Origin of the sequence: Rhodopirellula europaea 6C, assembly GCF_000338295.1 — a bacterium.
Lineage (GTDB): Bacteria > Planctomycetota > Planctomycetia > Pirellulales > Pirellulaceae > Rhodopirellula > Rhodopirellula europaea.
Genome location: NZ_ANMO01000109.1, coordinates 1 through 41,104 on the forward strand (window position 1 = coordinate 1; position 41,104 = coordinate 41,104).

The window sequence follows — 41,104 nt, forward strand, 5'->3', positions numbered from 1 at the left end:
CAGCACCAAAGATGCGCATGGGTCTCCGACTGAGAGCCTCAGTCGGTTACGGGAAGCGTTCTCGATTGCGTTCCATCCCCCCGAGTTGATCCGTCATATCGGAGGATAAACGGGCGAAAACGAGCGGTAGATTCGCGAAACGCTCCCCTACCTCGGATTCTTTGCCGTCGCTTGAAGACGGTTCGCTGAGGTGACTAAGCTGATGCGGTCTCGCCTCGATCTCACCTGGGTTTTCACAACCATGAAACGCCTCTGCTCGCCAGTCCTTGCACTCCTGTTTCTCGCAACCTCACCTGTCCAAGGGGGCGATCTTCAGATCCCCGTCATTAAAGATGGCGAGGCACAAATCATCAAGGAACTGGAAGACTCGGACTACTGGATCCGCCATGACCTTTGGGTGGAAACGGAGTTCGATTTGGACGGCGATGGGAAGCTCGACCGGATGCACGTCAGCGTCACGCGTCCAACGCAAACTGATACCCAGTCGCTGAAGCTTCCAGTCATCTACAACTCAAGTCCTTACTTCGCGGGGACCACCGGTGCCGATGAATCCTACTTCTGGGACGCCCGGCAAGAACTCGGTGCCGAACCACCCAAACGATCCGCTGCTCCCGCGATTGAACGCGAAGGCACACGCCCGATCATCTCCAAACGACATGTCAAAGACTGGCTGCCTCGTGGGTTCGTCGTCGTTCATTCCAGTGCCCCAGGCACCGGCCTTTCACAGGGTTGCCCAACGGTCGGTGACGATCCCGAAGCGTTGGCTCCCAAAGCCGTGATCGATTGGTTGTGCGGACGCGGCAAAGGATTCACGGAACCCTTCGGTGGCGACCCCGTGGAAGCCTATTGGTCATCAGGCAAAGTCGGCATGACGGGGACCAGCTACAACGGCACGATCCCGTTGGCCGCCGCGACAACAGGAGTCGAGGGACTGGAAGTCATCATCCCCGTCGCACCCAACACGTCTTACTACCACTACTACCGATCCAATGGATTGGTACGCCATCCCGGTGGTTACCTCGGGGAAGACATCGACATCCTGTACGACTTCATTCACAGCGGTGGCGATGAAGAGATTCGAGCGTACTGCGATTGCCATGTCCGTGACGAACAGATGATGGCCAACCAAGACCGAGCGACCGGTGACTACAACGATTTCTGGTACTCACGCGATTACTTGAACCGCGTCGATGGAGTGAAAGCGGCGGTGCTCATGGCGCATGCCTTCAATGATTGGAACGTCGTTCCCGAACACAGCATCCGGATTTACGAAGCGTTGAAAAAGAACGGTGTCGAAACCCAACTGTTCATGCACCAAGGCGGGCACGGCGGACCTCCACCGATCAGCATGATGAATCGCTGGTTCACTCACTATCTCTATGGCGAAGACAACGGCGTCGAAAAGGGTTCGAATTCGTGGATCGTTCGCGAAAGCGATGAGCGGACCAAACCAACCGAGTACCCGGAATACCCGCACCCGGAAGCAAAAGACGTGATGGTCTATCCGGTTCCTGGTGCTCCCCAACGTGGGCGTTTGCGGACATCCCCCCTCACCGAACCAATCACGGAAACGTTGATCGACAACTTTTCGTTCCCAGGCGAAGCGTTGGCACAAGCCGAATACACCGAACATCGCTTGATCTACGCCACACCCGAATTGAGCGAACCAGTTCATCTCTCAGGAACACCGCGAATCAAACTGCGACTTGCGTGCGATCGTCCCGCCGCCAACCTGAGCGTCTGGTTGGTCTCGTTGCCTTGGAACACAAAGAAGAACTCCAAGATCACCGACAACATCACCACTCGCGGATGGGCCGATCCTCAGAACATCGAATCCATGCGAGAAAGCAAACCGCTCGTCCCGGGCCAGTTCTATGACATCGAGTTCGACCTGCAACCCGATGACCAAGTCATCGCCAAAGGACAACAGATCGGACTGATGGTCTTTTCCAGCGATCGCGATTACACGCTGCATCCCACGCCGGGCACCAAGCTCACGATCGATCTTCAGCACACTCAACTGAGTTTACCTGTTGTCGGCGGAACGCTTCCGCTCGAATCGCAGGACTGATCAGCGAGCTCGCCAAATCAAGACGACTTGCTCGCGGAAGTCGTCTTGGTCACTCAAAGCGATAGGCGAAGATCAAACACCATGCGGGTGTCGAACCAGTCGTCATCGGCGGCGGTGATGCCGGTCGCGAATCCGAATTCCCACAAACCCATGTCGTTCTCGGGTCCCAGTACAAAGCGAGCACCCGGATAGAATTCGATCGCGGTTTCACCGTCGACGGACCGCAGCGTGCCCGCTGAATCGTGATAGCCGCCATACAGAAACGATAGTGTTCGAACCTCGAAGGTCGGCAAGAATGCGAACACATCGCTTTCCGCTGCGATCGTGCTGACACCCCAGCCCGTGGTCAACACATCTCCGGCGACGCCAGCGGTTCCTTTGATGGGAGTCCAATATTTGACTTCGCCGAAGACGTAGGTTTCTGGACGAAGACAGCGTCGCCCCAGCAATCCAAATTCCAGCGACGTGTGACCGGTTCCCAGGCCTCGGTCGGCGGGACCACTCGCCAAATAAGTTCGAAAGATTGTCGCAACCTTCGTGCGTTTGCCATCAACCAACAGAGCTTGAGCACCCAGGACGATGTCACCAAAACCGGTCGTGTTCCCGTTCACTTCCGGGTCCACCGACCGCATCGTGTACTGCGTCAACGCCATCAATCGCTCCGTCCCCGCAGCAAGTCGAAAGATCAGATCTTGCGAGTTCACGCCCGACTCGTTGTCTGGCGGGTCGCCCCAGTAATACTCCGCTCGATCCGGCGTTCGCAGCCCGTGGTCGACTTGGTAGCGGATGCCCACGTGAGCTGGAACGATCGCGGTGTCCAAAACGTTGGGAGCAAACATCACTCGTTCGTAACCGATGCCACGATCACGCGAACGATTTTGACGAAAGTGGGCTCCGGGGCTGAGACGTTCCAACGCTTCGTGAATGTTTGGGAACGACAGATCCTGCCAAGGAGTCCACTGGCTGGAAACCAGTTCGCGGCATTGATTGCAGCCGCAGCCCACATCGCACCCCGACTCGCAATTGCAAGTTGACTGACAACCACAACTCGAGCCAACCGGGTTGTCACCGCCAATCGCCAACCAATCCGCGGATTCGCCGACGATAGGCTCGGGGTAGATGCTCGGTGAGCCGATCGAAATCGACTCGATTTCGCCACGCGGGACGGGAAGCGGTTCAAAAAGAGGTGCTTCGATCAAACCTTCCGCGTGCAGCGGTGCGTCCGAGAGCGAGTCATGGCGCAGCAGCGGGGCACCGAGGTTGTTCCACACCACCGGATCTTGAGCCGAAAGCGGAAACGCCAACACGGCGTGCGAAAGCAGCAGAGCGATGAGGACGGGTTTGATCACACTTCGTCGCGGGGCCTGGATAATGCGGCAGTTCACTTCGCGAGTCAAAGTGAAGTCACGACAACCGTGAAAGCATGTCGTGAAACTAAGAGTGGCTGTCTGTATCGGTAATATCGTCTGGAAGTATGCACGCAAATTAGCTAATCTCCGACCACATACCAAGATTGGGGCTTGCTAGAGTCAAATGGATTTGACGGCACCCAGCCAACGTTCGGAAAGGAATCCGATGCAGAATCTTGCGGTCCATTGGCACGAGGGACTGTTCCTCCGACCACACCATCTTCAAGCATGGGATCGCCATTGGCAGGAAAGCCAAGCGGCATCTTCACGCTGGCAGAACCCCTACAGCTATGGACTGGCGAGCATCTCGATCAATGCGGATGCGCTCGCGCTGGGATTTTTCCAACTCGACGGCGTCCGAGCCAAAATGCCCGAGGGCACGTTGGTGGAATTGGCCGTGGGAGAATCAACCGAACGAGTTGACCTGCGAGCGGGATTTGCCGTTTCCGGTGCCACTCCCTCGACTTCCGAAACATCGGACGCTGCTCACGAAACCATTCCGGTTGGCGGCGGCGACAGCGTCGACGTGTTCCTTGCGGTTCCTCGGTTGCAGCTTGGTGTTTCCAACGTGGCCGAAGGCGATCAAGCCGAAGGAGCCCGTTTTCGCCAACTTCAGATTCATGTTCCGGACGAAACCGATGGCGCCAGCGTCGAACCCGTCCTGTTTCGCCGCGTCAACGCCGTCCTCAAACTTTCGACCGAAGACCTGACCGGTTACGACGTGTTACGGATCGCTCGTGTGAAACGAGGCACGGTTGGCGGAGCGATCGCGGAACTGGACGAACGGTACGTCCCACCGTTGATGGATTGTGCCGCATGGTCCCAAATGAGACAGCGTTTTCTGCGGCCGATCCACGACATGATGATGCTCAAGATCGAACTGTTGTCGCAGCTCGTCAATGATCGCAGCGTTCGAATGGACGCCGAGCAACCCGGTGACCTCCAACGCATCTTGATGCTTCAAACGCTCAACCAAGCCGCTGCGGTTCTCGGTGTTCTAAATCAATCCAGCGGCGTCCATCCGTGGAACGCCTACGTAGAACTCAGCCGTGTCGCCGGGGGTTTGGATCTGTTTGGTGAAACACGATCTTTGCAGGCGATCGCCGCTTACGATCACGATGCAATCGGCCCGCTGTTTCAAGAGTTGCGACGAAGAATTGAATCGCGAATCGCAGCGGTCGGCCAGAACGCCTACCAACAACGCTTCTTCATCGGAGCAGGTTTGGGCATGCAGGTCAGCCTGGACCCGCAATGGTTGACAAGCGATTGGCAGTGCGTTTTGGGCGTGCGTCGTGGCAAACTCTCCGCCGCGGGACTCGACAAGCTGCTCTCGCCTGGTTTCCTCGATTGGAAAATGGGCAGTGCCCGACAAGTCGAAACGCTGTACAGCAAACGCGCGATGGGATTGGAACTGAAACCATTGCGAGAAGTCCCCCGAGTCTTGCCGTCTCAATCGGACTGGAGCTTCTTCGAGATCAGCGGTCGCGGCCCGGCCTGGACCGACGTCTTGGACACCGGCACGATCGCACTTCGAATTCGCGAACAATTGATTGACGATCCGCAAAAGTTGGCGGGCAATCAAACCCTGAAGGTTCGCATGGACGCTCACACCACTTCCTTGCAATTCGCGATCTTCGCGACCAAGCGATCGGATTCAGTGTGATGAATGAATCACTCGAACAATTTGCGGACGACTACACCGAATGCGTGCTGGCGTTGATCGACCGGTTGCATGCCGACGAGCCCTTGGATCCCGTCGCCATTCACCAAACTTTGTCGCAACGTTTGACCGAAGCGCGGCAAAGTCACCATCACGATGATCGCTGGGAAGAAGCGATGTACGCATTGGTTTCTCTGACCGATGAGTTGTTGCTGGAGATGCCATGGTCCGGTCGATCTTGGTGGAACGATCACGTGTTGGAAGCCAGCCTGTTTGGTTCACGTGATTGCAGCGAACGCTTCTATCAGATGGCTGCCGTCGCCAGTCGTGAATCCTCCAACGGCGTGTTGCGAGTCTTCCACGATTGCGTCCTGTTGGGATTCCGTGGCGTGTACTCCATTCCAGGTCTGTCAGAAGCCACCACGAAAGAACTGGGCATTCCAGCAACGTTGGAACTTTGGCTGGAAAAGACACAGCACCAACTCAGCAGCGATGCTGCCGAGGTCGACCCTCCAGCGCGCCTGCATCGATCTCTGAGTGGAGCGGCACCGAACACGACGCGACGAAGCATCGTTTGGTGGACGGTCGCGGCGGCAACGATGTTGATCGCCAACATCACGATGTACACGCTTTCGGCGGGAAAGTAATGCCAATCCCATACAACTCGACGAGAACGATCGATGTCCGATGAGCCAACGCCCAGTCTGAAAGATCGCCTGAAATCGCGACTGAACGTGTCGTTGGCCGCCATGGTTGCCGCGTTGGTGGGAATCGGTCTGCTGGTTTTGGCCGCAGCCGCTTGGTTGGTCTACTCAATCGACCCGACGCGAATCGCTTGGGGCGACTACATGACGCTTCAGCGTGGTGTTTGGTTGCTAGTTCTTTGGGCACTTTCCTGCGTGGTCACCTATGTGACGGTGCGCATTTGGATGGCGGACATTCCGCTCGGCGACGCTCGCGTTCGTGCCGGTTGGAAAACGGGCATGCAATTGCTGTCGCAGCATAGCGTGGGACTCAACCAAATCCCTTGCTTCTTGGTGTTGGGCTGTGAAACACGACATCAACAAGAATCGTGGCTCGGATCCGAAGGGGCTCCCGTCGCTCAATCCACGTCGGAAGGCTCTCCCGCAATCGATTGGCATCTTTCCAAAGATCGCTTGCTGATCTTCTGCCGAGACATTGGTGTGTATGGGACACTCCTGCGAAGCGGAACATCGGACGAACACGCCGAGCAGCCAAAATCAGTTCCAGACCATGTCGCCGAGGCATCTGATTCACCGTCCGCGTCACCGTCGGATGCAAACGCCAGCGAAGAGCCCGTAGCGGACAGCGACGAATCATCCATAGGTGATTCAACCGACGACGCGCCAGCAACGGAACCTCACGCCGAACCACTTGCCGCCGGTGCAAACCCATCCGCCGTTGCAGTGGCTCAGCCTCAAACTCAGGCAGCAAAGACACAGTCCACCTCCGTCACTCACGCCATGCAATCGCTCGAACGAGCCGATCGCTTGGTCCAAGACGCTCAATCGATCCGGCCGATGACTCAGCCCACTCGGGCGATCCCTGATTCGCTGTCCTCGGTTCGCACCACACAATCACAGCAAGAGCTGTCCGATTTGTGTGCACGATTGCGAGCCGAACGGTTTCCACACGCCCCCATCAACGGCACGCTTGTGATGGTGGATTCGCGAATGATCGCCGAAGGAGGCTCTTCGCCCGGTGAGTCGGGCCGAAAAATCGGACGAGCGATCCGTCGCGACCTCGATCAGATGCAATCCGAATTGGGAATCGCCAGCCCGGTGACCATGATGATCGCCGAGAATGATCATCCCGACGACTACAAGGAACTGCAACGACGCTTGCGGATGGTGGAACAACAATCGTCGGTGGCATTGGGCAAACCATTTGTCTCGGAAGAGATTCCCACCGGCGAAGCAATGAACCAATTGGCAAATGACACGATTCGAGAGATCGAAAATCGTGTCAAACAGGTTTTTCAAGTGCCACGTTCGCTCACCCAACCTCAAAACCATCGCTTGGTTCGCGTTCTGATCCAGTGTCGTCGCTGGCGTTCCTCCCTGCGAAGCCTGATGGTCGAAAGCTGTGCAGCGAATCCGGTGGACATGTCGTCTTCGCATTCCGGAAGCATGTCGGAAGTCAACGCACCGATCGTCAGTGGTCTGTTTGTCGCATCGCCAGGCCAACGCTCGGCCAAGAGCAACGGAACGAAGGGACACTTCTTTGAGTCCGTCGTCGCACACATGATCGACCAACAAAATCATTTGGCTTGGACGTCGGAAGAACGACAGGCCTGGCGACGTCACCAGCGTTTCGCGGCGTCGCTGATGGTGGTCACAGGAATCTTGATCGCACTGTTTCTCACGCAACTTTGGATCTTGTTGCGACCCATCATTTTCACTTGATGCCATTCAGCGCTTTTGGATGATTCCACGCATTTCTTGAAAAAAGGAATCAAAGTGACTCAGGGTTCAGAATCGAAAAGTCGATTCAATCGCTACAGGCAAATATCCAGACAGTGATGAGTGTCCGCCAAACCAAGCCCCGACATCGTTCATGACAATTGCCGACCTCTCAACGCTGACCGCTCCCGTCTCTCCGGACTCGCCTTCTGGCGTGAGTCTTGAGTACGACGCTCGGTTTGTTGAGATGACCCGGTTGGCAGAAGGCACTCGGGAACAGCAATACGGCAAGACTGTCATTGCGGCTCAACCACCGGACTGGCGAACCATTCACCAGCTTGCGGTCGAAATGGCGAGCGAAACTCGCGATCTTCGATTGGCCGTTCTCCTAGTCGAAAGCCAGACGCACCTGAAGGGTCTCGACGGCCTGACCGAATCGATGACGCTTCTTCGCGATTGGGTCCGTGACCATTGGGACAACGTTCATCCGCAACTGGATCCCGAAGACAACAACGATCCGTTCATACGAATCAATGCCCTTGGTCGTCTTTGCGAACCAGAGCGATTGCCATCGATGATCGGCCGGATGACCTTGGTCGAATCACTGCCTCATGTGGTGGTGACGCTCAACGACGTGCGTCGGTCGCGTGGCGAGCTCAATGCGACCTCATCCGCGGATTCGCCCACGCCGATGGAAGTGGAAGCCGCCTTTTTGGCGTTGCCAGTTGCCGAGCTTCGACATCGCTATGAAGCCTGCCAACAAGCCGAAAACGCACTGCGTGAGACGGTGGAATTCCTGGACCAGCATCTCGGAACCGGGATTTGGGAAACGAAAGAGCTGTCGTCCTGCCTGTCCGCGTGCAGCCAATTATTCAAGACACACCTTCGACAACGTTTGTCCGTTTCGGATGCCGCGGTCAAAGATGTCAGCGGCGATGAATGCGAGCCAGCCGCTTCCCACGACACTTCCAATCAGTGGGACTCCGAGGATGTTGACGAATCAATCGTCAGCCTCAGCCGTATTCGGGTTCAGTCACGTGAAGAAGCCGCGCAAGTTCTCGACGCGGCGACGAAGTACTTCGAGTTGTACGAACCATCCAGCCCGGTGCCGTTGTTGCTGCGTCGGGCTCGCCGGATGATCAACCAAGACTTCGTCGACATCATTCGCGAACTCGCACCCGATGCGCTCTCGCAAGCAAGAAACCTGGCTGGCCAGTTTGATGACTAATGCCCCAGTCATCCAAACCCAACCATTTACAAATTCACCCTATCGCCGCTGTTCTGAAAAGGAAAGCTGATGTCCGAAAGCAGCCAAAAATTCATTGCTCGTAACCGTCCGCCTCGCGTTCAAATCGAATACGACGTGGAAACTTACGGTTCCGAGAAGAAGGTTCAGCTTCCTTTCGTGATGGGAGTGCTTGCTGACTTGTCGGGCAATCCGTCCGAGCCACTCGAAGACGTCGCCGATCGAAAGTTCCTGGAAACGGACATCGACAATTTCGACGACCGTTTGAAATCGATGAAGCCACGCGCTGCGTTTCAAGTGGACAACACGCTGACCGGCGAAGGCAGCCTGAACGTCGACTTGACCTTCGAGTCCATGGACGACTTCACACCTGGCCAAATCGCCAAACGTGTGGAACCACTCAACAAGTTGCTCAACGCACGCACGCAATTGGCTCAGTTGGTGACCTACATGGACGGCAAAGCCGGCGCCGAAGAATTGGTGTCCCGATTGATCAACGATCCTGAACTGTTGAAAGAGCTCGCCGAAAAGCCGCTCGAAATTGACGAATCAGATTCGGCCGCAGAAGCCGCCTAATCGAATCGTCACACCAACACCCACCACCAATCTCGAAGGACTCAAGGATGAGCGAAACACAATCGGAAACCACGGAAGCCGCTCCCGACGTCAGCGACACCATCACACTGGACACGTTGTCTGAATTGCTGGAAGCCGAATTTAAGCCACGCACCGACGACGCCGGGCTGGCTGTCACACGGGCGGTCAACACGCTCGCCGCTCAACTTGTGACCAGTGAGATGGTTGCCGAGAGCGACGTGATCAAGACGATCGAAGCCTTGGTGGCGGAAATCGACGGCAAGATCTCAGAGCAAATGAATGAGATTTTGCACCACGATGACTTCCAGCAACTCGAAGGTGCATGGCGCGGTTTCGCCCACTTGGTGAACAACACCGAGACCGACGAGATGCTGAAAATTCGCGTCTTGAACATCTCCAAGAAAGACCTTCACAAGACGCTGAAGAAGTTCAAAGGAACCGCTTGGGATCAAAGCCCGATCTTCAAGAAGCTGTACGAAGAAGAGTACGGCCAGTTCGGTGGTGAACCCTACGGTGCATTGATCGGCGACTACTACTTCGATCACTCGCCTGTCGACGTCGAACTGTTGGGCGAAATCGCGAAAATTTCTGCCGCTGCACACGCCCCATTCATCACCGCCGCAGCACCTTCGCTGATGCACATGGATTCGTGGCAAGAACTCGGCAATCCTCGTGATTTGACGAAGATCTTCCAAACTGTCGAATACGCTTCGTGGCGTTCGCTTCGCGACGACGAAGATTCGCGCTACATCGGTTTGACGATGCCACGCTTCCTGTCACGCCAGCCTTACGGTGCCGCGACAAATCCCGTCGAAGAATTCGCGTTCGAAGAAGAAACCGCGGGTCCTGACCACAGCCGATACGTTTGGTCCAACAGTGCCTACGCGTTCGCTGTGAACATCAACCGCTCGTTCAAAATGCACGGCTGGTGCTCACGCATTCGTGGTGTGGAATCGGGCGGAGCAGTGGAAAAGTTGCCCGTTCACGTTTTCCCAACGGACGATGGCGGCGTGGACATGAAGTGTCCAACCGAAATCTCGATCAGCGATCGACGAGAAGCGGAATTGGCGAAGAACGGAATGATGCCATTGGTGTTCCGCAAGAACAGCGATTTGGCCGCCTTCATCGGTGCTCAGTCACTGAACAACCCAAGCTTGTTCGAAGACGACGATGCAACCGCCAACGCTCGTTTGTCGGGTCGTTTGCCGTATCTGTTTGCCGTCTGCCGCTTTGCACACTACTTGAAGTGCATCGTTCGCGACAAAGTGGGTTCGTTCAAAGAACGTGCCGACATGCAAGTCTGGCTCAACAACTGGATCAGCCAGTACGTCGACACCAACCCAGCAACCGCATCGGAACTGGACAAAGCTCGTCGTCCGTTGGCGGGTGCAGAAGTGGTCGTCGAAGAGATCCCAGGTAACCCGGGATACTACACCGCGAAATTCTTCTTGCGTCCTCACTTCCAACTGGAAGGTTTGACCGTGTCATTGCGACTCGTTAGCAAGCTGCCGTCCGCCAAGGCCGCTTGATCATTCGTCTTTGACACCATTCCAAACAACATTCATTCCAGGAAACTGAAACCATGATTTTTTTGAAGTTCACCACCGAAATCAAAGGCGACGCAAGCGTCTCTGGTTACGAAGATCAGATCAAGTTGACCTCGGTCTCTTTCGGTGCCAATCGTACCGTCGCAAGTGTTGCCGGCAGCTCGGCTCGTGAAACCGGCTCGCCCGCGTTCACCGAACTGCAATGTTCAAAAGACTTCGACATCGCGTCGACCGAATTGTTCATGCAAAGTGTCTCGGGTGCTTCGCTGCAAGGCGCAACCCTGACCTACTTGCAAACCGACAACGAAGGCAACCCGCAGGTTTACTTGACCGTGACATTGGTTGACCCGATCGTCACCAGCTACTCACAGTCGAGCATGGGCGACAGCAAGCCTTGCGAAAACTTCACGCTCAACTTCACCGAGATCAAAATGGCGTACACCAAGTACGACGGAGACTCGGCGAAGAAAGCAACCGAGAAGGGCTGGAACCTGTCGGAACAGAAAGCCGCCTAGGCTGAGCTGTCATGGCATCCAACGAACCGATCGAACAACCGTCATCCTCGCTACTGGATCGATTGATCCGTGGCGAGAACGGTGGCGGTGGCGACGTTCGTGTGGTGCCAAATCCCGGATCACGCGGCGGTGTTTCACGCCGTCAACGTCGCCAACAGATGGCGATATTGAGTTCGCAAATCGAACGCGATCTGTTGGCGTTGTTTGGAACACGCCGAATGTCCGAGGATACCGATCTGTCGGCTTGGCCGTTGGTTCAAAAGAGCGTTTTGAACTACGGCGTTCCCGATCTGACGGGCAGGACCAGCAGCGGATTGGACCTGCGACTTCTTCAACGAGAATTCACCGAAGCGATTCGGTGCTTCGAACCTCGTTTGCGAGCGGACACTCTGAATGTCACGTGTCGGTTGAACGAATACGTGCGTGGCGACGTGATCGTGCAAATCCAGGCCCTCTTTGGCCCCTCCGATGCGTTGGAGTCCTTTGCGATGGGCATCTCGATCTGCCTGGGGAATGGCCAATGCCAAAAAGTGGTGCCAGGAAACGGCCAACGCCGAGCGGCGTAGTTGGATTTTGGTCAGCGAATTACCTCTTGGGACGCAAGGCCCAATTGTGCTATTCAGCAAGAACCGTGATGAGTGTCACGGTCAAAAAGACCACAGCCCACGAGTTTGTGCTGGAAGGATGGCTTGGCCAATCATCCGCGCACACTCGACTCCTTCGTTCACCTCGGTTGGATTTGACGCATGGAAGCTCAGTTCCTCGATCATTACAACCGAGAACTCGGCTACCTGAGAGAACTGGGGGCGGAGTTCGCACAAGAATACCCCGCGGTCGCCGGCCGCTTGGGCATGGACGAATTCGCCTGCGCCGACCCTTTTGTCGAACGATTGCTAGAAGGATTCGCGTTTTTGGCGGCGCGAGTGCATCGCCGTTTGGATTCCGAGTTTCCACAACTCACTCGCGGGTTGCTGCAATCGATCTACCCGCACTACACGCGGCCGATCCCATCCGCGGCGATCGTTCAAATTCACCCGGATCCCGACGAGGGATCGCTGGCCAGCGGCTACCGTTTGCCCCGCGGCTCTCGTTTGCAGGGACCGTCCAGCCAAACCTGCCCGACGCCTTGCCGATTCGAAACAACCGCTCCGGTGGATTTGTGGCCGATTCAATTGGTGGACGTTGAATGGGTGGAACGTGGCACTGCGACCCGTCGCCCGATGCCTTCCATCATGAAGGGCATGCCCTGTCGTGCGGCACTGCGAATCACGCTTCAAACCACGGCTGGTTTGCCGATGTCGGCACTCGACCTGGACAGCCTGCCGATTCATCTTCGCGGTGGCGAAACCGCGCACCAGTTGCTTGAGTTACTCATCGCCCATCAGAACGGCATCGTTGTCGGCGACGCCGCTTCGGATCAATGGCAACGACTGGATTCGGCATCGCTGGTCGCTGGTGGTTTCGATGACGCAGAAGCATTGCTACCCGGCGAGCCTCGTTCGTTCAGTGGATACCGATTGCTGCAAGAGTATTTCTTGTTGCCCGAAAAGTTCCTGTTCGTAACGCTAAACGGGTTGTCCCACGCGGTTTCGATGGCGAAGGGAAACCAACTCGAAATCATCATCGGAGTTGACCAATCGCAGAAGGATTTGGTGGGACGTCTCAACCGTGAACACTTGGCTTTGCACTGTGTCCCAGCAGTCAATTTGTTCAAGCAACGCGCGGATCGGGTCCCGATTTCAGAAACCAAATCCGAACACCAACTGTTGGTCGACCGCAGCCGACCGATGGACTTTGAAATTTGGTCGGTCGAACAACTGCTTGGTCACGGAACATCGGCTCAACAAGAAGTCGAGTTCCTGCCGCTCTACGCGCCACCAACCAACATGGCTGCTCGCCAGCAACACGCGGCCTACTACACGCTCGATCGTCGTCCTCGGCAACCTTCGACGAACCAACGTGAATACGGTCATCGCTCACCGTACTTGGGAACAGAAGTCTTTGTGACGCTGACGGATTCGAGTCAACGACCATCGCGGCATCCGATTCGCCAACTGTCGTCCACGGTCTACTGCACCAACCGCGACCTCGCCCTGCTGAAACCGGAAGCGGGTTGGCGGGACGCGTTCACACTGGATGGCCCCGGACCGGTTGCCTCCATCAGTTGTCTGTCAGGCCCAACCACTCCGCGAGCACCGCTGACCACCGAAGATGGCGAGACGTGTTGGCGACTGGTCAATCACTTGACGTCAAACTTCCTCTCGCTGTGCGATCGCGAAAAGTCGACGGATCCCAACTCGAATCATGCAGCGGCGTTGCTGCGGCAAACGCTGTATCTGTATTGCCCGGAAGACTTGCCCGCGACGCGTCGCCAAGTGGACGGGATTCTCTCGGTGACCAATCAAGCTGTCACGCGACAAATCCCCATGCCCGGCCCCATCGTTCACGGTCGAGGCGTGCACCTGGAATTGGAGTTGGACGAGTCAGCGTTCGAAGGCGGAGGTGCCTTCTTATTGGCGGGAGTGCTGGATCGTTTCATGGCACGCTTTGTGTCTTTGAACAGTTTCACGCAAACGTCGCTCCGCACGCCCACACGTGGCCCGGTGCATCGATGGCCAGTTCGCACCGGGAAAACCGCACTGATCTAGCCACCGCATCAACCTCGCCATTGGCCGGGTTCCAACCCTCACGCCGAGACATTGATTCGCCGTTCTCGTTTTGCCTGACAAGTCCATGACCACTTCAGACTCCACCGCCACCTGGGAACAGCGTCTCACGGAAGAACTCGGGAAACCGGTTCAGTCGCTTGATTTCTTTCAGGCGATGCGACGAATCGAAGCCGAGTCACCGACGCTGCCTCGAGTTGGTCACGCCAGACAAACGAGCCAAGAGGCCGTTCGGATCCGGCAAACATCGGCACTGGACTTTGCCCCGGCAACGATCGATCGAATCGATTCGGGACACGATGAACGCGCCCACATCAGCCAACGATTCTTTGGTCTGTTGGGGCCCGGAGGTCCATTGCCTCTGCACATGACCGAGACCGTTCGGCATGAAACCAGGCACAACGCTGACCCCACTTTGGAATCGTTTCTGAACCTATTCCATCACCGCATGGCAACGCTGTTCTACCGAGCGTGGAGTAGCAGTCGCGGTGCGGTCCAGCGTGATCGACCAGAAACGGACCGGTTCGCGGCGTACGTGGGTTCCATCTCGGGCACGCTGAATCCCGGAGCAGAATCCAACGCCGCCCCAACCTCAACTGACAACTCAGGGCTGTACTTCAGCGGCCGATTTGGGTCCACACATCGCAACGCGGAAGGTCTCGCGGCGGTGGTTTCCGCGACTGTGCATGCGGATGCGAATGTAAAGACATTTCGATTGCGGCAACTCCGTTTGGAACCAGAAGACCGAACGCTGCTCTCTCGATCGGAACGGCCATCTGGTCGCGGAGAAACCGCGGGCCGGGGTGGTCGACTGGGACAAAGCGTGGTGCTCGGACGCAGTGTCCCGGATCGTTGCTCGATGATCGATCTGGACATCGGACCGATCGCCTTTGACTTGTTTCAAGAACTACTGCCTGGCGGCGAATCGCACGGAACGCTTCGTGAATTGATTCGCGGTTATGTCGATCCCGGATTGGATTGCCGCGTTCGTTTGATCTTGGATCGCCACACGATCCCACGTTTGTCACTCGGACGAATCGGTGCTCTCGGCCGAAGTGCTTGGGTTCATGGGAAAGCTCCCCGCGCCGATGTCGGCGACTGTCAATTCATTCTCTAGCGTTGCACACGATTTCACCATCATGACTCTGACCCAAGCCAACCGTCCGATCGCCGTCAGCACACCGCTGGATGACGATGCGCTCGTGTTGACCGGTGTGACTTGGACAGAACAACTCGGACGCCCCTTTGGTGGGACGTTGGATTTGGTCAGCTCTGAAGGCGACATCGATCCGCTCGACCTGCTCAAAGAACCAGTCTCGATTCGCATCGGCGATCCAGACGACTCGCCCGAATACCTGCACGGCTATGTCACACGTTTCGGTCAGGTTGGCACCAGCGCGGGCTTGTACCAATACCACGCCACGCTTGCTCCCTGGATGGGATTGCTGCGACATGTCGGCGGATCACAAGTCTTTCAACAACAGACGGTCGTCGAAATCGCCAAAGCCGTGATCGAATCGCGAGGCTTCACCGGCGAACTGGAAGACCGACTCACGCAAACGTATCGCCAACGAGCCTACTGCGTGCAATACGGCGAATCGGACTTCCAATTCCTCAGTCGACTGTTTGAAGAAGAAGGCATCTACTACTTCTTCGAATACACCGAAGACCAACACACCCTAGTGCTGTGCGACGACGTCAGTGCCCACCAAGCGTCGGCGTCGTTTGGTTCGCTGCCCTATCACGCGGTGGAACAACCGGGCAGCGAAACGTGTCTTTCGCAGTGGACCTATGAGCGTGACTTCAACACGGCGTCGTACGTGTTGCGAGACTACGATTTCCAAAAGCCTCGCGCCGAAATGACCGTTCGTCAAAACGCGTCGGACACGGCAAGCGACTGGGAATGGTACGAATTCCCGGGTCAGTTCTTCGAGACCGACGACGGCCAACACTACGCTCGCGTTCTGACCGAAGCCGCCACGTCAGACCAACACGCCGCCGCCGTGGACGTGTCAACTCCCTCGGTAATCGCCGGCAATCTTTTGACGATGACGTCGCATCCCGTCGATGATCTCAATCAAGAGTACCTGATTGTGGGCCGGCATCTGATGATAACAACCGGCGATGTTTCGGCCGGCAGTGGAGGTGCACACTCCTTTCACCTGAACAATCGACTGCGGTTGCTTCCTTCGTCCATTCCCTTCCGCAGTCGACAAACGACCGAACGGCCGATCATGGCAGGCCCTCAAATTGCAACGGTCGTGGGTCCCGATGGCGAAGAAATCTGGACCGACGCGTATGGCCGCATCAAAGTCCAATTCGCTTGGGATTTGATTGGCACCGGTGACGACAGCAGCTCCTGCTGGATTCGCGTGACGCAGCCTTGGACTGGCAAAGGATGGGGTGCGGTCTCGATTCCGCGAGTCGGTGAAGAAGTGATCGTCGCGTTCTTGGACGGCAACGTGGATCGACCGATCGTGACCGGTCGGGTCTTCAATGCCGATCGCATGCCTCCGGAAGATCTGGCCGACGGGCAAGCCAAAACGGTCTTTCGCACACGCAGCACCAAAGAAGGGGACGTGAACTGTTTCCATGAGTTGACGTTTGATGACACGAAAGATGCCGAGCAGATCTACCTGCACAGCGAACGCGATTTTGTTCGTGAGGTCGAAAACAATGACTCATTGAAGGTTGGTTTCGACAAATCAGACAGCGGCGACCAGACGATCGAGATCTACAACGACCAGAACGTCCAAATCGGAGTCGGCAGCGGATCGGGAAGCCAGACCACCGAAATCGGACAAGACCGCACGACCACGATCGATGCGGGTGACGACAACCTGACGGTCAAACAAGGCGATCAAAATGTGTCGGTCGAAAGCGGCGCGATCACGATCGAAGCGGCCAAGTCGATCACGATCAAGTGTGGTCAATCTTCCATTGAGCTGACGCCGTCGGGCATCAACATCCAAGCAAGCGAGATCGCCATCAAGGGTGATACCAAGATCAGCATGGCGGCCCCCGAAGTCGACGCCGCCGCCGATGCATCCATGACACTGAAAGGCAACGCATCAGCGGAACTGAGCTCCGGCGGATCGCTCACGGTCAAAGGAGCCATCGTCCAAATCAACTAGTTCGTCCCGAAAAGGGGTCAGACCCCTTTTCGGACAGAATTGGCTCACGCGTCCCTCCACTTCATTCCAATCCTTCGCTTCATCATGCCACTCTTACTCACCGCTCATCCCGCTGACGACACCGACGTGCGATTGATCTTGCGCGTCGGTCAGGAAGCACGCGTGGGCAGTAGCGAGTGGGTGGAAATGAGCCTTCCCGATGACGCCGCGTTGTCACCGGAACACTTTGTCGTTCGTTGCGGAACGGACGCGGTGATCGAGGTTCTCGAGGGACAGAATGCACTGATCGTTGCAGGAGACTCATGCGATCGGCTCACGCTGTCAGAAACGGGCCAATGCGAAACCGAATTCGTCGCCGGCCAAACCGCTTTTTCGGTTCGTTGGTCACCCGACGTGACGACCGCGACACCCAAAACGAATCCGCAACAACTGGCGACTTCCGACGAAACCATCGACGATCACGCGACCATCGCCTCGCTTGCAAAAGTGATGTCGATGTCGGACGCATCCACCGCATTGATCCAGTCACCCGATCAAACGATGGACTACCTCCAACGTTTGATCGATGCCTCCTTGAACGACGATGCGATCCGGTTTCTCGCTGGTGCGTTGCCGGTCCGAACCGCCATCGGATGGGCGATCGATGCATCCGGCTTTGCCAATCGCGCGAGCAGCACGCTCGACCAAAGCATTCTGGCTTGGCAGACCTCGGGCGACGAACCCGACCGCCGCAAAGTTCGCGATCAACTGGCCGTCAGTTCTCCTGACAACGTCACCCGTTGGATCGCTCAGGCGATCATCTTCAGCGGCGGCAGCCTGGGACCGGATGATCAACCGCCCATTCCACCACCATCGCATTTGAGCGGCGTCGCAATCATGACCTCGCATCGATGGTCCGTCGCGGCGGAGCCAGATCGAGACACCGCGATGCAGCAATGGTTGCAATCCGGCAGCGCGTTGTTGCAACGCGAACAAGACACCAAGCAAGGAAATCAGTGATGCCGCCTGCTGCTCGAATCATGGACGAACACAGTTGCCCGATGGTCACAGGCGTTGTCCCGCATGTCGGAGGCCCCATCATCGGTCCGGGAGAACCCACGGTGCTGATCGGGGGAATGCCGGCCGCGGTTTTGGGCGATGAGGCCGAGTGCACGGGCCCGCCCGACACTCTTTCCAAAGGCTCCGCCACCGTCATGATCGGCGGCAAACCCGCGGTTCGGATGGGTGATCCGACAGCACACGGTGGATCGATCGCATCAGGTGAACCCACCGTTCAGGTTGGTGGCTAGAACATGAGCAAGACCAACAACAGTCCCAACGTGACCGAATCGCGACTGCGAGATTGGCGAAATCAGCCAACCGCATCGGGATCGCGACTGCGCATCAAGGTTGCGCTGACGATCGTCCTCGCGTCCTTGCTCGGGATCTTTGTGGTCTCGGTTTGGCGTCCGCTTGAATCACCTCGTCTGTTGATTCAATCGATTGGGCCAGTGCCACCTAAAAAGACACAACCTGCCCCGGTGATTCCGGCGCAGGCCGTTGCTCTTGCATCGCTGGATGCCTTCTCCTCATTCGGTCAGGCAATGCCGACGGCCAGCGTGACTCCAACGCTCTCGCTTTCCGCCGCCAATCAAATCGCACAAACCGATATCACGAACGGTACCCGACTCATTCACCTTGCCGGCACAGCATTGGTGGTCGACGGCCATGCGATCATGTTGTCATTGAATTCCGAGTCGACGTTGCAAACATCGCCGCTGGACGTCTCCGAACTCCTTCGACATCTCAGCAAAACTCAAACGCCCGTGATCGTGTTGATCGACGCGATTGAAAGCGTCGGCGATTCAATCGGACGGCTGCCCGAGATGAACGCCTGGCAGTTCGCTCAGTGTCTCGATCGAGAAGTCTCCGCGTTGAGCCATTCGAATGTGTTGGTCGTCACACACCACAGCCAAATCAATCATGAGCTGATCGATCCAGCCCAACATGTCACGCCGCTGACCCAAGCCGCGATGAACGGCTTCGAAGAATCCGCGGACAACAACGCTGACGGTGTGGTCTCCGTCGCCGAATGGTTGAATGTGGTCAGCCCCGAGCGTCCCGATGGCGACGACCAAGCAGTTCCCCATTCCTTTTCCAGCATCCCGCGAGGACATTGGAAACGCTATTTGTTGGCGCCGGTGCAGACTGCTCTCGATCCCAAAGACGACGCAACACCCGCGGCGCAAGCCGAAGCGAGTGCGACGACATCGACAACGGCCGACCTACCCAGTGCCACTCGGTCCGTTGCCGCACCGCCGAATGCCGCCCCAGAACAAGCCAAACATCACACGGTCGATGTGACCGCACCGACGCTGGCTGTTGCAATTCAGATGCACGCGGATGGCATTCGCACCAATCGCAGTGACCAGTGCAGCGAATTGTTCGAGGGACTGCAAACGCTGCTCAACGCGGATGCCACCGAAGCCACCGCGAAAACTTGGATTGACTCGCCGATTCCAGCCAACGCAACGTGGGACGAAGTGGTCTGGGCCAGATCCGTGTTGCAGCAAAACGCACCTTGGTCACTCAAGCAATCACTGATCAAGTGCCGTGTGCTCGCCAACCAAGCCGCGATGAACTCGACAGTCCGCACATGGTTCGAACCCGAACTAGCAGAAACGCAATGGGTGCGACTGGACGCTGAACGGAGCCTGGTCAGCCCCGTGCGTTCGGACTATCTGGCTCATGTGCAAGCACAAACCGAAAAAGCGATTCGCGCGTTCACAAGACTGCAAAAGGATGCGTTGGCGATCGATCAAGCCGGTGAACTGCGAGATGAAATCATCGATCACTTGAATGCATTTGTGGCGATGCCCATTCGCTCCAAATCGCTGATGGATGATTCCGTTTGCCAGTTGCTACTTGAAACGATCGCATTGCAACGATGGCTGGACTCTGCCAACAGCGATTCGATGTACCAAGGCGACGCGATGATCCAGTCCGTCAAACATCGTTTGTCGGGTTTGCTGGCTGAACTTCAATTGCAACTGGACCAATCATCGTCGACCATTCAAACGGTCGCGGTTTCGCGGTCCAGCGAAGGGTTCGTTGAAAGCACACGGACGCGAATCCAGCGTTCGACGTTGGCGGCCCAACTCGAACTAGCTGGGACGTCGAGCAAACCTGGGACCCTGGATCGATTGCAGAAAGCCGCCCAGACCGCGAGCCAAACGCTTCTGAACGCGTCAACATCGGAAGACGAAATGGTCAACGCCGTCGACCAATACAAACAACTCGTGCGTGCCCTGAAATCGGATATCCAAACGCCCGCCAAGCAAGACACTGCGGCAAAAGAGCTGGACGTGGCAATGCAGCGTTGGTCGCACATTCTGCCAACGCTCGTCGCCGACACGCGTGCATGTGCCGTCGATGCAACCAAAGACGAACGAGAACGTTACGCGATCTCGAACAGTCGCTACCAACGACTCGCTGCTTGGATTGGATTGCCCGCACTGCCCCGAATCGAATCCAACACCAACGTTGACGTGACCGTCCAAGGCTCGCTGGCAATGTCAGATCGCGTGATGTTGAACATCGCGGTCCAATCGACTTCGCAATCGATGGGTTCGGGGATCTTGGAAATCGAAACCGATGGTGGTTGGTTGCAAATCAACACACTGGCTGATTCGACCATCACACCCGTGCAACGCGTCTCAGGTGAAACTGATTATCGCTCGATCGTTTCGCAAAGAGCCACATCGACCGCAACGGCGTCAGAAAAGCTGGGCCTGTTTTCGAAGCAAAAGACCGCTTCAATCGAGATCCGTCGAGCGTCGCAGGCTGGAAACGCGAAGACGCCGGAAACATCCGCGATCAACCTTCGTTGGATCACTCAGAACAATATCTTTCGCACCAGTGTGCCTTTGGAATTGCCGCTGTCCGAATTTGCGGCCGCTCGATCCAGTGCCGGCGACTCGTGGGTCATGCACGCCAACCGAGACCTCTTTGCGCCGTTGTGGATCCAGCCACTGGATTCGTCGTCGCAGTCCTTGCAGGTGCGTCTGCTGGGTTGGTCCGAACCGGGACGAACTTGCCCGCCGACGATGAAATCGGAGCAAGCCAAGCGGTGGCTCGCCACCCAAACGCCTCCAACCGAGTTGGCGATCCAGCCCAAACTGGCGACGGCATTGGGACAATGGACGAAGGTCATGTTTCCCGCTGCCAAACTGGAACCCGACGCGCCACCAATCACAGTCGCATCGCTTTGGTGCGAAGTCACCGACGCTGAAAACGATCGCGTGCAATGGATTGACTTGAGTCCTCGGGTGTATCGCCCGGACTCGCTGATTCAGCCAGTCGTGGCTTACGACCACAACGCTCGCAAAGTCGATGTGTCGATCAGCGCTCTCGCTGGCGTCGATGGACCGACACATGTTCGCATCGAACTGGTCGACTTGCTGACTCATCTGACCGTTGCCCATGGCGAACAAATGATCGCCCCGGATTCTCGCGTCACCAAATCGTTCTCGTCCGCCGCTTGCGATGGGCACCCCATCGGCGTTCGAGTGTTGAGCGACCAGTGGCCGAGTGCCTTTGTGTTTCACTTGGCGGGCAATCGCAGCGAGCAATTGCTCACGCCATCCGACGACCACGCCGCCATCGTCATCGGGGCTCCTTTGTTGCCTGATGCACCGGCCTCCCAGGACCTTCCGCCGGTGATCGTTTCCAAAGACGCTGAAACAGTCTCCGCCGATGTATGGGTTGACCTCAGCGACAAACTGTTCCACTACGGCAGCGACGTTGTGACATTGGGATTGGATCTGAATGGCGATCGCTACTTGCAGAACGAACCAACCGTTTCGGTCACCACGCCTGCCGCGATCGAATTCACTTGGGCCGGTGTGGATCCACTTGGCCAACCGGGATTGAAAAGTCGTGTGCGTCCACATCGACTCAGCGTGCCGGTGGGTGTGGTCCGAAACCAGCGTGCTCCGCTGATCGCCAGCCTTCAACGAGGCGAGCAACTCGTTTGGAGCAACCCGATCACGGCTGTGTTTGACACGTTGCCACCCAAGCTGAAGGACATTCAGATCCGATCACCGCTGCCAGCGATCTTGGGCGGGCCGGTGGAAGTTCGTGCCACTGTCGATGACGCGGGACTCAGCGAAGCGGCCTCCATCCAAGCGGCTTGGGCAACCGCCGGCCAACAAGAGTTCACGCCCGACGTGAAACCCGTTCCTGGCCAACGACTCGGTGACGGAAGCTGGGTCGTCATTCTGCCGACGGACAAACTGGCATCGGGAACACACACGTTGCTGATGCAAGCAACCGACGCAGCAAATAACCCGGGCCTGATCAAAACGCTTGCGATCGAGTTGCTGACCGAAGCCGAGTTGCAAGCTCGCCGCGAAGCCGAAGTCACCGTTCTGCAAGGCAAAATCGCCTATGTGACTCTGCCAGTCGCAGGCATGAAGGTCGCGCTCAAAGAGTTGCCAAAAGAAAAGCCTGACAATTCGGACGAAAAAAGCGTGGAACAACCCTCCCAAGCGTCGAATTTACCCCAAGAGGCACTGACCGATGCGAGCGGTCATTTCGTGTTTCCCGCCGTGAAGGCTGGCCAATACGAATTGACATTGGAAGGCCTCTATCGCGGGGATCGCTATCGCAGAAGTGTGGAAGTCGCCGTGAAACCGCCTCAGCCAACTGACCTCCCCACCATCCGCATCGATTGAAGACGAACGCCCAAACATGAACGCGAGACGGTCAACAACGAACGGCATGACGGGAGCCACCCATGCGTGGCCGTTGCTGCTCGCGTGTGGCTGTCTGGTTCTCGCATCCGGCTGCACGTCGTTGAACGTCTTGGAGCGTCAGGCCACCACGCCGGTCTTGATCGGCCCGGATGGAGTCGCCACTCCACCGGCCCCGGTTCCTATGACGCTGCCGCGTTTCTTGGGAATCGATACCATCGGTCGTCGCTGCATTCGCAAGACGGTGCTGCTCGGCCAAATCACCTATGAAAAAGCAGCGACCGCGGTTCCTGCGTTGCAGCCGCCACCGATGAGTCTGCCATCTTCGCACCCTGCCAATGCGGCCTCGCCTTCGCCTGCCGTCGCGGGTGCACTGAAAGTGAAAGAAGCGAAGGTCGCCACCGCCGCCAAGGTAAAAGCCCTCGGTGTTTTGGCCGGCGAAGACTGCTCCGTCAATCCGCATGTGGAAGAAGCCATTCTCGCGGGACTGGACGATGTTTCGGCAGAGGTCCGCATCGCGGCCATCGAAGCGGTCATTGCCTCGCGTCGAGGATGCGATCCCGGTTGCGGAGGATGTTGCAGCATCCCGATCCGTCAAAAGCTCACTCGAATGGTGTTTGAAAAGACCGGACCTTGTTGTTGGTTTGAACCCAGCTCCAAAGCCCGACGTTTGGCCCGCTTGGCACTCGATGCCTGCGGAGGCCCGGTCGAACCCGACGCCTGTGGCTGCGAAATTCAAACGGACTATCCGATTGAAGGACCACCGCCCGAACTGATCCAACAGATCCTGTCGGAATAATGTCAGCCGCCTCGCTGTGACTTCGCAAACGCCGACATTACAAACATCTCGAACCACGCTGGTTCCAAAGCGTCCTTCTTCAAGGATGTGCAGTTTCTGGTGCCGCGTTTTGGCGGGCTTCTGCATTTAATAACCTCTCCCGAAACGAGGTTTTGGGGGAGGTCGAGCGACGCCGTTCAGGCGTACGCGAGGGAGGGGGCCGAGTATGGGAAGCGGCACGCACTGCTCTCCCGCGAAACCAAACGCAAGCGAACAACGTCGAACGGCAATCGTTCACCGTCGACTCGTCGCTCCCAACGTCGCAACACTTGGGAACATCGAACCGTCGACTGGCTGGATCGTGCGAACCGATTGACGCTTCATTTCCGCGATCGATTGCATTTCGACCTGGACCTCTGCGGTCGGGTCGGTTTGCCGGAAAACATGAAAGCTTCGCCGGCCGCTATCGTCGTACCAATGGTCTTGCGAACCAGCACCTTCGACATGAACGATTAACATTGAATCGTGATCAGGGGCCTGCGAGGTGGGATACTCCAACCCAACTGAAACCTCGTCCCCTTGGCGACTCAGATGAACCTTCACGCCAGGAAAGTTCGCCAGCGTCTTCGTCTGTTTCGGTTGTGATCCCGCAGCAATGGAAACGCTTTCGCTTGCTAAACACTTAGCCGAACACCACGTGTTGATTTGATAACCCACCGCATCGCTTGGCCAACCCAAGCAATCGAATTCGGCGACCGGACACGGCTTGCCTGCCACCCACTCAAACGCGCCGTTTCGATAAGCCACTTCGGGCGATTGCTTCTCACCAGAGTTCCCCTGCCGCACCGGATGAACCTCCACCCACATCGAAAGTGGACGGTCAGCAACCTGTGCGTCGGTTCGTTGCATCGACAACTGAAAGCGACATCGATTCCCTTGGACCGAAGGCGTGTACACTCCCATCCGAACCGAAGTGGCATGCCCCTCGGGTGTTGCCAACACGCTGAATTGGGGAGCCCCATTGAGATACGGCAGCGTCGCCAGTGGGTGCTCCATCTGGTTGGCGATCAAATCCAACTGGTCGCCCGGCGATACTGCGAGGACCGTCGATTTGTCGCCAACGGTCGCGGTCACGGCCGTGTTGACGGACTGAATTTCAGGCAGCGTGATCGTGTCGCCAAACGTGCCAACGTGTTTCGTTCCATCCGCCAATTGCAACTCGAACGTTTCGGACGATGACAACTCTTCCAATCGTTTGAGCAACTCCGTCGCTTCTTTGATATCCGTGATCGATTGACCGCCGGTGCCGCTCGCGAGAGCTTCGAACTCAACCGCTGCGGCCGCGGCCTCGTGGCTGGCCAGCCCATACCCAATGACATGCACTTGGACGCCCAGTGTCTTCGCCCGAGTCACCAACTGACCAATCGAGAAGATCGCTTCGGGGGTTGGATTGAATTGGTAGTTGCGACCGTCAGAGATCACCACCACGTCTTTGCGAACACCGTCACCCGTTCGGCTGATGTCCTCCATCGCCTTCCAAATTGATAGATAGAGCGGCGTTTGCCCCCAAGGAACGGCCGCATCAAAATGCTGACGAGCGAGCTCCAACTCCGCGATGTCAAAGCGTCCGGTCGGCAGCGCCACTTCGACATCTTCGAATGGTTGGATTGTCGGTGGGAAAGGAAAACGCTTGTGATAGCGTTTCTGCAACAGAGTTGTTTGACCACCTCCATCGCTCGAATCCTTTGCTGGATCGCCCGCACGAATTGCCATTCGATGACCATACAGAACCAAGCCAACCTGTGACGGTCCAGGCTGCAGCCGACGCATCATTTCGTAAACGGCTGAACGGGCGGCTTCGAACTTGCTTGCACGTTGTGCCCCCAATGCGGAACGCCCCATCTCTTCGCCGAGAGGATCGTTCATAGACGCCGAACAATCCATCACAAACGTGATCGCGCGCCCTGCATCCATCGCATCACGAATCGTGACCTTGGCTCCTTTTTGAACCGTTTGACCGCGACTGGTCACGCCAAACGCCGTGCCCGACGACATGACGGAGGATTGATAACGGTTGCCGCGAAAGTTCACCTCCGCCAACGAAGCCCGCTTTTGATCGACGGCCAACATCAGCTCCACGTTGGTCGGTGCATCGGTCGCTTGGATCGACACCGCTTGCTGAGCATCAGACGTTTTGATGCCGTCGCGATGAATCGACATCACCGCGATTCCCTCGGGAAGATCCCCCTGGCCGTCCGCCGTATCAAGCTTCACCGAAACCGATTGGGTCTGTTGATCCAAGAAGGATGGCTGCGAAGTCGCATGGACGATCAAGCCCTTGGTCGATGCCGTCCGGCGGGCCTCCATCTTGACCGTCACGGAACGCTCGATCGATTTCCAATCCGGGGTCTCATTGTCTTCGGGTTTGGCCAACTTCAACAACGTTTGAGCGGTCGCGTCAAAGTAGGCCGTGCCGTTGCTCGTCGGTGCGTACCAGAAATCGCCCAGCACCTCGTCGATTCGACAAGCCAATCGCCACTGCCGAGACGTTCGTTGATGATCCGCAATCACCTGCGAAAAGGCTTCGTCCACCACGATCGAAACCACATGTCGCCAGGCGTGATCGTGATCAACCGACGTCAACGAACGCAAACGTCGCCGCACGTCGGATGGGCTGGTCTCATCCGGATCCAAGCCTAACAAAACCGCCAAGAAATCATTGCTGATGTGTTTGTTCGATTCGGATTCGTGCTCATGCTCGTGATCATGTTCCAATGACTGAGACAATGGCTCGAAGGGCTCCATCGCCAGCTTTTCATCCGTCTCACGAAGCTGTTTCTCCACCCGCATCGCCTGATAGGGATCGGAAGTCAACAACATCGACGCCGTTGCTGCTTGAAAAGAACCGCCGATGTGTTCCAGGAACTGACCTGCCCGTTTGGATGCGATCACGATCTGGTCGTGAGTCTTCGTCGACCAAACCTGTTTGCCATCGATGAACTCATTCAGCAGCGTGTCCAGCGCGATGACGTCGTTCAGGTTCGCCTCGTGAGCGTCATGTTCTTCATGCGTTCCGAAGGTCGTTGCCTCTTCATCGATCGATTGGAACAGATACGGCAGTTCCGAAAATGCTCGATCTCGCGTTTGCCATGCATCGACCAAACCCGCCAAAATGTCTCGGCGTTCCTTGACGACACGCTCGAAATCCGACAACGCTGACACGACGGAATCGTGTGCATCTCCATCCTGTCCATGCTCGATCGAATTGACGTCTGACGATACCGTGGACGCCAAAATCGTATCCGCCAGACGTCGTCGACTTTGTTGCACGTCCAACGTGATCTGGTCGACGGCGGGAAAGATCGCATCGGGAAGACGACGCACCACGTGCAACCATTCTGTTTGCGCCTTTGCCGTGCGTTGGATCCAATCGGGATGTCTCCAAAAGCTCAATTCGGAAGCATTTGGATCCTTTCGTAAATGCTCGCCCGCTTGATAAATCGCGTACAACATCGGCACCGGCATCACTTTGTCGTCGTCCAAATCGGCCAGCAATTCTGCCGTGGTTTCGCGAGTCGGTTGCTTTGCGATCGTCGACCAAACTCGCTCCGCCTCACGATCCATTTCGACATCAACAAAGTGAGACGACTCACTCGCCCGATTCGCGATTTCCTGGCGGAGTCCCTGCAACTGTCGATCAAGCCGACTGTACCATCGAGCACTTGATGCCTTCGCGGCTTCTCCACCGTAAACCGATTGAGTGATCGCGTGCATCGTGCGTTGGATCTGCGACCAAGCGTGTGCGTCGACCGAACTTGGGTCGTGTTTCTCGAGAACGACGACTGAATCAATCGCCGCTTTCAATCGATCTGTTTCACCATTGGACGGAGGAGGCGTTTTGACATAGGTGGCCCCGAAGCGTCCGCGACTGGCGCGTGCGACGGTGACCGGATTGGACGACGCGGTTCGATGCAGTGTTGGTGTTTGGGCCACGCCGCGATGCTGCTGCGACCACCCGCCAACCTGCTGGCGGACGAAACGATGCAGTTCCTCAGTGTCGACCCAACCATCCGCCCGGCTCGTTGTCCCATAGCCGTCCGCGGCACCCGCCAATCCTTCGGCAACGTACCGGGTGAAGACGTCTCCATCACCGCGCCGGGAATAGAAACTGCGCTGCCCACGTGCTGTCGACGACAGGATCGTGACGTTGGACTCGGGATAATTGCGAGCGTGCCGGGCCAGTGTCTCGGTCAATCGATCATCGAACTCGTTGTCGGCAATTCCCGCGGGCCAGTGCGACCGCAGCCGACCGCATTCGAGCAGCAACAACATCGGCCGAACGTCGTCACGCGACTGAATTTGGGCGACTCGATCCAAAAAATCATTGATCGGAAACCAAGTGGAACCATCCACGACCGAACCGTTGGGTGGCACCCAGCACGCTTGCCCATCGTCATTCACAACGCCGTGCAAATTGACATAGAAAATCAGTGGGCGATCCCTCGGACATGAAGCGAGCGCCGCCCGAATGGAGTCGTCGGCCTGATCCCAAAAACCACCCGCCAACTCGCCAGCACCGGGCAAGGCCTGGACCGAATACGTGCTTTGACCCAACGTCCGAATCCAATTCAAGTCTTCAGCAACCCAAGCGTTCACGTCCCACTCGGGACCGTAAACACCCGTCAACGTGAAGATCGGTGTCCGGGCGGAGCGTGACAGGACCGACGTGACGAATCCCCCGCTGACCAAGACCATTGCGATCAAGCAAAGGCCTAGCAACAACGGTTTGCGACCAGCGGATCCCTTGATGGCAAACATGGACGATTTGGCGGTGGCGTGGCCGGGATTACTCGTCATGCAACAACACTCATCAGCGATTCGAACTGGACGCCTCCCAATCAGCGGCAGTGCCAAAACGGACTACCACTCGTTCGAATCATCGGAATGCGAGCAGACGACATTTCGCTTGCAACGCGAAAAATCGGAATGACCCCAACCGCCGCCCGCATAATCGGTACAACTCAACGAACCCGACCAGCAGGCCTTTCCTTGATTCGCCAACGATGCCGTCGTTGCGAACGGTCACCGATCAAACGAGTTTCACGCGGTTCCGCGCTCTGCCCGATCCGAGCAAAGCGATTCCAATTGCTGCACCGGTCGATCAATTCAGTTCGTGAATCGTGTTGTGGATCACGCGATGAATCGGTTCTCCGTCCGCACCTCGCAATTCCATCTGAATCTCCATGCACCACGTCGGCTTCAACTCGGGAAGCTCCAGCACGATCTCGAGTTGCTCAGCATCCCAATGGGCCGACGCGACCTCGATGGTTTGCGTATCAAAGTGCTTGGAACCGTAGTTCTTCGATCGCTTGATGTTCCAACGGCTGATCAAAAAGCTTTCTGGCAAAACCGACTCAGGATCGACCTCGTCGCTCAATCCGATTCGCACGGTCGTTCCACGACAGTTCAGACTCAACGGCACGTGGATCGGTTTGCCGGTGTAGCGAACCCGGTAAAAACCACCGTCGGCTTGTTGGGTTCCCGCCCACGAGTACATGCCGGTCACGTACAAGTCACCATCGTCGGGATGGAATCGTCCACGCATGATCCCGGTCGGGAATTGAGGCAGCGGCAATTCACACATCCCACCCTGCATCTGATCGCCAATGATCTCATGCGGGGCAACATACAGTTTGCCGTAGCCGTAGGACATGTTCAGCAGAGAACCTTTCAGCGGCCCCCACTTGTCACTGGTCACCCACAGCAACTCCGCCGGCGAACGGTCGAACGAATTGGTGATCCAGCACATCGGCGGCTCCATCGCGGAGTCGCTTGGATCGGTCACGTCGTGATACCCCAGCATGTTGCCATAGAACCGGCCCGGACGAACCCAGTTGATTCGATTCTTTGGATTCCAATGCCCTTCTTGGTCCGTGACAAAGAACGTCCCATCGTCATTGCGGCAAACGCCGTTGGCGGCACGAAAACCATTCGCGAGAATCTCGGTCGACGATCCGTCCGCAGAAACCTTCAACAACGTTCCATGATGAGGAACGATCGCGGGCAACGCGTGGCAAGCTGACTTGGCATAGTAAAAGTTGCCATCGTCATCGCATTGCAATCCCATCGCGAATTCATGGAAGTGGTCGGTGACGTAGTGATCGTGGTTGAAACTCTCGTAGTAGTCCGTTTCACCGTCGCCGTTGAAATCATGCAAGCGGCAAAGCTGGTCGCGACAAGTCACGAAGATCTCACCATCGCGAATTTTGATTCCGAGCGGTTGAAACAAACCCGATGCGATCCGCTGCCAGGTCACCTCCGGTTGATGCAATCCGGTGACCTTCCAAACGTTCCCGTCCCAGTCACTCAGGACGGCGGATTCACCATCGTCCAAGAAGTCGACACCGGTCAATCGCATCCGGCAGAACCATGGATTGTTCACCGGGTACTGAATCGTATCGACCGCGAACGGTCCGCCATCGTCCGCGGTTGTGATCTTCGTGGTGACGATTTCGGGCCAGCGTTTCGCATTCTCGCTCGTGGACGTCGCCCATTCTTTTGCCGAGCGAGCAGCGGGATCGATTCCTTCGATGAGTTCGCCAATCGTTTGCTCTGCGTCTGCTTTGCTGTCGCACCGAAAGGCATGAACGGTGAAGTCTCTTGCATTCGCGTTTGGCATCAATGCCAGTCGAATTTGATCGTCGGCGAATTGCCATTCCAGTTGGCTGACATCCCCCGCGACGGCGAATACCAACGCCTCAGAACCATCCTCGGAGCTCGACCAAACCGCCTTTGTGTGGTCCGCGTCCAGAAACACTTCGCCCTCTTCACGATCAGCCACCCGCATCGTCAACCGACGCTCGTTGGCATCCACGGAAAGCGACCGTTGGAAAATGGCGTTCTCGCCCAGTTGTTCCAGCGTCGGCCGCTCGTGAACATCGATTCCGCCAACGCGGTAGTGCAGGATCGTTTCCATCCCGTTGACGTAGGTCCCTTGGTAGTCGATCCAGTCACTCGGCAACGGGCCATAGAATCGACCGTCTCGTCCCGGTTCACGGACCTCGTCAAAGGAATCATTTTCAGGGTTCGCCCATCCAGGACCGTTTGCGTTTTCAAACACCACCTCGCCGACGATGCGCGGGTGTCTCCGATGGACACCGTTGAAGTTGATGCCGTTGTAATCGATGAACTCATCGCCCAACCAAGCAACCGCCACTCGCATTGTGTCGTGCTCATAAACGACGCGATGCTCTCCTCGCGTGATCCCGCCCCGACCTTGGTCAAGACGAATGGCGTGCCCTTTGTAAGCAAAGTTTTTCGCGTCGTTGCCGATCTCAACCGTCGCCATCAAGTTGGGGCCGTAGTCCATTTCCCGCCAGGCCTCAATGAGCGATGGTTCCGGACCGCGCGTATCACCCTTGGGCAAACTCGCCAGGTAGTCTTCATCCACCCGAGCAAACTGAGTTGGGTTGTGCTCCTTCAAGTAGGCATGACGGATGTAGTGAATCACGTCGTACTTCTGCTGCGGCACCAAGTTTCGTTGCGGCAGCATCAAACCAAACCCTTTGGTGATGGTTTGGTACATGCTGTGAGGATCAAATCCGTTCTTGAATTTGCCGGACGCAAATCGCAACGACGTCGGCAATGAACCTGGGGCATCAACCGTGCCGTGACAATTCACGCAAGTCCGGTTGTAGATCGCTTCCCCACGCTTCATCGCTTGTTGATCCAGCGAAGCGAGAATGCCAGCGTGGTCGATGTGCGATTCGTATTCCGGCAATGGCTCGGCCGTCGGCATGACCTTCGGTTGCAATTCGCTTGCCCGCGCCGCACCACCATCGCGAATTTCAATCAGGTACCGCACCAAGTCCAAAAACGCTTGGCGGCTGCCGATTTGGCCCGCGACACCTTCGGGCATGACTGACAATTCGCTCGTCGCGACGTCCTCAATGTCATCCGCACTGACTTCGATGGTTTTGCCAGTCGATGGGTCACGCAATTGGACCGACTCATCGGACTGAGCCACGAGAACACCGGTCAGCACTTTTCCATCGACGGTCAAAACTTGAACCGTCTCAAAACCCTTTGAGATACTCTTTGACGGATGAAGAATCGCATCGACGACGCCGGCATTCGACAGGTCTTGATTTGGCGAGGCGAGATTCGGCCCCACGTTGGCTTGCGACTTCTCCGCCGAATCATTGACAGCATGACAATTGGCACACGACATCGTGGGGGTGAAGAACACCACCGCTCCACGTGCGGCATCGCCACCGGACACAGCCGCCGCAGCAAGCTTCTCCGGCGACTCGAACATCAAGGCCTGCAAGACGGCTCGGTCATCCTGTGCCCTCGCAGTGGATCCAATGCCGAACAACAGCAGCATTCCGAAAATGGTGATTCGATTCACAAATCGTTTTCCCTTGGAGGCCAGGCAAAGCATCGCTGCCCAAAAACAGTTGGCTACAGAATAGTCATCGCAGCGATTTCTATCTTCTGCTTTTTGGAGCATTCGCACCAGGAGAACGCCACCGGTGAGTGGGAATTCCCACCCGCCGTCAGGCCGCTAAGATATCGCGACCGCCCCTTTTGATTTGGGATCTTCAGCTCACTCTTTGAGACGATATGAAAGCCGCCACGATCAGCCAGTTGAAAAAAGAACTCGCCAAGCTGGATGAGGATGAGTTGCTCGACGTTTGTGTCCGAATGGCCAAGTTCAAAGTCGAGAGCAAAGAACTGCTGACGTACTTGCTGATGAAAGCGGACGATGAACCAGCGTACGCGGATGAATTGTGCGACGAGATCGACGAGCACCTCTGCGTCTCCGGCAAAATCCACAAAAAGACGCTTCGCAAAATTGTCCGCTGGATGGACAAGTCACTGCGGTTCTCCGGCGACAAAGAAACCGAGCTGCAAGTCCGGATTCACTTCTGCCAGCGGATCAAGGAAAAACGAATCAGCTTCGGCGGTTGCCGCGTCAGCCAAAACATGTACGCGACGCAGCTCAAGAAAATCGACAAGGCGATCGAAAAAGTCCATCCCGACCTGCAGTTCGATTTCAACCGGCAACTCTCTGGGCTGTGAATCGCTTCAGACCAAACCACGCTCCCGCAACCAATGCAATACTCGCGGGGTCAAACAGGATCATCGATGATCCACTTCGGAAACGTGTGTACTGACAATCCAACGTACCCTCGGCCAACATGATGTCCGAAATGCTATCCAGGAACTGCGCTGACCTTTCGCGGCAGGTTGGTTGCTTTGCAGCGTCGATTGCCGAGTTACCCGTCCTGCCGTTTCGTTGAATCGACGTTCCGTCTAGAAGACGCTCACAGTGCTACGTCACGTGCCATCCCAATTTGCACCAATCGCGACCTTGAATTCTCGAGATCGTCAACGGCTTGATGCCTATCGATTTTCGCTCCCAAAGCAAAACGATCTCGCCTCGACTATCTTGATGGCCCCCTCCATCTCTCCCCGAAACCCCCTCCCTCACGTCAGCGGTTTGATATGACATTTGCGACTCACCACTGCGCTCGTTCACGACGAACCAGATCCTTCACCCTATTCCTCGCTGTGGCCAGTGCACGAATCTCGTTCGTCTTGTTCCTGCTGCCCGCGATGGTGACGTTTGCTCAAGAGAGCTATCCCGTGCACCCCGACACAGTGGCGAAGGAAGGCGTTCCCCGAGGAGTGGTGACGGCCCATCGATTCACCGACAGCAAGATTTATCCAGGTACCGAACGCGACTACTTCGTTTACGTGCCCGCCCAATACGACGAGTCCTCCCCGGCCGCATTGATGGTCATGCAGGACGGTGCCAAGTACGTCCGCGAAAAAGGCGAGTATCGATTGCACCATGTCTTCGACAACCTGATCCATCGCGGCGAAATGCCGGTCACGATTGCCGTCTGCGTGAACCCCGGTGTCGTTCCCGGTGGCGAAGGGGCTCAGGATCGTTTCAATCGCAGCTTTGAATACGACACCGTGAGCGATCGCTACGCTTCGTTCCTGATCGATGAGTTGATCCCCGAGGTCCGCAAATCCTATGCGATCACAGACGATCCCAACCTGCGAGCCATCGGTGGCAGCAGCAGTGGCGCAATCGCCGCGTTTGGCGTGGCCTGGCACCGTAGCGATCAGTTCCGCCGAGTCTTCAGCACCGTTGGCACCTACGTTGGGCTGCGAGGCGGAAACGAATACCCGACCCTGGTTCGCAAACACGAACCCAAACCGCTGCGAGTCTTCCTGCAAGACGGCAGCAATGACTTGAACATCTACGGCGGCAGTTGGTGGCACGCGAATCAAACGATGTTGGCCTCACTGCAGTGGGCCGGCTATCAAGTCAAAAACGTCTGGGGTGAAGGCGGCCACAACGGCAAACACGGCGCAGCGATCTTTCCCGATGCAATGAAATGGCTGTGGAAAGATTTCGATCGTCCCATCGAAACCAACGTTTCAGAACATCCTGAAATCAGAGACCGCTTGATCGAGGGCGAATCGTGGAAACTGGTCAGCGAAGGCCACAAGTACACCGAAGGCCCCGCCGTCGCGCCCAGCGGCGACGTGTCCTTCATCGATGGGCCAAGAGGCGAAATCTGGAAGATCGCTGCCGGCACGAACAAGGCGACCAAGTTTGTTGACGACCTGCCAGGCGTTAGCGCCTTGATGTACGACGCGGCCGGCCGTCTCTACTGCGCACGAAACAAAGCCCTGACCGTGACACGGATCGATCCCGATGGCCGACGCACTGATCTGTGCTCGGGCGTTTCCTGCAACGACTTGGTTGTGCTGGAACATGGCATCTACTTCACCGGTCCCACCGAACAAGCCGTCTGGTACTTGCCGATCGATGCCGACGGCAATCCCCGAGGTGACGGCAAGCCAATTCAAGCCGGCAAAGGACCCAAGAAACCTAACGGATTGATCGTCACACCCGACCGACGGTTTCTGATGGTCGTCGACGCAGAAGGCCGTTACGTGTGGTCCTACAAAATCGACGCCGCGACGGGAAAACTCTTGTACGGCCAGCCCTACAGTTACGTCCACACGCCGCAAGACGACATGATCGGCGGGGCCGACGGAGTCACGATGACAAAGGATGGATCACTCTTGGTCGCCACCAAGTTGGGCATTCAAATCATCGACCCGCCCGGCCGAGTCCACCTGATCCTTTCGCGCCCCAGTTTGTCAGGCAAGCTTTCCAACTGCGTTCTGGCCGGTGAGAACATGTCCACGCTGTACGTTACCTGCAGCAGCAAAGTGTTCTCAAGAGAGACCAAGCTCGACGGCATCGCCCCTTGGCAACCGGCGGTCCAACCGCCCAAACCACGACTCTAATTTGGAAGATGTGTGACTCTTCTCGTTGGCCAACGGCGTTCTTCAACGTCACTTTGGACAAAGCCCATGGAACGATCAGTCGTTGGTAACCCGACGCGTGAGCGAGAAACAAGTCAACTGCATGTTTTCCTCGCTCACGCGTTTTGGATTTGCGATTCTTCGACAAATGGCCAACGGCCTTTCTCAACATAGCCAGCGGGCAACGCCCCTGGACCAGGAGAACACGCTCCCATTTTGGCCAACGGCCAAATTCAATTCAACACGTGTGGGTTGATGTTGGCCGTTGACCAACAAAACCGACTGCAAAGACGCACCTTCAAAACTCACTGAGGAGCCAGAGTTGACGAAACGAGAGATGGATCAAAAAGCCGCGATCATGATCGTGATCGATCACCTGGGCAACATTCCGCCCGGCACCAAGTGTTCGGCGGTACTCTTTGACCGCGAAAGGATCCGCCGGGAAAAGGAGTTCTACGCGAAGCTCTACAGCGAGAACGGTGTACATGATGCGGAGATCCTGCACGCGATGGTATCCGCCAACGTGCCCGACGATCCCTACTGGTTGGTCTCATTGAAAACCAGCGACGGAGCGATGGGAGACATCACCCAACTGCACCGAGTCGATGACCGAACCGGAAAAATCATCCCTGATCCAGCCTAGTCGCACCGAGAACAGCCGCGTGTGTGTCCTCATGCGCAATGTACCAGAAACCTGCCTGAAAAAATCACCAGCACTCCTTGTTCCGAGACGACAGCATTGAATCCCTACCAAACGCTCGTCCGTCCGCTGCTCTTTTCACTCGATGCGGAAACAGCCCATCACTTGGCAGTGGAAGGGTGCCGATGGATGGGCGTGTTGCCCGGGGTTACCAAGGTTGCACGGCGTTGCCTGGAGTCTCATGATCCAATCTTGAAGACCGAAGTGGCTGGGCTCCGATTCGACAATCCAATCGGACTCGCGGCCGGGTGGGACAAGAACGGACGCGCATTGCGAATGCTGGACGCCTTGGGATTCGGGTTGGTTGAGATCGGTTCCGTGTCGGCCAGAAGGTCCAGCGGCAACCCAAAGCCACGCCTGTTTCGGCTACCTCAAGACAGCGCCGTCGTCGTGAACTACGGACTGCCCAACGATGGCGCCGAAATCGTTGCCAAACGCCTGGAATCGCATCGCGGCCGCCTTCCGCTTGGTGCCAACATTGTCAAAACCAACGACGGTGCCAACGCCCCAGCGTGCAGCGACGAGCAGATTCTGAGCGACTACGAATTCAGCACGCGACGACTTCATCCTCACGCGGACTACCTGATGTTCAATCTCAGTTGTCCCAACGCCCAAGGCGGCAAGAGCTTCTTTGCCGAGCCTGGCAATGTCGAACGTTTGCTGGAACGTTTGGCTCCACTGCAGATCCAATCTCCCGTCTTTCTCAAGATAGCACCCAACAAGGATCCCGGTCATCTGGATCGCTTGCTCACGCAGTGCGAACGCTTCGACTTTGTGCGTGGCTTCTGTTTCAACCTGCCCTCCCAAAAGCCACCGCTTTCGGTCGCACCGGAACATCTGATCGACAAGCCTGGTGCTGTGGCGGGCCGTCCCATCGCTGCATTGATCAACGATTGCATTTCAGAATTGTACCGCCGGATGGATCACGATCGATACATTGTCATCGGTGCCGGAGGTGTCTTCACCCCGCAAGACGCGTACGACAAAATCCGTCTCGGTGCTTCGCTGGTTCAGGTCTACACCTCCATGATCTACGAAGGCCCCAGTGTCGTGAAACGCATTTGCACCGGTTTGGCGGAGTTACTCAAACAGGATGGCTTCAATCATGTGAACGAGGCCGTCGGGAGCGCACACAGGTGAACATCGCCATGCTCGATCACTTTCCATCAAAGAACTTGAAGCGTCGACTCAGATCGCATCACTTGGAGCAACCTTCGAAATGACGAACCAAACCAACCGTCCGGCAAGCGAATCAACACATGCATCACGAAGAAAATTCATCAAGACGACTTCCGGACTCGTGGCCGCTGGTGCTGCGGTATCACCAACTCATGGATGGTCTGATGAGTCGGCTGATGGTTCCACTCGAGTCCTGATCGTCGTCGGCCCCAGCAGCCATCCGCCGGGTACTCACGAGGTCGCTGCCGGTGGTCGGCTGATGAAACACGCCCTCGAACAGATCGAGAATCTGTCGGGAATCCAGGCGGACGTGGTCGAAGGCTGGCCCGAAAGATCTCTTCGCGACGCCGCATCAACGGTTGTTTTCATCGGCGATCTGTTCCCGCCCAACCGCCTCCCCAACCCGCAGCAGAACCTTGCCGACCTGGATGAAATGATGCAGCGAGGTGTGGGCATCGCATGCATTCATTATGCGACGGGCTTGCTGGGCGATGACGTCACGCCTGACGGCGACCACCCGCTGTTGAAATGGATGGGTGGTTACTTCGCCAACCGTTCTTGCCCGCACCACGAATCGTTCGCCAGAGTCTTCCCCAAAGCAACCATCACTCCCGTGGAGACCGACCATCCGGTCACGCGAGGCTGGAAAGAATTCACCCTTCGCGACGAGCCCTACTTCAACAACTACTTCGGTGCAGAGGGAAACCAAGTTGCCGCGAAAGCAACCATTCTGGCGACATCGATGTTGCCACCGGAAGCTCCCAAGCGAGAAACAGTTGCGTGGGGCATCGAAAGAGAGGACACCGGCCGCGGATTCGGCGTCGTGATGCCGCACTACTACAAAAACTGGCGTGACGAAGACCTACGCCGCCTGATCCTCAACGGAATCGTCTGGAGTGCCAAAATCGAAGTTCCAGCGAATGGCGTGAAAACCAAATCGCCAAACCTAGCCGATTTCGACCCAAAGTCCATTTAGCGTCGCTAATACGAAGGTTCGCCAGAATCACCCGCGAAAACAGTCGCTAGTTCCACGAACCGAGATTGCTTTGGCGATGACTGTCCTTGAAACAATGAAGCCTCATCTGATGCAGCGCGTTGCAGATCTCCATCAAGGAAAATCTGAACAGGTAAGAATCAATAGCTATTTGGATCAAGTTTGACTTTGCCGCGAAAGATCCAATAGATGACAACCGTATAGCTCAGCACACAAGGGATTCCGACGACTGCGATTACAAGCATGGTCCACAACGTTTGATGACTGCTGCGTCCGTTGAAGACCGTGATGCTGTTTTCATCGGCGAGATTCGACAGCATCAGGTTGGGGAAGATCGCCACGCTGAACAGACACGCTAGCGCCGCGATTACCATCGTCGACGTGAAGAACGCGTAGCCGGGACGACCAAGATGCATTGCTCGCGGGATGTTCAACACGGCGAAGAAGTTCAGGATCGGAACGCCCCAAAGAATTGGATAGGCGTACAGGTTGTCGGTCGCGTGGGGAACATGAAACCAGGTGGCAACGGACACCAAAGTGTAGATACCGCAGAAGACAAAGAACAACGGAAGGATCACGCCCTTCACGCGGGCTTGCAATTCATCTTCGGTCTTCAAGTACAAGTAGATCGCTCCGTGCAACGCGAACAACGAAGCCGTCATACCGCCGACGAGCATCGGATACCAGTAGACCTGCGACAGCAAGTTGCCCTCGTAGTAGAACCTTGGCCCCAATTCCATGCCGGCCATGATGTTGCCCGCCGCGACGCCTAACAATAACGCGGCAGTCAGCGATGACAAGAAAAAGCCAATGTCCCACACTCGTCGCCACGCCGGACTTTGGACCTTCGATCGAAACTCCAAACTGACCGCTCGGCCGATCAAGCACGTCAGCAACAGGAAGAACGCGGTGTAGAAACTGCTGAACACAGTCGCGTAGGCATTCGGGAACGCGGCAAACAAAGCACCACCAAACGTCACCAACCAGACTTCGTTGCCGTCCCAAAGCGGACCGATCGAGTTCATCACCAACCGTCGTTCAGTGTCCGTTTTTGCGATGAACGGATGCAACATTCCGACGCCCAGATCGAAGCCGTCCAGGATCGCGTAGCCGGTGATCAGAACACCGAGCAGCAAGAACCAAATGTACGTCAGCGTGTCGTAGCTGAGTAATTCATGGTTGAACCAATCAAAGATGTTTGCCAACAACATTACAGCACCCCCTCGTCCATCATGCCGCGGCCACGTGAGGTGCCTTGGTGTTCGATCAGTTCAGACATGTCGCCCTTGCCAATCTTGGCTTTGTACTCGACCAGTTCCTCGGGACTCTCCGGACCGTGTTGAATTTTGTTGTTTAGGACAAAGACCCAAACGGCAAACAAAAGACTATAGATCACACCGAACAGAATGATACTGCTAAGCACTTGCTCGGCCGTGACCGATTCGCTCAACCCGTCAGCCGTCTTCAGTCCTATCATCTCGACGCCGTCTTGGGTGGACGGATAAACGATCCACGGTTGGCGGCCGACCTCCGCGGTGATCCAACCAGCTTGGTTGGCCGTCATCGCCGCCAGCGGCATCAGGACGATCGCCCACATCAATTTTCGATGTTCAAGCAAAGTCCCACGGAACCAGAACCAACAACCCGCCGCCGAGACGACAATCATGAGGGTTCCAAGTCCGACCATCAAGTGAAACGTTTGGAACGGCAACCAAACCGGCGGCCGCTCCTCTTCGGGAATTTGGTCCATTGCTGGCACCGGAATGGTGGGATCGTTGTAAACCATCAACGACAACAGGTAAGGCAACTGCACGCCAAATTTCACCTCTTCGTCTTCTGCATCCGGCCAACCAAACAGCCACAATCCCGTCGGCTCTTTCGTCGTTTCAAAGTGGGCTTCCATCGCGGCCAATTTCGCGGGCTGTGTTTCAACCAATTGCTGTGCTGAATGATGCCCCGTGATCGCGGCGGCAAAGCTGAACAGCAATGCGGATGGTAGTGCGAGTTGCAAACACCGCTTGGCAACCTCTTCATGCTTGGATTTCAGCAAGTAGTACGAACAAACCGACGCGACGAAGAACGCACCCAGCACCATCGCACCAATCAGCGTGTGAGTCAGCCTGTCGACCGAGGATGGATTAAAGACCATGCCCCAGAAGTCGGTGATCTCCGCCCGTGGCATCATCTCGCCTTGCACGTCGTGGTAAACGATGTGGTACCCGGCCGGAGTTTGCTGCCAACTGTTAGCGACAACGATCCAGACCGCGCTGAACATCGAACCGAGAAAGACCATCGCGGTACTAAACAGGTGCATCTTGGGGCCGACTCGGTCCCAACCGAACACCAGCACGGCAAGGAACCCGCTCTCAAGAAAGAATGCGAAGATCCCTTCAGCCGCCAGTGCCGAGCCGAACACGTCACCAACGAACCGCGAATAGACGGCCCAATTCGTGCCAAACTCAAATTCCATCACGATCCCCGTCGCGACGCCCATCGCGAAGTTGACGGCGAACACCCGCGTCCAAAATCTTGCCGCCGCTTCCCAAGCGAGGTTCCGCGTCCGAAAGTACATCAGCTCGCAAAGGAACAGTTGCAGTCCCAAACCGATCGAAAGCGGCGGGAACAGGTAATGAAACATGATGGTACCGGCAAACTGCAACCGGCTGAGGATTTCAACGTCCATCGTTGGCTCTCGAAGTGGCGGAACTCGTAAGAGTTTCGAATTTCAGATACGCGGCAAAAGTCTTGACAACTTCCGCTACGGTGATTTTGGTTTCTCGAATCGGAGCAGGTAGTTTTCCTCGAACGCTTCGACGTCGATTTCGTCGATGAATTTGAATCCAGCAGCAACGATTTCGCTTTGGAACACTTCTTTGCCGGCACGAACATGGCCAAGCAGGAATTCACGTGACACGCCGGGGATACGTTCAAAGTCGATCAGCACGAGACGGCCGCCGGGTTTGAGGGCACGGTAGATTGAGGCGAGTGATTGCTGTGGGCTTTCGAAGTGATGGTAGGTGTCACAAATGAAAACCAAGTCCGCTGATTCGGGTGGCAATCGGATCGACACGTCGGTGCCGAGAACGGTTGTCAAA

The 41,104-nt window shown here is 56.5% G+C and carries 27 protein-coding genes; 21 read left to right on the forward strand and 6 right to left on the reverse strand.

The features are described from left to right. The first annotated feature begins 241 nt into the window (after positions 1-241). Positions 242-2,071: a Xaa-Pro dipeptidyl-peptidase gene (locus RE6C_RS10230; RefSeq protein ID WP_039961749.1), complete on the forward strand. Its 1,830-nt coding sequence runs from the start codon at positions 242-244 to the stop codon at positions 2,069-2,071. Positions 2,072-2,124: 53 nt separating this feature from the next. Here the strand turns inward: RE6C_RS10230 and RE6C_RS10235 are convergent, their stop codons facing one another. Next, positions 2,125-3,456 carry a hypothetical protein gene (locus RE6C_RS10235; protein WP_236618089.1) on the reverse strand — a complete coding sequence of 444 codons (1,332 nt, stop codon included), beginning with the start codon at positions 3,454-3,456 and terminating at the stop codon, positions 2,125-2,127. Positions 3,457-3,646: 190 nt separating this feature from the next. On the opposite strand from RE6C_RS10235, the gene tssK reads away from it, so the two are divergent. From tssK to RE6C_RS10310, 15 genes are all read left to right on the forward strand, one after another. Then, a complete protein-coding gene (gene tssK / locus RE6C_RS10240; protein ID WP_236618090.1) occupies positions 3,647-5,143 on the forward strand; it encodes a type VI secretion system baseplate subunit TssK in 1,497 nt (498 codons plus the stop codon). Continuing rightward, positions 5,143-5,787, forward strand: coding sequence for a DotU family type IV/VI secretion system protein (locus RE6C_RS10245; protein ID WP_008656323.1), 645 nt, complete (start codon positions 5,143-5,145; stop codon positions 5,785-5,787). Before tssK ends, RE6C_RS10245 begins: the two co-directional genes overlap by 1 nt. Before the next feature lie 33 nt (positions 5,788-5,820). Then, positions 5,821-7,566, forward strand: coding sequence for a type VI secretion system protein (locus RE6C_RS10250; RefSeq protein WP_008656324.1), 1,746 nt, complete (start codon positions 5,821-5,823; stop codon positions 7,564-7,566). 151 nt (positions 7,567-7,717) lie between these two features. Further along, complete coding sequence (gene tssA / locus RE6C_RS10255; protein ID WP_008656325.1) at positions 7,718-8,791, forward strand: type VI secretion system protein TssA; 1,074 nt, start codon at positions 7,718-7,720, stop codon at positions 8,789-8,791. Between the two features lie 69 nt (positions 8,792-8,860). Beyond that, the gene (gene tssB / locus RE6C_RS10260) at positions 8,861-9,385 is read left to right on the forward strand and encodes a type VI secretion system contractile sheath small subunit (protein ID WP_008656326.1); all 525 of its coding nucleotides are present in this window, start codon (positions 8,861-8,863) and stop codon (positions 9,383-9,385) included. 47 nt (positions 9,386-9,432) lie between these two features. After that, a complete protein-coding gene (gene tssC, locus RE6C_RS10265) occupies positions 9,433-10,935 on the forward strand; it encodes a type VI secretion system contractile sheath large subunit (protein ID WP_008656327.1) in 1,503 nt (500 codons plus the stop codon). Positions 10,936-10,988: 53 nt separating this feature from the next. Beyond that, complete coding sequence (locus tag RE6C_RS10270) at positions 10,989-11,468, forward strand: Hcp family type VI secretion system effector (RefSeq protein WP_008656328.1); 480 nt, start codon at positions 10,989-10,991, stop codon at positions 11,466-11,468. Between the two features lie 11 nt (positions 11,469-11,479). Beyond that, entirely contained in the window at positions 11,480-12,034 is a 555-nt protein-coding gene (locus tag RE6C_RS10275; protein ID WP_008656329.1) for a type VI secretion system baseplate subunit TssE, read from the forward strand. A 180-nt stretch (positions 12,035-12,214) separates the two neighbouring features. Next, a complete protein-coding gene (gene tssF / locus RE6C_RS10280; protein WP_008656330.1) occupies positions 12,215-14,116 on the forward strand; it encodes a type VI secretion system baseplate subunit TssF in 1,902 nt (633 codons plus the stop codon). 85 nt (positions 14,117-14,201) lie between these two features. Continuing rightward, a complete protein-coding gene (gene tssG, locus RE6C_RS10285) occupies positions 14,202-15,251 on the forward strand; it encodes a type VI secretion system baseplate subunit TssG (RefSeq protein WP_008656331.1) in 1,050 nt (349 codons plus the stop codon). 22 nt (positions 15,252-15,273) lie between these two features. Next, positions 15,274-17,268 carry a type VI secretion system Vgr family protein gene (gene tssI, locus RE6C_RS10290; RefSeq protein WP_008656332.1) on the forward strand — a complete coding sequence of 665 codons (1,995 nt, stop codon included), beginning with the start codon at positions 15,274-15,276 and terminating at the stop codon, positions 17,266-17,268. An 84-nt stretch (positions 17,269-17,352) separates the two neighbouring features. Beyond that, positions 17,353-18,267, forward strand: coding sequence for a DUF6931 family protein (locus RE6C_RS10295; protein ID WP_039961751.1), 915 nt, complete (start codon positions 17,353-17,355; stop codon positions 18,265-18,267). Further along, positions 18,267-18,557 (forward strand): PAAR domain-containing protein, encoded by a 291-nt coding sequence (locus RE6C_RS10300; RefSeq protein WP_008670751.1) that lies wholly within the window; start codon positions 18,267-18,269, stop codon positions 18,555-18,557. Before RE6C_RS10295 ends, RE6C_RS10300 begins: the two co-directional genes overlap by 1 nt. A gap of 3 nt (positions 18,558-18,560) precedes the next feature. Then, positions 18,561-22,982, forward strand: a complete 4,422-nt coding sequence (locus tag RE6C_RS10305) for a carboxypeptidase-like regulatory domain-containing protein (RefSeq protein ID WP_008656335.1) — start codon at positions 18,561-18,563, stop codon at positions 22,980-22,982. Between the two features lie 16 nt (positions 22,983-22,998). Further along, positions 22,999-23,799, forward strand: coding sequence for a hypothetical protein (locus RE6C_RS10310; protein WP_008656336.1), 801 nt, complete (start codon positions 22,999-23,001; stop codon positions 23,797-23,799). Between the two features lie 273 nt (positions 23,800-24,072). Here RE6C_RS10310 and RE6C_RS10315 read toward each other — a convergent pair whose 3' ends face one another. Both RE6C_RS10315 and RE6C_RS10320 read right to left on the reverse strand, forming a co-directional pair. Beyond that, positions 24,073-28,635 (reverse strand): vWA domain-containing protein, encoded by a 4,563-nt coding sequence (locus tag RE6C_RS10315; RefSeq protein WP_236618091.1) that lies wholly within the window; start codon positions 28,633-28,635, stop codon positions 24,073-24,075. A 304-nt stretch (positions 28,636-28,939) separates the two neighbouring features. Further along, positions 28,940-32,188 carry a DUF6797 domain-containing protein gene (locus RE6C_RS10320; RefSeq protein ID WP_236618092.1) on the reverse strand — a complete coding sequence of 1,083 codons (3,249 nt, stop codon included), beginning with the start codon at positions 32,186-32,188 and terminating at the stop codon, positions 28,940-28,942. A 215-nt stretch (positions 32,189-32,403) separates the two neighbouring features. Here RE6C_RS10320 and RE6C_RS10325 point away from each other — a divergent pair, with 215 nt between their 5' ends. The 5 genes from RE6C_RS10325 to RE6C_RS10350 all read left to right on the forward strand — a co-directional run bounded on the left by RE6C_RS10325 (position 32,404) and on the right by RE6C_RS10350 (position 37,991). Next, complete coding sequence (locus tag RE6C_RS10325; protein WP_008656341.1) at positions 32,404-32,862, forward strand: hypothetical protein; 459 nt, start codon at positions 32,404-32,406, stop codon at positions 32,860-32,862. Positions 32,863-33,354: 492 nt separating this feature from the next. Then, complete coding sequence (locus tag RE6C_RS10330) at positions 33,355-35,118, forward strand: SMP-30/gluconolactonase/LRE family protein (protein WP_008656343.1); 1,764 nt, start codon at positions 33,355-33,357, stop codon at positions 35,116-35,118. A gap of 355 nt (positions 35,119-35,473) precedes the next feature. Beyond that, positions 35,474-35,779, forward strand: a complete 306-nt coding sequence (locus RE6C_RS10340; RefSeq protein ID WP_052034943.1) for a hypothetical protein — start codon at positions 35,474-35,476, stop codon at positions 35,777-35,779. 96 nt (positions 35,780-35,875) lie between these two features. Continuing rightward, entirely contained in the window at positions 35,876-36,976 is a 1,101-nt protein-coding gene (locus tag RE6C_RS10345) for a quinone-dependent dihydroorotate dehydrogenase (RefSeq protein ID WP_008656346.1), read from the forward strand. Positions 36,977-37,055: 79 nt separating this feature from the next. After that, positions 37,056-37,991 (forward strand): ThuA domain-containing protein, encoded by a 936-nt coding sequence (locus RE6C_RS10350; RefSeq protein ID WP_008656348.1) that lies wholly within the window; start codon positions 37,056-37,058, stop codon positions 37,989-37,991. Between the two features lie 158 nt (positions 37,992-38,149). On the opposite strand, the gene cydB is transcribed toward RE6C_RS10350, so the two are convergent. The 3 genes from cydB to RE6C_RS10365 all read right to left on the reverse strand — a co-directional run. Then, complete coding sequence (gene cydB, locus RE6C_RS10355; RefSeq protein ID WP_008656349.1) at positions 38,150-39,220, reverse strand: cytochrome d ubiquinol oxidase subunit II; 1,071 nt, start codon at positions 39,218-39,220, stop codon at positions 38,150-38,152. After that, a complete protein-coding gene (locus tag RE6C_RS10360; protein ID WP_008656350.1) occupies positions 39,220-40,692 on the reverse strand; it encodes a cytochrome ubiquinol oxidase subunit I in 1,473 nt (490 codons plus the stop codon). Before RE6C_RS10360 ends, cydB begins: the two co-directional genes overlap by 1 nt. Positions 40,693-40,767: 75 nt before the next feature. Then, the coding region (locus RE6C_RS10365; RefSeq protein WP_039961755.1) for a methyltransferase domain-containing protein at positions 40,768-41,104 on the reverse strand (337 nt) is incomplete at its 5' end.

What these genes read in the sequence shown, in the direction of transcription:
- RE6C_RS10300 (WP_008670751.1), top strand. Translation starts at nt 18,267, where the DNA reads ATGCCGCCTGCTGCTCGAATCATGGACGAACACAGTTGCCCGATGGTC.
- tssI (WP_008656332.1), top strand. Translation starts at nt 15,274, where the DNA reads ATGACTCTGACCCAAGCCAACCGTCCGATCGCCGTCAGCACACCGCTG.
- tssF (WP_008656330.1), top strand. Translation starts at nt 12,215, where the DNA reads ATGGAAGCTCAGTTCCTCGATCATTACAACCGAGAACTCGGCTACCTG.
- RE6C_RS10245 (WP_008656323.1), top strand. Translation starts at nt 5,143, where the DNA reads ATGAATGAATCACTCGAACAATTTGCGGACGACTACACCGAATGCGTG.
- RE6C_RS10350 (WP_008656348.1), top strand. Translation starts at nt 37,056, where the DNA reads ATGACGAACCAAACCAACCGTCCGGCAAGCGAATCAACACATGCATCA.
- tssC (WP_008656327.1), top strand. Translation starts at nt 9,433, where the DNA reads ATGAGCGAAACACAATCGGAAACCACGGAAGCCGCTCCCGACGTCAGC.
- RE6C_RS10340 (WP_052034943.1), top strand. Translation starts at nt 35,474, where the DNA reads ATGGATCAAAAAGCCGCGATCATGATCGTGATCGATCACCTGGGCAAC.
- tssA (WP_008656325.1), top strand. Translation starts at nt 7,718, where the DNA reads ATGACAATTGCCGACCTCTCAACGCTGACCGCTCCCGTCTCTCCGGAC.
- RE6C_RS10270 (WP_008656328.1), top strand. Translation starts at nt 10,989, where the DNA reads ATGATTTTTTTGAAGTTCACCACCGAAATCAAAGGCGACGCAAGCGTC.
- RE6C_RS10325 (WP_008656341.1), top strand. Translation starts at nt 32,404, where the DNA reads ATGAAAGCCGCCACGATCAGCCAGTTGAAAAAAGAACTCGCCAAGCTG.
- RE6C_RS10250 (WP_008656324.1), top strand. Translation starts at nt 5,821, where the DNA reads ATGTCCGATGAGCCAACGCCCAGTCTGAAAGATCGCCTGAAATCGCGA.
- RE6C_RS10295 (WP_039961751.1), top strand. Translation starts at nt 17,353, where the DNA reads ATGCCACTCTTACTCACCGCTCATCCCGCTGACGACACCGACGTGCGA.
- RE6C_RS10310 (WP_008656336.1), top strand. Translation starts at nt 22,999, where the DNA reads ATGAACGCGAGACGGTCAACAACGAACGGCATGACGGGAGCCACCCAT.
- RE6C_RS10305 (WP_008656335.1), top strand. Translation starts at nt 18,561, where the DNA reads ATGAGCAAGACCAACAACAGTCCCAACGTGACCGAATCGCGACTGCGA.
- tssG (WP_008656331.1), top strand. Translation starts at nt 14,202, where the DNA reads ATGACCACTTCAGACTCCACCGCCACCTGGGAACAGCGTCTCACGGAA.
- cydB (WP_008656349.1), bottom strand. Translation starts at nt 39,220, where the DNA reads ATGTTGTTGGCAAACATCTTTGATTGGTTCAACCATGAATTACTCAGC.
- tssK (WP_236618090.1), top strand. Translation starts at nt 3,647, where the DNA reads ATGCAGAATCTTGCGGTCCATTGGCACGAGGGACTGTTCCTCCGACCA.
- RE6C_RS10360 (WP_008656350.1), bottom strand. Translation starts at nt 40,692, where the DNA reads ATGGACGTTGAAATCCTCAGCCGGTTGCAGTTTGCCGGTACCATCATG.
- RE6C_RS10275 (WP_008656329.1), top strand. Translation starts at nt 11,480, where the DNA reads ATGGCATCCAACGAACCGATCGAACAACCGTCATCCTCGCTACTGGAT.
- tssB (WP_008656326.1), top strand. Translation starts at nt 8,861, where the DNA reads ATGTCCGAAAGCAGCCAAAAATTCATTGCTCGTAACCGTCCGCCTCGC.
- RE6C_RS10315 (WP_236618091.1), bottom strand. Translation starts at nt 28,635, where the DNA reads ATGACGAGTAATCCCGGCCACGCCACCGCCAAATCGTCCATGTTTGCC.
- RE6C_RS10230 (WP_039961749.1), top strand. Translation starts at nt 242, where the DNA reads ATGAAACGCCTCTGCTCGCCAGTCCTTGCACTCCTGTTTCTCGCAACC.